Annotated in this window: 54 protein-coding genes and 1 tRNA gene (2 of these 55 cut by a window edge); 19 read left to right on the top strand and 36 right to left on the bottom strand. The window is 68.7% G+C overall.

The features are described 5' to 3' along the window. The 11 genes from LHU95_RS00560 to LHU95_RS00510 form a co-directional block, all read right to left on the bottom strand. Positions 1-483, bottom strand: partial view of a hypothetical protein gene (locus tag LHU95_RS00560; RefSeq protein WP_248709443.1) — the 5' portion only. The gene continues 45 nt to the left of window position 1, outside the view; the window shows 483 of its 528 coding nt (coding positions 1-483); its start codon is at positions 481-483; its stop codon lies beyond the left edge, outside the window. A gap of 10 nt (positions 484-493) precedes the next feature. Further along, positions 494-1456 (bottom strand): phage tail tube protein, encoded by a 963-nt coding sequence (locus tag LHU95_RS00555; protein WP_248709442.1) that lies wholly within the window; start codon positions 1454-1456, stop codon positions 494-496. Between the two features lie 45 nt (positions 1457-1501). Next, a complete protein-coding gene (locus tag LHU95_RS00550; RefSeq protein ID WP_248709441.1) occupies positions 1502-1936 on the bottom strand; it encodes a hypothetical protein in 435 nt (144 codons plus the stop codon). Further along, entirely contained in the window at positions 1933-2238 is a 306-nt protein-coding gene (locus LHU95_RS00545) for a hypothetical protein (RefSeq protein ID WP_248709440.1), read from the bottom strand. The genes LHU95_RS00550 and LHU95_RS00545 overlap by 4 nt, the downstream gene beginning before the upstream one ends. After that, positions 2235-2888 (bottom strand): structural protein, encoded by a 654-nt coding sequence (locus LHU95_RS00540; RefSeq protein WP_248709439.1) that lies wholly within the window; start codon positions 2886-2888, stop codon positions 2235-2237. Before LHU95_RS00540 ends, LHU95_RS00545 begins: the two co-directional genes overlap by 4 nt. 158 nt (positions 2889-3046) lie before the next feature. Continuing rightward, positions 3047-4846, bottom strand: coding sequence for a DUF927 domain-containing protein (locus LHU95_RS00535; RefSeq protein ID WP_248709438.1), 1800 nt, complete (start codon positions 4844-4846; stop codon positions 3047-3049). Further along, entirely contained in the window at positions 4836-5174 is a 339-nt protein-coding gene (locus LHU95_RS00530; protein ID WP_248709437.1) for a hypothetical protein, read from the bottom strand. The genes LHU95_RS00535 and LHU95_RS00530 overlap by 11 nt, the downstream gene beginning before the upstream one ends. Beyond that, the gene (locus tag LHU95_RS00525) at positions 5171-5314 is read right to left on the bottom strand and encodes a hypothetical protein (RefSeq protein ID WP_248709436.1); all 144 of its coding nucleotides are present in this window, start codon (positions 5312-5314) and stop codon (positions 5171-5173) included. The genes LHU95_RS00530 and LHU95_RS00525 overlap by 4 nt, the downstream gene beginning before the upstream one ends. A 131-nt stretch (positions 5315-5445) precedes the next feature. Further along, a complete protein-coding gene (locus LHU95_RS00520; RefSeq protein ID WP_248709435.1) occupies positions 5446-5673 on the bottom strand; it encodes a hypothetical protein in 228 nt (75 codons plus the stop codon). Between the two features lie 107 nt (positions 5674-5780). Then, the gene (locus LHU95_RS00515; protein ID WP_248709434.1) at positions 5781-6899 is read right to left on the bottom strand and encodes a hypothetical protein; all 1119 of its coding nucleotides are present in this window, start codon (positions 6897-6899) and stop codon (positions 5781-5783) included. Between the two features lie 299 nt (positions 6900-7198). Next, the gene (locus LHU95_RS00510) at positions 7199-8545 is read right to left on the bottom strand and encodes an integrase arm-type DNA-binding domain-containing protein (protein WP_248709433.1); all 1347 of its coding nucleotides are present in this window, start codon (positions 8543-8545) and stop codon (positions 7199-7201) included. 531 nt (positions 8546-9076) lie between these two features. Between LHU95_RS00510 and LHU95_RS00505 the strand changes: the two genes are divergently transcribed. Both LHU95_RS00505 and LHU95_RS00500 read left to right on the top strand, forming a co-directional pair. Then, positions 9077-9475, top strand: a complete 399-nt coding sequence (locus tag LHU95_RS00505) for a DUF3106 domain-containing protein (RefSeq protein ID WP_248709432.1) — start codon at positions 9077-9079, stop codon at positions 9473-9475. 20 nt (positions 9476-9495) lie between these two features. After that, positions 9496-9780: a hypothetical protein gene (locus tag LHU95_RS00500; protein ID WP_248709431.1), complete on the top strand. Its 285-nt coding sequence runs from the start codon at positions 9496-9498 to the stop codon at positions 9778-9780. 386 nt (positions 9781-10166) lie between these two features. On the opposite strand, the gene LHU95_RS00495 is transcribed toward LHU95_RS00500, so the two are convergent. Continuing rightward, positions 10167-10242: transfer RNA gene (locus tag LHU95_RS00495), tRNA-Glu, on the bottom strand. A gap of 87 nt (positions 10243-10329) precedes the next feature. Between LHU95_RS00495 and LHU95_RS00490 the strand changes: the two genes are divergently transcribed. After that, positions 10330-11187 carry an alpha/beta hydrolase gene (locus LHU95_RS00490; RefSeq protein ID WP_248709430.1) on the top strand — a complete coding sequence of 286 codons (858 nt, stop codon included), beginning with the start codon at positions 10330-10332 and terminating at the stop codon, positions 11185-11187. Here the strand turns inward: LHU95_RS00490 and LHU95_RS00485 are convergent. From LHU95_RS00485 to LHU95_RS00465, 5 genes are all read right to left on the bottom strand, one after another. Then, on the bottom strand, positions 11153-12145 hold the full coding sequence (locus LHU95_RS00485; protein WP_248709429.1) for a hypothetical protein: 993 nt from the start codon (positions 12143-12145) through the stop codon (positions 11153-11155). The two genes, LHU95_RS00490 and LHU95_RS00485, sit on opposite strands and share 35 nt — an antisense overlap. Next, positions 12129-12467, bottom strand: a complete 339-nt coding sequence (locus tag LHU95_RS00480) for a carboxymuconolactone decarboxylase family protein (RefSeq protein ID WP_248711619.1) — start codon at positions 12465-12467, stop codon at positions 12129-12131. The genes LHU95_RS00485 and LHU95_RS00480 overlap by 17 nt, the downstream gene beginning before the upstream one ends. Positions 12468-12559: 92 nt before the next feature. Then, positions 12560-14914 carry an ATP-dependent Clp protease ATP-binding subunit ClpA gene (gene clpA / locus LHU95_RS00475; protein WP_248709428.1) on the bottom strand — a complete coding sequence of 785 codons (2355 nt, stop codon included), beginning with the start codon at positions 14912-14914 and terminating at the stop codon, positions 12560-12562. Positions 14915-15056: 142 nt separating this feature from the next. Next, on the bottom strand, positions 15057-15386 hold the full coding sequence (gene clpS / locus LHU95_RS00470; RefSeq protein WP_213617118.1) for an ATP-dependent Clp protease adapter ClpS: 330 nt from the start codon (positions 15384-15386) through the stop codon (positions 15057-15059). Positions 15387-15608: 222 nt separating this feature from the next. Then, positions 15609-16097, bottom strand: a complete 489-nt coding sequence (locus tag LHU95_RS00465; protein ID WP_248709427.1) for a phasin family protein — start codon at positions 16095-16097, stop codon at positions 15609-15611. A gap of 298 nt (positions 16098-16395) precedes the next feature. Between LHU95_RS00465 and LHU95_RS00460 the strand changes: the two genes are divergently transcribed. The 7 genes from LHU95_RS00460 (at position 16396) to LHU95_RS00430 (ending at position 23669) form a co-directional block, all read left to right on the top strand. Beyond that, positions 16396-17565, top strand: coding sequence for a D-alanyl-D-alanine carboxypeptidase family protein (locus LHU95_RS00460; RefSeq protein WP_248709426.1), 1170 nt, complete (start codon positions 16396-16398; stop codon positions 17563-17565). 99 nt (positions 17566-17664) lie between these two features. After that, on the top strand, positions 17665-18534 hold the full coding sequence (galU, locus tag LHU95_RS00455; protein WP_248709425.1) for a UTP--glucose-1-phosphate uridylyltransferase GalU: 870 nt from the start codon (positions 17665-17667) through the stop codon (positions 18532-18534). 120 nt (positions 18535-18654) lie between these two features. After that, positions 18655-19974, top strand: coding sequence for a UDP-glucose/GDP-mannose dehydrogenase family protein (locus LHU95_RS00450; RefSeq protein WP_248709424.1), 1320 nt, complete (start codon positions 18655-18657; stop codon positions 19972-19974). Beyond that, complete coding sequence (locus tag LHU95_RS00445; RefSeq protein ID WP_248709423.1) at positions 19974-21386, top strand: phosphoglucomutase/phosphomannomutase PgmG; 1413 nt, start codon at positions 19974-19976, stop codon at positions 21384-21386. Before LHU95_RS00450 ends, LHU95_RS00445 begins: the two co-directional genes overlap by 1 nt. Positions 21387-21485: 99 nt before the next feature. Continuing rightward, a complete protein-coding gene (locus tag LHU95_RS00440) occupies positions 21486-21626 on the top strand; it encodes a hypothetical protein (protein ID WP_248709422.1) in 141 nt (46 codons plus the stop codon). Positions 21627-21708: 82 nt separating this feature from the next. Then, entirely contained in the window at positions 21709-22701 is a 993-nt protein-coding gene (locus tag LHU95_RS00435) for a tripartite tricarboxylate transporter substrate binding protein (RefSeq protein ID WP_248709421.1), read from the top strand. Beyond that, positions 22701-23669, top strand: coding sequence for a tripartite tricarboxylate transporter substrate-binding protein (locus tag LHU95_RS00430; protein ID WP_248709420.1), 969 nt, complete (start codon positions 22701-22703; stop codon positions 23667-23669). The genes LHU95_RS00435 and LHU95_RS00430 overlap by 1 nt, the downstream gene beginning before the upstream one ends. A gap of 127 nt (positions 23670-23796) precedes the next feature. On the opposite strand, the gene LHU95_RS00425 is transcribed toward LHU95_RS00430, so the two are convergent. Both LHU95_RS00425 and LHU95_RS00420 read right to left on the bottom strand, forming a co-directional pair. After that, positions 23797-25374, bottom strand: coding sequence for an ABC transporter substrate-binding protein (locus tag LHU95_RS00425; RefSeq protein ID WP_248709419.1), 1578 nt, complete (start codon positions 25372-25374; stop codon positions 23797-23799). A 72-nt stretch (positions 25375-25446) separates the two neighbouring features. Next, on the bottom strand, positions 25447-26679 hold the full coding sequence (locus LHU95_RS00420; protein WP_248709418.1) for an NAD(P)/FAD-dependent oxidoreductase: 1233 nt from the start codon (positions 26677-26679) through the stop codon (positions 25447-25449). Positions 26680-26737: 58 nt separating this feature from the next. Here LHU95_RS00420 and LHU95_RS00415 point away from each other — a divergent pair, with 58 nt between their 5' ends. The 3 genes from LHU95_RS00415 to LHU95_RS00405 are packed head-to-tail and all read left to right on the top strand — an operon-like array spanning position 26738 to position 29288. Further along, positions 26738-27847: a DSD1 family PLP-dependent enzyme gene (locus LHU95_RS00415; protein ID WP_248709417.1), complete on the top strand. Its 1110-nt coding sequence runs from the start codon at positions 26738-26740 to the stop codon at positions 27845-27847. A 50-nt stretch (positions 27848-27897) separates the two neighbouring features. Continuing rightward, positions 27898-28596: a hypothetical protein gene (locus LHU95_RS00410; RefSeq protein WP_248709416.1), complete on the top strand. Its 699-nt coding sequence runs from the start codon at positions 27898-27900 to the stop codon at positions 28594-28596. Positions 28597-28646: 50 nt separating this feature from the next. Further along, a complete protein-coding gene (locus LHU95_RS00405; protein WP_248709415.1) occupies positions 28647-29288 on the top strand; it encodes a hypothetical protein in 642 nt (213 codons plus the stop codon). A 140-nt stretch (positions 29289-29428) separates the two neighbouring features. On the opposite strand, the gene LHU95_RS00400 is transcribed toward LHU95_RS00405, so the two are convergent. Both LHU95_RS00400 and LHU95_RS00395 read right to left on the bottom strand, forming a co-directional pair. Then, entirely contained in the window at positions 29429-30118 is a 690-nt protein-coding gene (locus tag LHU95_RS00400) for a hypothetical protein (RefSeq protein WP_248709414.1), read from the bottom strand. Between the two features lie 20 nt (positions 30119-30138). Then, positions 30139-30840 carry a VWA domain-containing protein gene (locus LHU95_RS00395; protein ID WP_248709413.1) on the bottom strand — a complete coding sequence of 234 codons (702 nt, stop codon included), beginning with the start codon at positions 30838-30840 and terminating at the stop codon, positions 30139-30141. 95 nt (positions 30841-30935) lie between these two features. Between LHU95_RS00395 and LHU95_RS00390 the strand changes: the two genes are divergently transcribed. After that, positions 30936-32228, top strand: coding sequence for a hypothetical protein (locus tag LHU95_RS00390; protein ID WP_248709412.1), 1293 nt, complete (start codon positions 30936-30938; stop codon positions 32226-32228). Between the two features lie 3 nt (positions 32229-32231). Here LHU95_RS00390 and LHU95_RS00385 read toward each other — a convergent pair whose 3' ends face one another. Continuing rightward, complete coding sequence (locus tag LHU95_RS00385) at positions 32232-34616, bottom strand: DUF2309 domain-containing protein (RefSeq protein WP_248709411.1); 2385 nt, start codon at positions 34614-34616, stop codon at positions 32232-32234. Continuing rightward, a complete protein-coding gene (locus tag LHU95_RS00380) occupies positions 34616-36130 on the bottom strand; it encodes an NADH-quinone oxidoreductase subunit L (RefSeq protein ID WP_248709410.1) in 1515 nt (504 codons plus the stop codon). The genes LHU95_RS00385 and LHU95_RS00380 overlap by 1 nt, the downstream gene beginning before the upstream one ends. Positions 36131-36231: 101 nt before the next feature. Between LHU95_RS00380 and LHU95_RS00375 the strand changes: the two genes are divergently transcribed. Then, positions 36232-37101 (top strand): LysR family transcriptional regulator, encoded by an 870-nt coding sequence (locus tag LHU95_RS00375; protein WP_248709409.1) that lies wholly within the window; start codon positions 36232-36234, stop codon positions 37099-37101. Positions 37102-37118: 17 nt separating this feature from the next. Here LHU95_RS00375 and LHU95_RS00370 read toward each other — a convergent pair whose 3' ends face one another. Genes LHU95_RS00370 through LHU95_RS00355 form a run of 4 tightly spaced genes read right to left on the bottom strand, consistent with a single transcriptional unit; the run spans position 37119 to position 40966 of the window. Next, on the bottom strand, positions 37119-38429 hold the full coding sequence (locus LHU95_RS00370) for an aminotransferase class III-fold pyridoxal phosphate-dependent enzyme (RefSeq protein ID WP_248709408.1): 1311 nt from the start codon (positions 38427-38429) through the stop codon (positions 37119-37121). Continuing rightward, on the bottom strand, positions 38426-39004 hold the full coding sequence (locus tag LHU95_RS00365) for a peroxidase-related enzyme (RefSeq protein WP_248709407.1): 579 nt from the start codon (positions 39002-39004) through the stop codon (positions 38426-38428). The genes LHU95_RS00370 and LHU95_RS00365 overlap by 4 nt, the downstream gene beginning before the upstream one ends. Before the next feature lie 55 nt (positions 39005-39059). Next, entirely contained in the window at positions 39060-39488 is a 429-nt protein-coding gene (locus LHU95_RS00360; RefSeq protein WP_248709406.1) for a hypothetical protein, read from the bottom strand. 44 nt (positions 39489-39532) lie between these two features. Then, positions 39533-40966, bottom strand: a complete 1434-nt coding sequence (locus tag LHU95_RS00355) for an NAD(P)/FAD-dependent oxidoreductase (RefSeq protein ID WP_248709405.1) — start codon at positions 40964-40966, stop codon at positions 39533-39535. A gap of 152 nt (positions 40967-41118) precedes the next feature. On the opposite strand from LHU95_RS00355, the gene LHU95_RS00350 reads away from it, so the two are divergent. Then, a complete protein-coding gene (locus tag LHU95_RS00350) occupies positions 41119-42105 on the top strand; it encodes a tripartite tricarboxylate transporter substrate binding protein (protein WP_248709404.1) in 987 nt (328 codons plus the stop codon). 175 nt (positions 42106-42280) lie between these two features. On the opposite strand, the gene LHU95_RS00345 is transcribed toward LHU95_RS00350, so the two are convergent. The 3 genes from LHU95_RS00345 to LHU95_RS00335 form a co-directional block, all read right to left on the bottom strand. After that, positions 42281-42679 (bottom strand): hypothetical protein, encoded by a 399-nt coding sequence (locus LHU95_RS00345; protein WP_248709403.1) that lies wholly within the window; start codon positions 42677-42679, stop codon positions 42281-42283. Positions 42680-42748: 69 nt separating this feature from the next. Further along, positions 42749-43987, bottom strand: a complete 1239-nt coding sequence (locus LHU95_RS00340) for an FAD-binding protein (RefSeq protein WP_248709402.1) — start codon at positions 43985-43987, stop codon at positions 42749-42751. Continuing rightward, positions 43984-45423 carry an FAD-linked oxidase C-terminal domain-containing protein gene (locus tag LHU95_RS00335; protein WP_248709401.1) on the bottom strand — a complete coding sequence of 480 codons (1440 nt, stop codon included), beginning with the start codon at positions 45421-45423 and terminating at the stop codon, positions 43984-43986. Before LHU95_RS00335 ends, LHU95_RS00340 begins: the two co-directional genes overlap by 4 nt. A gap of 170 nt (positions 45424-45593) precedes the next feature. On the opposite strand from LHU95_RS00335, the gene bcsD reads away from it, so the two are divergent. Next, the gene (bcsD, locus tag LHU95_RS00330) at positions 45594-46076 is read left to right on the top strand and encodes a cellulose biosynthesis protein BcsD (RefSeq protein ID WP_248709400.1); all 483 of its coding nucleotides are present in this window, start codon (positions 45594-45596) and stop codon (positions 46074-46076) included. A gap of 170 nt (positions 46077-46246) precedes the next feature. Here the strand turns inward: bcsD and LHU95_RS00325 are convergent, their stop codons facing one another. Genes LHU95_RS00325 through LHU95_RS00310 form a run of 4 tightly spaced genes read right to left on the bottom strand, consistent with a single transcriptional unit; the run spans position 46247 to position 49810 of the window. Beyond that, on the bottom strand, positions 46247-46936 hold the full coding sequence (locus LHU95_RS00325; protein ID WP_248709399.1) for an ATP-binding cassette domain-containing protein: 690 nt from the start codon (positions 46934-46936) through the stop codon (positions 46247-46249). Next, complete coding sequence (devC, locus tag LHU95_RS00320) at positions 46936-48198, bottom strand: ABC transporter permease DevC (protein WP_248709398.1); 1263 nt, start codon at positions 48196-48198, stop codon at positions 46936-46938. Before devC ends, LHU95_RS00325 begins: the two co-directional genes overlap by 1 nt. Beyond that, positions 48195-49247, bottom strand: a complete 1053-nt coding sequence (locus tag LHU95_RS00315) for an efflux RND transporter periplasmic adaptor subunit (protein WP_248709397.1) — start codon at positions 49245-49247, stop codon at positions 48195-48197. The genes devC and LHU95_RS00315 overlap by 4 nt, the downstream gene beginning before the upstream one ends. Continuing rightward, entirely contained in the window at positions 49244-49810 is a 567-nt protein-coding gene (locus tag LHU95_RS00310) for a TetR/AcrR family transcriptional regulator (protein WP_248709396.1), read from the bottom strand. Before LHU95_RS00310 ends, LHU95_RS00315 begins: the two co-directional genes overlap by 4 nt. 295 nt (positions 49811-50105) lie before the next feature. Here LHU95_RS00310 and LHU95_RS00305 point away from each other — a divergent pair, with 295 nt between their 5' ends. After that, complete coding sequence (locus tag LHU95_RS00305) at positions 50106-51347, top strand: FAD-dependent oxidoreductase (protein WP_248709395.1); 1242 nt, start codon at positions 50106-50108, stop codon at positions 51345-51347. 130 nt (positions 51348-51477) lie between these two features. Further along, positions 51478-51837, top strand: coding sequence for a hypothetical protein (locus tag LHU95_RS00300; protein ID WP_248709394.1), 360 nt, complete (start codon positions 51478-51480; stop codon positions 51835-51837). Between the two features lie 13 nt (positions 51838-51850). Here the strand turns inward: LHU95_RS00300 and LHU95_RS00295 are convergent, their stop codons facing one another. Both LHU95_RS00295 and LHU95_RS00290 read right to left on the bottom strand, forming a co-directional pair. Next, positions 51851-53923, bottom strand: coding sequence for a glycosyltransferase (locus LHU95_RS00295; protein WP_248709393.1), 2073 nt, complete (start codon positions 53921-53923; stop codon positions 51851-51853). Positions 53924-53926: 3 nt separating this feature from the next. Continuing rightward, positions 53927-55100, bottom strand: the 3' portion of a protein-coding gene (locus LHU95_RS00290; protein WP_248709392.1) for a hypothetical protein. Its footprint extends 2 nt past the window's final position; only the last 1174 of its 1176 coding nucleotides appear in the window; its start codon straddles the right edge of the window (only 1 of its three bases is visible, at position 55100); it ends in the stop codon at positions 53927-53929.

Here is a 55100-nt window from a genome sequence, read left to right as displayed (position 1 = left end):
CGCCGCATCGCCCGTTCCCGCCGGCGAGGCATCCGGCGCAGTAGCGGTCGCCCCCGCCCCATCGCCAGGCAAGGAATTCCCGGAGCCGTTTCCCTCCGCGAGCAGCGGCCCGACCGTCGCCTCATAGGCCCGCGCAAAGGCAGGCCCTGCCATGGGGTGTGCGGCGAAAGCGTCGAGCGCCGCACCGGCCGGCGCCAGGGCGCTGCCATCCTCGCCGCCAATGCCCTCCCAATCCATGATCTGATCAGCCAAGGCACGGGTGCGGGCCAGCGCATAGGCACCCTCCAGCCGCGCCACGGCCACGGTATCCAGGGTCACCGTGTCATCGCCGGCATTGGCCACCGACTTCATCGCGGCATAGGCCTGGAAGGCCTGATACTCGACGGCGCGGAGGATGGCGGTGTCCAGCGGCGGCACCTTCACGCGGAGCCCGCCGCCGATTTCGAGCCAAGTGGGCTCGGGCTTGAGATTGAGTTTCAGCATGGCGCGGCCCTCAGCTGTAGGTGGCGGTTTGGTTGAGCAGCGTCGCGCGCATCATGCACGCGGCGATCGTATCAAAGCTGCCGGTGCCGCGGACGGGGATATCAATCCCCATGGGTCCCTCCAGCCGTGGGCCGGTCGGCGTCAGCGTCATGCGCGGCAGGAAGACGGCCAGCGACTTGGTGCCGCTGATCGTCAGCGCGTAGGTGAAGGAGCAGGGCGTGCCGGCGATGGCATCGGTCAGGATGGGGGCATTCGCCGTGGTGAGCCGGACCGTGCCCTCGAAGGTTGCGGTGGGCTCCGCCCAGTCGATGCCCTCAATGCGGCGGTCGTTGCGGATGGCCTTTACGGGCTCCATCGAGTTCGAGAAGTTGATGGTCCCTGTCATGAAGGCCGGCAGCGCTGCACCATTGCGCTGGATGCTGCCCTGGAAGCGATTGAACCGCTCGAAGGTGGCGGTGGTGGGCGTGCCAGGGGCCGAGGTCAGGTTGGGCGTGTAGCTCAGCCCCATCAGACCAAAGGTCACGTCCGCGGCGCCGCTCGGCTGGATAGGCAGGCTCATGGTGTTCGCCCGCACGCCGAGATAGCCCTCATGGGCACCGGAGACGTCGCCATAGACCTTCTCGAAGGCGGCACTCGGCAGGGCATTGGAGCCGGACTGAAAGACATGCGTGAAGTTGGTGGTGCCCGAGCTGGTCGGCGCGCCCAGCAGCATGCGCAGCCAGTGGCCGATATTGGTCAGATCGAGTGGCACCACCGCATCGCCGGCGAGGTCGATGAAGTCCCGGTAGGGGTCCATCGGATCGCGCGTTGTGGCGGAGCTGGACAGCACGACCTCGCTCTGGATGTTCTCGGTGGGGGCGAGCGAGAAGCTTTTGACCGGCAGCCGACGATAATTGCCGGTGGGCTTTACAGCCTCTGTGGCCTCGGTCTGCTGGAACAGCGAGACGGCTTTGCCTTGTGCGCCGACGGGCATCGTGGCGGTCTCCTTGCAGGGTGGCGGTGGATGGGTGGGGGAGGCTCAGCCCGCGGGGCTGTCGGCCACGTAGTGCAGGCGGATGGGGATCGAGATGGAGAAGACGGGCGGTTGCTGGCCGTGGCCTTCGAGGGAGGGCGAGGACATGACCTCGGCCTCGGGCATGCCGATTTCGGCCCAATCAACGGCGCCGCCGAGGCCGGGATCCGCCACCAGCAGAGCGGCCAGTGCCTCGACCGTACCCTCTCGGATGGCGGCGGTCTCCGCGTCGAGGGTGATGGGCGCGTTCCAGATGATCTCGTAGCGCAGCGGCGAGAGCAGCGGTTCGGCCGCCTCGCAGCTGCCGTCATGCAGCAGGATCAGCGCCTGGCCGTTGGGAATGGGCTCTGGCGTGCCGGTCGCGCGCAGCACGCTGTGACCCGGCAGGCCTGCCTGAAGCACGGCCAGGAGTGCCGCCATGGCCGTCTCGCGCTGGGTCATCGGACCGAGACCCGGTGGCTGAGCATCGCCTCGTCCAGCTGCACGTCAAAGATCTCGCGGGCGCCGGCGGCGAGTTGGAGCTGGCCGCCCTTCTCGGGGGACGCCACCTCCGCGACCTGGATCTCGAACACCCAGCCGGCTTGCCGGACATGGTGCTGTCCCAAATCCAACACCGGATCGGGTTGCCGCCGCAGCACCCGGCAGGGCACGGGCGCGCCATTGCCGGGTGGCAGGTAGACCGCGTCCTCGCCGAGATTGGGATCGGCGTGGAGCACGGCCAGGGCTTCGGCAAAGGCGTTCATGCGGGCCGCCGCAGGCGCCAGGCCAGTACACCGACCACCGCCGCGGCGATCAGCGCGATGGCGACCGCTGGCGCCAGGCTGCCCAGGGCCTGGATGGCGGGTGTCGCCTGGACGACGGCGGTGGCGATACCCGCCGCGCCGACCAGCAGCGCGCCGCGACCGGTGTCGGTGATGGTAGCGACGTCACGCAAGGTGACCGGCGGCGCAGGTGGCGCCCCGGCGAGGGTGAGCGCGCGATCGATCACCGCGGCTGGATAGGACAGCCCCGCGCATTCGTGGTGGATGATCGCCTCCACGAGCGGGCGAAGGTGATCATGCCGATGCAGGTCGATCGCATCATCCGGTCCGACGCCGATCCGCCGCGCCACCACTGCGATATACGCTTCGGTATCGTTCTCCACCTTGGGCGCCCAGCGCGTGATGATCGCGCGCGGCGTTCGCAGCTGGTGCCGGTCCTGGTATGTGGTCAGCAGCAGTGCCAGTGCGCGAATGCCCAACTCGTGGCTGGTGAAGCGGCAGAAACGCCCATCCGAGGGCGGCTCAGCGAGGCCCTGCCATTTGTTGGTCGGGACATGCTCGATGTTCCCCGGATTGCGGTTGCGATAGCCGCGTGTGGTGTGCGGGTTCACGCCGCTCTGGGCCGCGCTCATGCGCCGGACGCCGGAACGCGCTGCAGCACGGCGCGGACGGTGGTGTCGGCAGCGAGGGCCGCCACGGTGGCGAGGCCGACTTGGTAATTGGCGGTGGCGGTACCCAGACGCACGGGCCAGAGAATGGGCTTGCCAATCGACGATTCGGCAGCAGTTCTTTACGCTGCCCATGTGCTGCAACCAACTCCGCTACATTTTCGCCGAGGAAACTCCAAGATTTCCAAGGCTTTCAGACTGGCTGGTAAATCGCCCAAGTCGCCAGCTTCGGAGAACGCCGCGCCGGAGAGAGTGATTTTCGGGCGTCGTTGCGCTTCTGCATCCGCCAGCCATCGCGCAAGAATGGCGGAAAACCTGCGCCACTCCGCCACCCGGCGCGCGCTGCCATCCCGCCCGGCGCGGCCTTTGCCGGCACCGTTCGCCAACATGTAGGCCGCACTCGCCACCGTCTCGGCCCCGGCCTCGCCCATTTCGTCGAGGCACAGCAGCAAATCGCAATGCGCCGCCGCCACCGCTTCCAGGGAATTATCCGTGGTGCGCCAGCTTCGGCACCACCCGCGCAAACCGCCGCCGCCCCACACGCTGCCAGCGACATGCAAAGCGGTGGATTTCCCCACGCTGGAAGGCCCGCGGAAATGAAAGCCGCCACCCTCCGCGCCGATCAGCGCCGCAAGCGGTGCCGCGAAACCCACCGCCAGCGCGAAGCCCAGGCGAGAGTTCCCCACCGCCAGCGCCGCCAAATCACTTTGCCACTCGGCCAGCGTGCCGGATTGATGGAGCGGCGGCAGCGCGTCGGGCCGCTCGGTTTGCAGCATCACCCGCTCGCCGGCCAGGCGGCCCATGGTGGCATCCGGCAGGACGAACACCCGCGCGCCTGCCGCACCATGCCACCCAATCCGCGAAACCACCCGCACGCGGTCGGGCGGATTGGCGCGCGTCAGATACTCGGCCAGCTTCTCCCGTGCCTTGCGGCTGGAAGCCAGGAACAAGCCGCCGTCGAGAAGATGGGAGCGCACCTCTTGCCCGTCACCGGCCAGCATGGCGCGCGGCATCGCCCATTGATGTTGCCGCCCGTCCGCATCCTCCCATTCCAGCAAAGCGCCCCAAGCCTGCCCGGTGCCGTTATTCGTCGCGGCCACCACCCGGAGCGGCCCGCACACATGCACCGGCTGCACCACATCGCGTCCGCCTTCCATCGGCTCCGCCTGCCACCACACGCCACTGGCGCGCATGAAGAAGGGGCGCGGCATCTTCGGCGCATCCTCGCCTTGCGGCGGCACCGCTTGCGCCTCCGCATCGGCCACCATCTGCCGCAACGTCTCCACCGTCACATCGGGCGGCAGCGCATCGGCCAAATCCCACTTCTCCGGCCAGTCGGCAGGGATCTCCACCACCGCCGCGCAAGCCGCTCCGGCTTCCGCCAGCGCCGTGTGGAGCTTGCCTGCCGCCTCTGCACCCGGCGCGTCATGATCGGGCCAGATGATGACGTGGCGGCCTTCCAGCGGGCTCCAATCGGCCTTGCCGGTGGCACCGCTGCCGCCCGGCCAGGACATCGCCACATGCTCCGGGAAAAGCACCGCGGCAGCATCGGCGGCCTTCTCGCCTTCGCACAATATCACGGGCGCGTCAGGCCGCGCGGCGAGGTCCGCCAGGCCATAGAGCGGGCGCGGTGCCGGCGGTGCCTTCCAGTGCCAGCGCCGTTGCTCTTTCGCGGTGCCGAATGTCAGCGGCGAAAACTCTTTGCGGCCATCGGGCAGATTGAAGCGGAACACCCGGAACAGCGGGCGTTGCTCCGCATCCCGGTAGGTCCACCCGCAAACCGGCACGCCAAGCCGGGGATGGCGCAACGCCTCCGGCGGTTCCTCCGGTGCCGGCAATTCCGCCTGCCAGGACGCAACGGCTTCGGGCATTTCCTGCACCTCAGGCACAGCGCCAAGGGGCGCGAAGGGATTAGCGGCCATGGTTCGCGCCTCCCATGCCAAGCATTTGCGCCAGCCGCTCGGCGGCCTCGGCTTGGGTCAGGCGATGCACCGCCGCGGCGAGGCTCACCACATCGCCGCCCTTCTGGCCCGCGGCGAAGTCCGCCCATCGGCCGGTGCGGAGATTCACGCGGCAGGATGCGCCCGGCTCGCCGGCCAGGCTGCCGCATGTCCATTCGGCACCGATTTGCTTTCCGCCCGGCAGCCACCGCCGGCAGAGTTCCGGCAGATGCGGGAGAGCGGCACGCGCCACCGCGGCAATATCGAGGCGCGGTGCAGCACCATGGCGCGGGAAGGGATGCGCGCTCATTGCCGCACCTCCGGCCGCGTGGTGGCGGTCAGGGTGCGGGCCACCAAAACGGCAGCGAGTTCGGCGGCCATGGCGGCAGCCAAGTCGCCGCGGCGGCGAGCCTCGGCGGCTTCGCTCAGCAGGCTAAGAATTTTTGTCATGGGTCGGTTCCTTGTCGGAACCGGGCGGTTAGTGCTGGCGTCAGGCACGCGGGCGCAGTATTTTGCGGGTGTTGAGAAGCCGCTTTTGTTCTGCACCGCCGCCGGGTCGCACACGCTGCGCCCGGCGGTTTTCATTCAGCGCCAAGCATCCGGCGCAGCGAAGCGCCATCGGCCAGCGTGCGCCCACCACAGCGGAACAGCCGGAGCGCACCATCCGCAGCACGGCGCCGCAACGTGGCAACGCTCAGGCCGCTCAGGCGCGAGGCATCGGGCAGGGTGTAGGAGATGGCGTCGCGCATCGGCGCGGGCCGCTCATCCGGGCGCCGCTTCCGGCGCGGTGTGGTGTGTTGGGAAGCCAAGGTGGCACCTCATGACGCTCAGCGGGCCGGGATGGCTCGCCATGCGGCAGAGATGGCAGGCAGAAAATCGGGCACGAAAATCAAACAGCGGGCGCCCGCTGCCCGATTTATTGAGCAGCGCGCGGGCGCCCTCGCGTGCCTTTTAAACCTTCGGGAAGCGCGTTCCATGCTGCCAGCGCCTCCCTATAAGTCGCGCCGGTCTTGTTCTGACATGCTCGGATTGCGCCATCGCGCTTCCACGCGCCCGCAGAGGTGACGTTTTCGCGCATCCAGTTTTCGGCGGCGGTCGCGGCTCCACTTACCGCGTGCGGCGGCTTCGCAAGCGGTAGCGCCTCCGGCGGCCCAAGGACGACCGGTTCAGGCTCAACCGGCTCTCGCTCCGCATCATCAAAGGGCGGCCACTCCCGCACCACATCATCCCGCGCCACCACCACACCGCGCCAGTGCAACCCGTCACCTCGCGCCGGGCCTAGATACTTCGCGCCCCGTTCCCGCTGATCCTCGGCAATCGTCACAAGCGCCCAATCGTCGGATTCCAACTCCCGACGATCATTCGATGTGTGCGGTGTGCCGCGCCCGCGTATCGCGCCCCGGCGCGCGGCCGCCGCCAGTAATTCATCGGCCGCGGCAGGGTCCGGCCCCACCTCTGCACCGTCGAGTTTCCGACATGCCCAATCCACATGCCAGCCCACAACACCGCGGGTGTCTCGCCCATGGTGCGGCGGGCCAGCGTCGCGCACCGCCGCCGTATCCCGCAGCGCAATCCACACGCTTGCTTGCGTTAGCGTCCACCATTCCGGGAGGTCACTAAGCGGCGGAACGTATGGCGGGTGCGGCACTTCGGCGCAGCTTGCGCATAGGCCCGCGGCGGCAACCGTCACCCGCACGCCATGCCAGCGTTGCCCACCCCCAATAAGTTCAGCCGGCAGATTTGGCTCACCCGGAAACCCAAGCTGAAAATGCGCCGCGCGCCAAGTTTCCGGAGAGATCGGGCTTGGCCCGGCGTCGCCTTCCGCTACTCCATCGGCGGCATACCCTCCGCCTTCCATCAAGCGGCTAAAGGCGAGGCGGAACGCATCGCGCTCTTTCTTGTGCGCCTCCGCACCGCCCGCCATCCACCAACCCTTCGGAGGCGGCTTTGCCGCCGCGGCGTAGAGTTCAGGCAGGACCGTCGCCGCCGCCTCCGCCAGCGTCCACCCGCCAGCCGGCGGCCTCAGTTCCGTCATCCATGCGCCTCCGATGCGCGTTCCGAATGAAAAGCGGCGAGGCGGCCCGTTCGGAATCCGGGCGTTCGGCGGCCAAACCTAGCCCCGCCAAGTCAGAGATTACATGAAATGCGCCGATTCCCGTGCCGTCACTTGCAGCAGTCGCGCGCATCCGCCGCCCGCACCGTTACCACCGTTGCCAGCGCCGTTTTGAAGGTGGCAACGCCAGCAAGGCCCCACAGAACAGCCATTGTTGCCACCGTTACCAGTGTTGCCAGACACAAACACACAGCCCCGCTTTTCACGTCTCGCCAGTGCCATCATGCGGCAGTTCGCGCCTTCGCCTTACGCTTCGGGCCGCTGCCGCAATGCTCCGCCCAATCCCGCATGAGCGGTTCGCGCCGGTCGAATAAATCGGAGCGCCGATAGGCCCCACTCACCTTGTTCGCCACCTCATGCGCCAGCGCCTTTTCAGCCGCCTCCCGCTCATGCGGGCGGGTGTCATCCACCCATGTCGAGAAGGTGGCGCGGAAGCCATGCGGCACCGCCACGCGCCCATCCGCATCGCGCCAGGGTGCCGGCGCATCCTCCGGCTTGTCGGCATTCATCCGGCGCATGACGGCAGAGAGCGCCATGTCGGAAAGCGGTGTGGTGCGCTTGGCGCTCGGAAAGATCAGCGCATCCCGCGCCAGCGCCGCCAGCTTCGGAAGCTCTGCCGCGGTGGCGGTGGTGCCGTTCGCCTCGGCATAAGCACGCGCCAGAGCCTCAAGCGCGGCATTGGAGAGCGGCGCGCGATGCGGCAGCACTTCGCCCGTCTTTTTGCCCTTCATCACCTCGCCTGGAACCGTCAGCGTCGGCACCCCATCGAAGGCGAGCCAGGACCACCGCGCATTCCGCACCTCGCCGGAGCGCAGCGCCGTCAGCACCACAAGGCGCAGCGCCAGCGCCCCAAGCCCCGGCATGGCGTCCAGCGCCACCATGAAGGCCGGCAACCGCCCCCAAGGTAAGGAAGGCTGCTTGCGGCCACCCGGCAGCGCCGGAAGCCCAGCATGGCGGAGCATCCGCGCATCCGCCGCATTGTCATTCGCGCGCCAGCCATGAGCGGCGGCATATCGGAGAACGGAAGCGATGCGGTGCACCACCTTGCGCCCCGTCGCCGGGCGGGTGCGCCACACCTCGCCCACCGCGCGAAGCACCGCGGCACGATCCACCTCCGCCACCGGCATATCGCCCAATTCGGGGAAGGCCCATCGCTCAAGCGAGTTCTGCCAGAGCAGCGCCGTCCGCTCATTCTTCCAGCCGGGCGCCTCCGCCTTGATGCAGGCCAGCGCCACCGTGCGGAATGTTCGGGTCTCCGCCTCGGCCGCGGCCTTACGCTGCGCCGCCTGCTCCCGCTCAAGCCGCTCACGCTCCGCCACCGGATCACCGCCATCGGCTGCAATCTTGCGGGCCGCTGCCGCCTTCTCGCGCGCTTCCTTGAGGCTCACGCCAGGATAGCCACCCAGGCCCACATCCCGCCGCTTGCCGTCCACCGTCAGCCGGACCAGCCACATGCGCGCGCCGCTCGGCCGCACTTCCAGCAGCAACCCGCCGCCATCTGACATGCGATAGGGCGCGGCCCGCTTCTTCGCCGCTTCCACCGTTTTAGCGTCGAGATTTCCCGCCATTGCCGCCGCTCCGCGTGAGTGTGTCGAGGGGAAGCCCATCCCCCACAGTCCCCACACTATCCCCCACACTCGGCGGTCGCAATGTCATTCTGCACCATGGCGTAGCATACCGGCGCAAAGGCAGCTGTGACCTTGCTTTCTTGCCGATGCTCTAGGGGTGCCTTGCGCCGCTATGGTTCAGCCTGATTTGCCCATATGGCGTCCGTACGGGACGCCAGTTCCACTTCCTCCAACCTCTCTCTCCCGTAGCGGCCGTCGCCGTGTGGCGGACGCTGTTCCTCTCGACGGGCGAGGAAGGCATTGCCGACCGGATGTCGCCGCGCTGCGCCTCTCCGGTTTGCAGCGACCGCCGGCATGGGCGGACGTGACTTCTACGCCGCCGCCTGGGGCCTGGTGCGGGTGCTGTGGCCGCTACACGCCGCAAGGTGGTGGCCGGTGGTGGCGTGAGGCGCGGGAGCCGACCGGCTGGCGCTGCTGGACTTGTCACCCGCCCGTGCATCTGGCGCCGGGCAATATTCATGAGGTGCGGACATGAGCGAGCTTTCCCGTATTGGCGGGCGCCTCGCCAAGCTGCTGCCGGTGCTGGCGAGCGACCGGCCCGGCGAGGTGGCTGCTGCCGCCGCCGCTATCACGCGGACGCTTCAAGGTGCTGGCCTGGATTGGCACACACTGGCCGCTGTGGTGGACGCGGAAGCTAAGCGGCAGGCGGCGCCGATCTTTAGCTTTGGGAGCCTGCCGCCGCGGACGGCGCGCAAGCAAATCGCGCTGCTGGCGCGGTGGCCGGAACTGACGGCAGCGCAGCGCGCACGAATGGAACAGATGCGCGATTGGCTGCACGGCAAGCCGGTGGCGGTGCGCCTCCCGGCGGAGTGCATCGCCTTCCTCGATGATCTTTGGCGCCGGGCCTTTGGTGGCGGCGCGTCACGTTGAATGGACGAAACGGGGCGGAAATGACGGAAACGCATGAAGCGATGACGGCAGCGGAGCGCGCGGAGGAACGGCGGGCGCTGAACCGGGAGCGCGCCCGCGCCTATCGGAGCCGGCGGCGGCGGGGTGTGGTGTGGGCCTGGATTGAGATTGAACCGCGCGCCCTGGCGGGGCTTGAGCGGCTGGCCTTGCTGCCGCCGGGTGAGCGGGGCCTTGAGGCTGTATCGGAGGCGGTGGCGCGTTTCGTTCAGGCGGCGGCACCGCTGGCCGCTGTGGGGGATGCCCTTTGGCCGGACGTTTCCGAATGAGCGGGCGCAATGTCCCGCCCGGGTGGGCTGCATTCCGTGCGCTACGCCAGACACTCGCCCCGCACCGGCCGAAGCGGCACGGAAATTGGAAACATGGCGGGCGGAGCCGCTTCGGGATTGATGAGGGGCGGAAGCTTCGCGTGATGTTCCGCATCCTCGACGCGCCGCGCGGCGGTGCTGTTCTGAGGGTGCCGGGCGCTATGGCGTGGCTGTTTCCGCCGCGGCCGATGGGGTGGGGTGGCTATATAGCTGGACGCTCTGCCCTGGATGGCGACTGTTAAGCCCGAAATGCCGCCAAGCCTCTGCGCATTGTGGGGGATATCGTGGGGGATGAATTAGAGCGCAAAGCGTAAAGGTAAAAAAATCAACGCTTTGGAGGAATGTAATGGCGTCCCGTACGGGATTCGAACCCGTGCTGCCAACGTGAAAGGCTGGTGTCCTAGGCCTCTAGACGAACGGGACGTGCAGTGCGCCCGGGATTAGGGGCGATGGCGGCCAAGGTCAACCCGACCCTCGCATCCGCAGCCCGGCGGCCTACGTATGATCATCATGAACCCACCCCGCATCTCACGTCGCACGCTGTTTCCAGCCGCGGCAGCCCTGTCTCTGACGGGCTGCAAGGCGACGGATCTCGCCAATGCGCTGACGCCCGCGGGCGGTGTCACGCGCGAATCGACCAGCGCATACGGCCCGCTGCCGCGCCATCGCATGGATCTGTACCGCCCCGCTGCCCTCAGTGAGACGGCACCGCTGGTGGTCTTCGTCCATGGCGGCGGTTGGCGCTCTGGCAGTCGGGCGCAATATCCCTTCATCGCCCTGCCGCTGGCCCAGCTGGGCTGCATGGTCGCCGTGCCGGATTATCGCCTCTGGCCCGAGGCACGATTCCCGGAATTCGTGGAGGATACGGCGCTGGCCGTCCGCGTTCTGGCCGCGCGCGAACCGACGCGCCGCCTGATTTTGATGGGCCACTCCGCCGGGGCCTTCAATGCCGCCTGCGTCGCACTGGATGCCAGCTGGGGCGCACAGGCTGCCGTGGGGGGCTTCATCGGCCTGGCCGGCCCCTATGATTTCGGCGCCTCCGAGGTGGATCCCCCCGCGATCTTCCCCGCACCACGGGTGCGGGCCGCCCCCTCACCCCTGCGCGCCGGCGTCACGCCGCCGCTCCTGCTGCTCCATGGCGAGGCGGATACCATCGTCGGCCCCTACCACTCGCGCATCCTGGCCGCACGGGCGATGGAGGCGGGGGTGCCGGTTCGGCACGTGACCTATCCGCGCATGGGCCATCTGGGCGTGATCGCCGCCCTGGCGAGCCCAGCGCGATGGCTGGGCCTGGCCGATGCCGGCGTGCGCGACGAGGTCGCTACCTTCCTGTTCACGCCCGCACAAAGGACAGAAGCGCGAGGCTGATCGCCTCCGCCTGCGGTCCCAGGGGTGCGAAACGGCTGGTGAGTTGGTCGAAGTCGCTCTGCGTCAGGAAGAATTGATCCTCACGCGTGGCAAGCTCCACCGTGGGCAGCAGCACGCCATGGGCCTGCGCCAGCCGCGTACGATCTTCCGCGAAAATGGGCTCCACGGCCGCCATCGACTCATGATCGAAAATCAGAGGTGCTGAGGCAAAAAGCCCCTTCATGCCGCGCAGCGCCCGCAAATGGCGCTCTATCTCCTCAGGCTCAGCCAAGACCTGCTTGACAGCGAGCATGGCGACCAGGCCCACAACCCCCAGCGAGATATTGCGCCGCTCGACCGGGAGTTGTTCGGCTTCGCCGATGCCGATGGCACGCAGGAAGCGCGGCACGAAATCCGCCGCCGGGTGATAACTGACGACGCGGACCGGAAATCCCGTGGCGCTCAGGCGCTCCAGCATCGGCATGATGCAAAACCGCCGCGCCGAAGCACGCAGATAGGCCCCTGGGCGCTGCTGTTCACGCAGCACAGGATCCTTGACCGATTGGTTATAGAGGGACGCCACCCATTCAAAATGCTCGCGACAGGCGAACAGAATTTGCGGCGCCCACCCTTGGCCGAGATGGCCCAGCAAGGCCCGGATGAAAGCGCCGACATCGAGCCCGGCCAGGCTTTCGGAGCTGATCAGCAGGTCCCTGTCATCCGCCGCCGCCAGGGCGGCGATCCGCGCGAATTGGGCGGCTGAATCCTCTGCCACCAATTCCGGCCGCGCCGCATGACCAAAGAAATTGAAGACGAGGTTGTGGTGCGAACCATCCGCCCAGAGGCCGACCTGCGGGTAAAGCACAGGCAAATCCGGCCTGGTGCGACAAAGCTGCTGCACCGCACTCGTTCCGGTCTTCGGCGGACCAACGTGAATATAGAGGTTTCGCATGCCGCTGGATTCAGCCGCCCGCACCATCCATCGCGTCAAGCACATGGAGCGAGTAGGTCAGCGCCGCCCCGGCGTTGAGCGCAATGGCCACGCCAAGCGCCTCGGCGACCTCTTCCTTGCTGGCACCGGCGGCCCGCGCCTTGCGCACATGCGCATCAATGCAGCCCTCGCATCGTGTCGTAACGGCGACGGCAAGAGCGATCAGCTCCCGCGTGCGGGCGTCCAGGTGCTTCGTGGTGGAAGCGCCGCGCGAAAGGGCGGAGAAGCCCTTCATCAGTTCCGGGTGCATCGCGGCCAATTCCTTGCCGCGTTCGCGCAATCCGGCGCTGTAGCTGTCCCAGTCCTCGATGCGGGTATCGGTGGTCATGGCACGCCCTCCCAAAAAATTCAGGCCCCGATGGTTTCCCACCGGGGCCCGTTTCGCAAGGCGGGGGCGAAGGCCTATTCGGCCGTCGCTTCCGGCTCCTTCTCCGCCTCGCCATCGCCTTCCGGCTTGGGCAGGGCAGCGACGGGTGTCTCGGCGATATCGAAGCTCAGCGCGCCATCGGTCAGGTTCACCTTGACCGCGCCGCCCTTGACCAGGCGGCCGAACAGCAGCTCCTCCGCCAGCGGCTTCTTGATGAACTCCTGGATCACACGGGCCAGCGGCCGCGCGCCATAGAGCGGATCATAACCGCGCTCGGCCAGCCATTCCTTGGCGCCGGAGGAGAGCTCGATCGTGACGTTGCGGTCGGCAAGCTGTGCCTCCAGCTGCATCACGAACTTCTCGACCACCTGCGCCACGATTTCCTGGCTGAGGCCGGCGAAGGGAATCACCGCATCCAATCGGTTGCGGAATTCGGGGGTGAACATGCGCTTCACCGCCTCCTCATCCTCGCCGGTGCGGACCGGACTGCCGAAACCGATGGCCGATTTCTGCATGTCGGACGCGCCGGCATTGGTCGTCATGATGAGGATGACGTTGCGGAAATCCACCGTCTTGCCGTTGTGGTCGGTGAGCTTCCCGTGATCCATGACCTGCAACAGGATGTTGTAGAGATCCTGGTGCGCCTTCTCGATCTCATCGAGCAGCAGGACGCAATGCGGATGCTGGTCGATGCCATCGGTCAGCAGCCCGCCCTGGTCGAAGCCGACATAGCCCGGCGGTGCGCCGATCAGCCGGCTGATGCTGTGCCGCTCCATGTATTCCGACATGTCGAAGCGGATCAGCTCGATGCCCAGCGTCTTCGACAGCTGCTTGGCGACTTCCGTCTTGCCGACGCCCGTCGGGCCGCTGAACAGGTAGTTGCCGATCGGCTTCTCGGCATCGCGCAACCCGGCGCGGCTGAGCTTGATGGCCGAGGAGAGCGCCGTGATCGCCGCATCCTGCCCGAAGACCATCGCCTTGAGGTCGCGCTCCAGCGTGCGGAGCACTTCCTTGTCATCGGCCGAGACGGATTTAGGCGGAATACGAGCGATCTTCGCGACCACCTCCTCCACATCCTTCAGCGTCACGGTCTTCTTGCGCTTGTTCTCCGGCACCAGCATGCGCGAAGCGCCGACTTCGTCGATCACGTCAATCGCCTTGTCGGGCAGCTTGCGGTCATGGATGTACTTGGCCGAAAGCTCCACCGCGGCGCGGATGGCTTCGGGCGTGTACTTCACCTTGTGGTGCTTCTCGTAATTGGTCTTGAGGCCCTGCAGGATCTTGACCGTGTCCTCGATCGAGGGCTCGTTCACGTCGATCTTCTGGAAGCGCCGGACCAGCGCGCGGTCCTTCTCGAAGTGGTTGCGATATTCCTTGTAGGTGGTGGAACCGACGCAACGCAGCGTGCCCTGGGCCAAAGCCGGCTTGAGCAGGTTGGAGGCATCCATCGCGCCGCCCGAAGTGGCGCCGGCGCCGATCACAGTGTGGATCTCGTCAATGAACAGGATGGAGCCCGGCTGGGCCTCCAGTTCATTCACCACGGCCTTCAGCCGCTCCTCGAAATCGCCGCGATAGCGGGTGCCAGCGAGCAGGCTGCCCATGTCGAGCGAATAGATCGTGGACTTGGCCAGCACTTCCGGCACATCGCCCTCGACGATGCGCTTGGCCAGGCCCTCGGCAATGGCCGTCTTGCCCACGCCTGGATCACCCACATAGAGCGGGTTGTTCTTGGTGCGGCGGCAGAGGATCTGGATGGTGCGCTCGATCTCGTGATCGCGGCCGATCAAGGGATCAATCTTGCCGGCCTGGGCGCGCTTGTTGAGGTTCACGCAATAGGTGCTGAGCGCATCCTGGTTGCGGTTGCCGCCGCGCGGCTTTTCCTCGCGCTCCTCCTTGCCGGCATTTTCCTCGGGCGTCGGCGCCTGGCCCTGGACGGGACGGGGCTGCGAGCGGCCGGGGGCCTTGGCGATGCCATGGCTGATGAAGTTGACGGCATCGAGGCGCGTCATGTCCTGCAATTGCAGGAAATAGACGGCATGGCTTTCGCGCTCGCTGAAGAGGGCGACGAGCACATTGGCCCCCGTCACCTCATCCCGGCCCGAGGACTGCACATGAATGGCGGCCCGCTGGACGACGCGCTGAAAACCAGCGGTCGGCTTCGGATCGCCCGTGCGGTCACTGACCAGCCCGGCCAGGTCCTTGTCGAGGAATTCGGTGAGTTCCCGCTTCAGCCGGTCCACATCCACGCCGCAGGCGCGCAGCACGGTGGTGGCATCGGCATCCTCGCCCAGGGCGAGCAGCAAGTGTTCGAGGGTTGCATATTCATGGCGGCGGTCATTGGCGAGGCCAAGCGCGCGATGGAGCGTCTGCTCAAGGTTGCGGGACAGCATGGATCAACGCTCCCACTGGAGATGGCCAGAACCGAGGATCGGCACGTGGCAGATGGATGATGATGTGGTGGCGCTCCCTTGCCGTCACACCCCATGCGTCATGTCAAACATGTCATTCCGCATGGCGATTTAATTCCAGGTCTCACTCTTTTTCTATCGTGCATTGCAGCGGATGCTGATTCTGGCGGGCCAGATCCATCACCTGCGTCACCTTCGTCTCGGCAACTTCGTAAGTGTAGACACCGCAGACGCCGACTCCGCGGCGGTGGACATGCATCATGATACGCGTGGCTTCGTCACGATTCTTCTGAAAAAAACGTTCCAGGACGTGAACGACGAATTCCATTGGCGTGTAGTCGTCATTCAGCATGAGGACCTTGTACATCGCCGGCTTCTTGGTCTTGGGGCGCGGCTTGACGACAACGCCGGTGGCGGGGCCGCCATCGCCGTCGCGTTTGTCCGGATCGGACATGGTGATTGGGCTCATCATACGGTTCCGGTCGTCCATCAATTGGCGTCGGGCACTGTTCGTCTCGTGGGTGCCGCGCGAGGGAGGATATCGGGTGCGGCCGCCCCACGGGAAGGGGTTCGGAGCATCACGATGCGGAATCCCCAAAAGGAAAGGGCCCGGACCGCAAGAACGGCCGGGCCCCCGAAGGCTCCAAAGGACCGGTTACCCGGCCTTATGAGTGACTTACGCCGCCAGCGGCTTGGCCATCTTCTCCATGGCGAGCGTCATGCGGGCCGAGATCGGCTCGATCGAGGTCTCGGCCAGCTTCATTGCCGCTTCGGAGATCTTGGTCGTGTCGTTCATGGCGCGCTCGAACGCGGTCTTGGTGAACGAGGCCTGGAAGTCGGTCGCGTCCTTCATGCTCTTCATGGTGGACAGCGCCTTCACGCCCTCGATCGCGTGCTCGGAGAGAGCCTGGAACATCGCCATGGTCTGGCGGGACAGGTCCTGCACGCCCGTCACATAGAGCTGCGACGCCTTGGTGAGGGCCTCCATGTTGCCACGGCTGAATTCGGCGGCCTCTTCGGCGGCCTTCATCATGTCGCCAGCGGTCTTGTTGGCGGTCTCCATCGTCTTCTCGACGGCAACGCGGGCCTGGGCCGTGCCGTCCTCAACCAGCTTCTTCGCCTGGGCGGCGCCGGTCTGCGCGGCCTGGGTCATCGCCTTCTTCATGTCTGCCTGATTTGCCATGGTCTTCATCCTTCCGAGAGCCGCTCCGGCCGCCCCGGAACTGGGGAAGGAACGAAGAGGCATGTTTTGCTGCAATGCAGCATGAAGCGTATTTAGGCTCCACCCCCGGCCGTTGCAAGCGATTTTTGTGCACTGCACAAAAATTCCCGGGGGAAGGAAAAGCGCCCCCCATGCGCGAAACGGATGGACAAACGGCGGCATGGCTGTTTCTTTGCCCCCAGCGTAAACGCCACGGCCGAACCTTGGGGGAGGCAAAACCGCGGTGTGCTGGGGAATCCGCATGATCATCTCTGCTCTTTCGCGCGCCGCCATGGCACTCATCCTGAGTCTGTGGGCCGGGGTTGCCACCGCTCAGATCACCGCGCGGGACCGCTACGCTTCCATCGTGGTGGATGCGCGCTCCGGCCAGGTGCTGAGTGCCGCCAATGCCGATGAAACCCGGCACCCGGCCTCGCTCACCAAGATGATGACCCTGTACATGCTGTTCGAGGCGATGCGCGATGGTCGCCTCTCGCTCAGCACGCCGATCCGTGTCAGCGCGGAAGCAGCCTCTCGCCCGCCGTCCAAGCTGGGCGTGCCGGCCGGCGGCAGCATCTCGGCCGAAAGCGCCATCCTGGCGCTCGTCACCCGCTCGGCCAATGACATCGCGACCGCCGTGGGCGAAGCGCTTGCGGGCGATGAGGATGCCTTTTCCCGCGCCATGACCCAGCGGGCCCGCAGCCTGGGCATGACGCGCACCACCTTCCGCAACGCCTCCGGCCTGCCCGACCCCGAGCAGGTGACCACCGCGCGGGACATGGCGTTGCTCGGGCGCCGGCTGATCGCGGATTTCCCGGATCAGTACCACTATTTCGCCACGCAGTATTTCGCCCATGGCAACCGCATGATCCGCAACCATAACGGCATGCTGCGCGATTACCCGGGCACCGATGGCATCAAGACCGGCTTCATCAATGCGTCCGGCTTCAACATCGTCACCTCGGCGCAGCGCGAAGGCGTGCGCCTGGTCGGCGCGGTGTTTGGCGGCAGCTCCTGGCCGCAGCGCAATGGCCACATGGCCGAATTGCTGGATGAGGGCTTCCAGCGAATGGGCGTGCGCGGCGTGCCGGTCATGGCCTCTGCGGCGCCCCGCATTGTCGCCGGGCGGGATGCGACGCTCGGCCCGGGCCCGCGCCGCGCGGCCCTCGCCGCACGCGCGCCCGCCCCTGCCGCGCGCAACACCGGACTGGCTGCGCGCAACACGGGCCGGCCCGCACCCGGCCGGCTCCAGGCCACGGCCGCCACGCGCCCCGCGCCAGCCCGCCCGACGGTCACGGCCGCACCGCAGGCCGCCAGCCGCGCCCGGCCAGCCACGGCGAGCTCGACGCAAAGCCGGGCCCGCCCGCCTGCCCGCGCCGCGCAAACCCCGGTCCCGCCGCGGCCACAGCAGGTTGCGCGCAGCGGGGGCTGAGCCCCGCATGGCCCTGGCGGGAATCGTCACCCGGCATGACTTGCCGCCCGACGCTTCCCCGTGGCAACACATGACATCCATACTGGAGGGAAGAGACCCATGCCAAAGCCGCTGAAAAAGGCCGTCATGCCCGTTGCCGGCATGGGCACACGCTTCCTTCCGGCGACCAAGGCGCTGGCCAAGGAAATGCTCCCGGTGGTGGATCGCCCGCTGATCCAGTACGCCGTGGATGAGGCGCGGGCCGCCGGCATCGAGCAGTTCTGCTTCGTCACCGGCCGCGGCAAGACCAGCATCGTCGAGCATTTCGACGTGGCCTATGAGCTGGAAAAGACCCTCGAAGAGCGCAACAAGATGGACATCCTGCGCGAGCTGCGCGGCCTGGCCATCGAACCGGGCAGCCTGCTCACCGTGCGCCAGCAGGTGCCGCTGGGCCTGGGCCATGCCATCTGGTGCGCGCGCGCCTTCATCGGCGATGACCCCTTCGCCATCCTGCTGCCCGATGACCTGATGCAATGCGACAAGCCCTGCATCGGCCAGCTGGCTGATGCCTATGCCGAGACGGGCGGCAATGTCGTCGCCATCGAGGAAGTGCCGATGGAGCGCGTCAACAAATACGGCGTGCTCGACATCGAGAAGGATATGGGCCGGCTGGTCTCCATCAAGGGCCTCGTGGAGAAGCCGCCGGTGGACCAGGCGCCCTCCAACCTCACCATCATCGGCCGCTACGTGCTGATGCCCGAGGTGATCGGCCATCTGGCCAAAATGGAAAAGGGCTCGGGCGGGGAAATCCAGCTCACCGACAGCATGGCCAAGCTGATCGGCCACCAGCCCTTCCATGGGTTGCGCTACGAAGGCCGACGTTTCGATTGCGGCGACAAGGTGGGCTACCTGGAGGCGCAGATCGCCTTTGCCCTGGCACGCCCCGAAATCGCGCCGGCCGTGCGTCAGTTTCTCAACACCTATCGGTGAGAGCGGACCGCTTGGCCGCCCGGCAGCGCTGCATGATCGAGCCCTGGCACAGCCCTGGCGAAGCAGCGCGGCACCGGCCGGACGGCACCGCCTTCGCCCTGCGCCCGAAGGTGCGGTGACATGAAGATCGCGATGATCGGTGCCGGCTATGTCGGCCTCGTCTCCGGCGCCTGCTTCGCCGAATTCGGGGTGGATGTGGCCGTGGTGGACACGGACCCCGCCAAGATCGAAGCCCTCAAGGCCGGGCGCATCCCGATCTATGAACCGCGGCTGGACCACCTGGTGGCCGATAACGCGCGCGAGGGCCGGCTGACCTTCACGACCGACCTCGACGAAGCCGTGACCGGAGCCGAGGCGGTGTTCCTCGCCGTCGGCACGCCCACCCGACGCGGCGATGGCCATGCCGACCTCACCTATGTTTTCGCCGCGGCCGAGCAGGTGGCGCGCGCGGCGAAGGGGCCGCTGGTGCTGGTGACGAAATCCACCGTCCCGGTCGGCACCGGGCGCGAGGTGAAACGCCGGGTGAAGGCAGCGCGGCCTGATCTCGATATCGCCGTCGCCTCCAACCCGGAATTCCTGCGCGAAGGTGCGGCCATCGGGGATTTCATGCGGCCGGACCGCATTGTTATCGGCATCGAGGAAGGCGAGGCGGGCGCGCGGGCGGAAGCCGTGCTGAAGCGCCTTTATCGCCCGCTCTATCTGATCGAGACGCCGATCGTCGCCACGGGGCTAGAGACGGCCGAGATCATCAAATACGCCGCCAACGCCTTCCTCGCGATGAAGATCAGCTTCATCAACGAGGTGGCGGATCTCTGCGAAAAGGCCGGCGCCGATGTGCAGCAGGTGGCGCGCGGCATTGGGCTGGATGGCCGGATCGGGCGCAAATTCCTGCATGCGGGGCCGGGCTATGGCGGCTCCTGCTTCCCCAAGGACACCATCGCCTTCGCCCGCACCGGGCAGGATCTCGGCGCGCCACTGCGCCTGGTGGAAGCCACCATCGCGGTGAATGACGGCCGCAAGCTCGCCATGGCGGACCGCGTGATCGCGGCCTGTGGCGGCAGCGTGGCCGGCAAGACCATCGCTGTGCTCGGGCTGACCTTCAAGCCCGAGACGGATGACATGCGCGATGCGCCCTCGCTCGATATCGTACCGAAGCTGGCCGCGGCGGGGGCGGTGATCCGCGCCTTTGATCCGCAGGGCATGGGCTTCGCGCGGCAACTCCTGCCGGCCGGCGTGCATTATGCCAACAACGCGCTCGATGCGCTGGCGGGGGCCGAGGCCGTTGTGTTGCTGACCGAGTGGAACGAGTTCCGCAACATCGCGCCCGAAAAGCTGGCTTCCGTGATGCGGGGGCGCGTCATGCTCGACCTGCGCAATGTCTATGACCCGGCCGCGATGCGCGAGGCGGGCTTCACCTATCACTCGATCGGAAGACCCTGATGGCCGCCTTCTCGCACCATTTCGACAAGACCTCGCTGCGCGAATACGACATTCGCGGCATTGTGGGGCAGACGCTCCATCCGGCGGATGCCTTCGCCATCGGCCGGGTCTTCGGCACCATCGTGGGCCGGGCGGGTGGCAGCCGCGTGGCGGTGGGCTGGGATGGGCGGCTCTCCTCGCCCGAATTGCAGCAGCACCTGGTGGCGGGGCTGGTCGCTTCGGGCATGGAGGTGGTGCGCGTGGGCTGCGGGCCGACGCCGATGCTCTATTTCGCCAGCTACGACCAGAAGGCCGATGGCGCCGTGATGCTAACCGGCAGCCACAATCCGCCAAACTACAACGGCTTCAAGATGATGATCGGCAAGAAGCCGTTCTTCGGCAAGGATATCCAGACGCTGGGCGCCATGGCTGCCGCCGGGGACGTGGTGATGACGGCGCCCGGCTCGGCGCGGGACGCGGATGTAAGCGAGGCCTATATCGCCCGCATGGTCCAGGACTACGCCGGCGGCGCCAAGACGCTGAACGTGGTCTGGGATCCGGGCAATGGCTCAGGCGGCGCCATCACGGAGCGCCTGGTCAAGCAGCTGCCGGGCAAGCACGTCGTCATCAATGGCGAGATTGACGGCAATTTCCCCAATCACCATCCCGACCCGACCGTGCTGAAGAACCTCGAGCAGATCATCGCCCGGGTGAAGGCCGAAGGGGCTGACCTCGGCATCGCCTTTGATGGCGATGCGGATCGCATCGGCGTGGTGGATGGTGACGGCCATATGCTGTTTGGCGACCAGCTTCTGGTGGTGCTGGCGCGGGATGTGCTGAAATCCCACCCGGGCGCCACCATCATCGCCGATGTGAAGGCCAGCCAGGTGCTGTTCGACGAGGTCGCCAAGGCGGGCGGCGTGCCCATGATGTGGAAGACCGGCCACAGCCTCATCAAGCAGAAGATGGCCGAAACCGGCTGCCCGCTGGCGGGTGAGATGTCGGGCCATACCTTCTTCGCGGATAAGTGGTACGGCTTTGATGACGCGCTGTATTCCGGCGTCCGCCTGCTGGATATCCTCGCCCGCAGCGACCAGACGCTGGCGCAGATGCGCGCGGCCCTCCCCCAGGTGCTGAACACGCCCGAGCTGCGCTTCAATTGCGACGAGGCCCGCAAATTCCAGGTGATCGAGGAAGTCCGCGGCCGCCTCGCGACCGAGGGCGCGCAGGTCCAGGCCGTGGATGGCGTGCGCGTGCTGAGCGAGGATGGCTGGTGGCTGCTGCGCGCCTCCAACACCCAGGCCGTCCTGGTCGCCCGCTGCGAGGCCTCGACCGAGGCCGGGCTGGAGCGGCTGAAGGCGCAGCTGGTGCGGCAATTGGAGGCCTCCGGCCTCGAAGCGCCGGACTTCTCGGGAGAGAATGCCGGCCACTGAGAGGGTCTGCCTCTTTTTTAACAGAATCGCGCCAGATTCGACTTGTTACGGACCCGATGCCTCACTTATATGCATCTTCTCCAACCGGGGTGGTCGGGCATGCAGGTCGAAGGCAATCCGAAACGCAGTCACGCCAGCCCATGGCGCGAAGCTGCTGACCTGTTGCGCTTCAGCCTGGAAGCCGGTGCGCTCTCGGGCGCGATCGTCATGGTCGCCTGGGTGTTGTCCGCAACCGGTTGACGCCAGCCAGCGCAGCCTCCCCAATAGGGGAAGGCAGCCGCATCACGAATGAGTGCGGCGCCTTTTGGAGGATGCCGGACCCATGTTCACCCGCCGCCAGCTTGCCCCGCTTGCCCTGGGCCTGTGCTTCACCCCGGCCGTCCTGCGCGCCCAGGGGGTATCTACTGGCTGGACCCCCAGCGGCCCCATTCGGATCATCGTGCCCTTCCCGGCGGGCGGCACCACCGACATCCTGGCCCGGCTCTACGCGCAACGCCTGACCGAGACGATGGGCGTTTCCGTCGTGGTCGAGAATCGCGGTGGCGCGGGTGGTTCCATCGGCTCGGATGTGGTGGCCAAGGCCGCACCGGACGGGCAGACGCTGCTGTTCCACAACCTCACCTTCAGCACCACCACGGCGGCGCTGGAATTCGCGGGCCGGGCACCGCATTCCATCGAGCGGGATTTCGCGCCCATCAGCATGGGCGCCAATGTGCCGATGATGCTGCTGGTGCACCGCGACGTGCCGGCGCGCAACATCACCGAATTCGCCGCCTGGGCGCGCAGCCAGCCCAGCGCGCCCTTCTATGGCTCAACCGGCCCCGGCAGCACCATCAACCTGATGGGGGAGGTGCTGAAGCGCGACGGGAATTTCCCCATGGAGCATGTGCCCTTCCGCGGTGCGGCACCCCTGGTGCAGGACATGCTGGCCGGGCGAATCCAGTTCGGGGGCGATCAGCTTTCCTCCTCGCTCACCCATATCCGCGGTGGCACGCTGCGCCCCATCGCCACCCTGGCCACGACGCGCGCCGGCGCGCTGCCTGATGTGCAGACCGTGCGCGAGCAAGGCTTCGCCAATGCGGAAATGCTGGGCTGGAATGGCTTCTTCGCGCCCGCCCGCACGCCGGAGGCGGTGATGATCCGCCTCCAGGCCGAGATCGCGGCCGCCGCCCGCCACCCGGCCCTGGCCGCCCGCATCCAGGAATTGGGGGCCGAGCCCGGTGGCAATTCCAGCGCGGAATTCACCCAAGCCGTGCATGGGCAGATCGCCGCCATGCGGCCGCTCGTGCAATCGCTGCAGATGCGGGTGGAATGATGCGCCGCCGTCTTCTGCTCGCCGCGCCACTGGCCGCGCCGCTCGTCGCGCGGGCCCAATCCTGGACGCCGTCTGGCCCGATCCGCGTCGTCGTGCCCTTCGCCGCCGGCGGCACCACGGATGTCCTGGCGCGCCTCTTCGGCCAGCGCCTGACCGAGACGCTGGGCGTCTCCATCCTGGTCGAGAATCGCGGCGGGGGCGGCGGCTCCATCGGCGCTGATATCGTGGCCAAGGCGCCACCCGATGGGCAGGTGCTGCTGTTCCACAACTCCACCTTCTCGGCCACATCCGCCGTGATGGAGTTCCAGAACCGCGCGCAGCACTCGCTGGAGCGCGATTTCGCGCCGATCAGCCTTGGGGCGCTGGTGCCCACCGTGGTGATGGTGCACCCCTCCGTGCCGGCCACCACCGTACCGGAATTCATCGCCTGGGCACGCCAGCAGCCCTCGCCGCCCTTCTATGGCTCCACCGGCCCGGGCAGTGCCGGGCATCTGGTGGGTGAGGTGCTGAAGCGCGACGGCAATTTCCAGATGGAGCATGTGCCCTTCCGCGGCGCCTCGCTGCTCATCCAGGATCTGATGGTGGGCCGCATCCAGTTCGGCGGGGACCAGCTCTCCACCGGCATCCCGCATATCCGCGCCGGCGCGTTGCGGCCCATCGCCATCCGCTCCACCACGCGCAACCGGCTGCTGCCGGAAATTTCGACGGTGCGGGAGCAAGGATTTCCCAATGCGGAAATCCTCGGCTGGAACGGATTTTTCGCGCCGGCCCGCACGCCGGAACCCATCCTTGCCCGGCTTCAGGCCGAGATCGCCGCGGCCTCCCGCCACCCGCCGCTGGCCGCGCGCATTGATGAGCTGGGCGCTGATCCGGGCGGGAATTCCAGCGCCGAGTTCACGGCGATGGTGCATGCGCAGGTGGCGGCGCTGCGGCCTGTGGTGGCTTCGTTGAATTTGCGGGCGGAGTAGGGCCTCCGGCGGCTGGGGCCATGGGCCCCAGACCCCATCCATTGAGAATTCCTATCCGAAGTCGTGAGCATCTCGGCCTCGTGAAGGGGTCTGGGGCCCATGGCCCCAGCCGCCGGAGGCCTGACTGTCACCCTGCCTTGCTGATATTCCAATAGACTGGGATCGCCGCCTCCAGAATCCCGTTCAGCCGCGCGCTATGCCCACGCACCAGGCTCATCATGCCGAGCGGGAGATAGGGCACGCTGTCCACCGCGCGGCGCTGCGTCTGCACGGCAATGGCGCGGCGCTCCTCTTCGGTCGCCGCAAAGGCGAAGGCATCGCGCAGGCGCTCCAGCTCAGGGTCGTCCGGCCAACCGGGCAGCGCCGTGCGCGCACCCGCCGAACGCAGCGCGATATGGCTCACCGGGTCCATCAGATCCACCGCCGCCGGCGCCGAGCAGAACAGGCTCCAGCCACCCTGGTTGACCGGGTTCTTGGAGAGGCGCCGCGTCACCAGCGTCGCCCAATCCATCGCCTGCAAATCCACATTCATGCCCACGCGCCGCATGCGGTCGGCCGAGACGCGGGCGAAGGTGCTGCTGATCGTGCTGTCCTGCGCATCCAGCACCACGACGGGCGTGCCGTCATAGCCCGATTGCTGCACGGCGGTGCGCGCCAGATCCAGATTGGGCGCCACCCAGCCCTCATTCGTATGGAAGGGCGAAGCGCAGGGGAAGAAGCTGCGGCAATCGCGCCAGCGCTCGCGATCGGTCATGTAGGCGGGCATCATCTCGGAGGGGTCCACCAGCAGGCGCATGGCCTGGCGCAGCTTCACATTGTCGAAGGGTGCCACCACCTGGTTCATGCGGAAGATGGGCTGCACGCCCGCCGCATCCTGCGCGGCCAGGCGGAGATTGCGGTTGCGGCTGACAATGGGAAACAGGTCGGGCGGGAGTTCCTCGAAGATATCGAGCTCGCCGGTTTGCAGCGCGTTCAGCGCATTGCTGGAATCGGGCAGCACCACCCATTCGATGCGCTCCATGCGGGCGATCTTCGCCCCGGCCAGCCCATCGGGGGCCTCGGCACGCGGGCGGTAATCGGGGTTGCGGCGATAGGTGGTGCGGTCGCCCAGCCGCCAATCCTCGCGCCGCAGCATATAGGGGCCGCTGCCGGTGGGGTCGGTGATGGCGGTGGTGATCGGTGTCGCGGCCACGCGCGCGGGCATGATGAAGGCCGGCAGGCCCGAGGGCTTGGCCAGCGCATCCAGCACCAGCGCCCAGGGCCGTTGCAAGGTCAGGCGAAAGCGCCGCGCATCCACCGCGACCAGCGTATTGCCCTCGGCCAGCATCTGCGCGCCATGGCCGTCCCGGATGGCCCAGCGGCGCAGGGAGGCCACGACATCATCGCTGGTGACAGGCGCGCCGTCATGGAAGCGCAGCCCCTCCCGCAGGGTGAAATCCCAAGTCAGGCGGTCGGCGCTGACGCTGTGGCTTTCCACCATCTGCGGCTGCGGGCGCAGCTTGGAGTCCAACGCGAAGAGCGTGTCATAGACCATGTAGCCATGGTTGCGGGCCATGTATTCGGGCGAGATGAAGGGATCGAGCCCGCGCAGATCACCAAACAGCTTCACCCGTAGCACGTTGGGATCGCCCCGGTTCTGCGCGAAGGCGGGCGCCGCCAGTCCGGCGAGGGGGAGGGAGAGCGTGGCGCGGCGGGAGATGCTCATGGAATGTTTCCTCGTGGCACCGCTCGGATGGGGCGCCTTGGGGCTTATCCTGGCCCTGGCATGCAGCTTCTGTCATCCACTGATTCGCGCCGCCGTCTCGCCCGAGAGCCAGGCGCCCCCGGTGGTGCCGGCGAAACGCGCATGGCACGCCTCCCCCGCGAAACACAGGCGGCCCTCGCCCAGCGGCGCGGCGAGCACCGCGCGGGAGGCATGGTGGCCCGGCCTGGCATGGGTGTAGCTGCCGCGAAACAATGGGTCCTCGCCCCAGTTGCTGACCAGCGCCTCGCCCAGCGCGGCCTCGGCGCGCGGGCCGAACAGGGCGGCGAGGTCGGCGCGCGCCGCCGCTTCTGTCGCCGCCGGCCCCTGGCGCGACAAGTCCCAGGCGCGCGCGCCACCCACAAAGCCAAAAATGTGATCCGCGCCGAAGGGCCAGAAGACCCAGCTCATCGGTTGCGGCGCCTCACGCGTCACGGCGCGGCGGGCGTTGTGGAAGGGGGCCATGCCCAGGCGATCCGCGCCGCGCGCGCGGAAGGCGATCTTCGTCAGCAGCCCCATGGGCAAGCCCTGGATGGCGGCTTGTGTCGCGGCCGGGAGTGCCGGCGTGAAGGCGATGCCACCGGCGGCCAGAACGCCGTTGGAGACGGTGACGATGGCTCGGCCCGCGCGCAGCCTGCCCCAATCCCCTTCCGCCACCACCCCGGGGCCGGACCAGTCGAGCCGCGTGACCACGTGGTGCAACCGGATGGGCAGGCCCTCCGCCAGGCGCGCGACCAGGCTGCCCACGCCTTCGCGCGGCAGGAGGTTCGGGCCTGTCAGATCGGTCTTCAGATAATCCTCCAGCGAAACGCCGCCGAGTTCCACGCCGTTGATCTGCGCGCCCAGCCAATGCGCGATCGTGGCATCCCAGGGGCCGCCCTGGGGGGCCGCTTGCATCACGCTGCGGTCGGGGGTCTGGGGGGAATTGGCCAGCGCGGCCTCGAAATCGGCATGCGCGCGCCAATAGGCGGCGAATTCGGCGGCGGTGGCGAAGCGCTCGCCCAGGTGCAGATGCCGCTCCCGCACCGTGTCATGGTCCAGATGCGGGCCGATGAACGCGCTCAGCGGATTCTCGCGCGCCCCGTGCAGCCAGGTGGCGCCCAGATCCAAAGGCGCGCCCAGGGCTTGCGTGGTGAAGGCCCGCCCGCCCACCCTGGCGCCCGCCTCCAGCACCACGCAGCTTTGCCCCTCGGCGATCAGCGCCCGCGCCGCCGCGATTCCGGCGCAGCCCGCGCCGATGATGAGGACGTCTGGATCATTGCCATGCATCGCCGCATCATAGGGCAAAGCGATGCGGCCGGCATGACGGCCGCGAGAAGGATTGCAGATGCTCCAAGCCCCTCCGGCCGAACCCGGCATGCGCGAAGATGAGGTGGACACACCCGCGCTGCTGATTGACCTCGATGCCTTCGAGCACAACCTCGACACCATGGCGGCCTTCCTAGCGCCCACCGGCGCCAGGCTGCGCGCCCATGCCAAGACCCACAAATCCCCGGTGATCGCGAAGCTGCAGATGGCCCGCGGCGCCATCGGGCAATGCGTGCAGAAGGTGGGCGAGGCGGAAGTGCTCGCCTGGGGTGGCATCCCCGACATCATGGTGACGAACCAGGTGGTGGGCGCGCGCAAGCTGGCGCGGCTGGCGGCCCTGGCGCGCATCGCGCAGGTCTCCATCTGCGTGGATGATCCGGCGCAGATCGCCGCCATCGAGGAGGCCGCCCAGGCGGCCGGCGTGCGCATTCCCGTGCTGGTGGAAATTGACGTGGGCGGGGCGCGCTGCGGCGTGCAGGCGGGCCCGCCCGTGGTGGCCCTGGCGGAGATCATTGCGGCCTCGAAGCACCTCAGCTTCGGCGGCATCCAGGCCTATCATGGCAGCGCCCAGCACATCCGCGAGCCGGAGCGCCGCGCCGCCGCCATTGCCGGCGCGGTCGAAGCCTCGCGCCGCACGGTCGAGCAATTGCGCCAGCGTGGCCTCGATTGCCCCGTGGTGGGGGGGGCCGGCAGCGGCAGCTTCCAGCATGAGGTGGCGAGCGGCGTCTATACGGAAATCCAGGCCGGTTCCTACGCCTTCATGGACGCCGATTACGCCCGCAACACCGAGGCACCGCCCTTTCGCCACGCGCTCTTCGTGCTCGCCACGGTGATGAGTGCGGCGACTCCCCACATCTCGGTGGTGGATGCGGGCCACAAGGCGGTGCCGACGGATAGCGGCTACCCCATCGTGTCCGGCCGGTCGGGCGTTTCCTATGTCGGCGCCTCGGATGAGCACGGGAAGCTGACGGTGGAGGACCCCGCCCTGCGCCCGCGCCTCGGCGAAAAGCTGCGCCTCATTCCCGGCCATTGCGACCCGACGGTGGATCGCTACGACTGGTACGTGGGTGTCCGGAAGGGCAGGGTCGAATGCCTGTGGCCGGTGGCCGCCCGCGGTGCCATGGCCTGATGGAAGCGGCGCCAAGCTTCGGGGTGGGCCGTTTGGCGCCACAGGACCGCATGGATCACTGGATCGCGGCCGTGGCCCCTGGCCGGAGCTTCGTGGATATCGGCGGCATCCGCGAACGCAGCGGCAATGAGCGCGCCAGCTGGGCGCAGCGCTGCGGGGCCGTGGATGTCGCCATGGCCGATATCCTGCCGCTGGAGCATGAGCTCTGGGCCTATTTTCGCGATTCGACCCGCGCCCATCAGATCCACGATATTGATTTCCGGCCAGAGACGGATGTGGATCACCCGGGCTTCGCCCAGAAGCTGGGCCGCTTCGACATCGTGAACGCGGCCTCGCTGCTCTACCATGCGCCCAACCCGATCCACACCTTGCTGAATCTGCGCCGCGTGGTGGGGGAATATCTCATCGCCAGCACCGTTGTCGTGCCCGATGCGGTGGAGAATGCCGAGGGCCGCGTCAGCTTCGCGGCCGCCTCGGCGCTGTTCCTGCCAGCGCTGCGCGGGCGGGAACGCGCGGTGCTGCGCCGGTATTACCTGGACCGCTTCCAGGTGGATCTGGACATCCACGCACCGGCCAGCGACGGCGCGAAAATGCCCTATGTCACCCAGGGCGCACCGAGCACCTGGCCCTATTGGTGGTTCTTCACGAAATCCGCCTTCGAGCGCGCGCTGGAACTGCTCGAAATGCGCATCCTGGATCGCCACACCTGGCAGGACCACGCGCATTTCGTCTTCCTGCGGCGGCGGTAGGGCGCGGCCTGATTTGCCGTCCGGCGGAAGGGCGCGCAACCTCCCTCGTCATGCCCTCCGCACGCCGCAACCTGACGCGCCGCCTGGTGGCGCCCTTCGCCATCGCCCTGGCCATGCTCGTGGTGCTGCTGGAGGTGACGCTCTGGGCCTGGCTCACCGCGCTGGGGCGCCAATTGGCGCGGCTACCCCTCTTCACGGCGCTGGAGCATCTGGTGGAGCGGCTGAGCCCCGGCGCCGTCATCGCGGTCTTCGTGCTGCCCTTCGTGCCCATCATCCCCCTGCTTAAGCTGGGTGAATTATGGCTGCTGCGGGAGGGGCATTTCATCTGGGCGGCCATCGTGATCCTGGGCACCAAGATCATCGGCGCGGCCTTCTCCACCCGCGTCTTCGCCATCGCCAAGCCAAAGATGATGCAGGTGCCCTGGTTCGCCTGGCTGCATGACGGCGTGATGCGGATGCTGGATTTCGCGCATCGCACGCTGGAGGGCATTCCGGCCTGGGTCCTGGCCCGGCAGGCGGCCCGGCGGGCGGCCGAGGCTGTGCGCCAGGCCTTGCGGCAGGCACGCGGCCCGCTGGGGCGGGGCTTCGCGGCCGCGAGACGGTGGGTGCGGCGGCGGCTTTCGGGCGGGAAGATGCCTCGTGAGGACAAGATCGAGGGGCCAGCCCCTCGAGCACCCGGGCAGGAACCTTAGGTTCCTGCACCTCCATCGCTTGCATGGTTCATGCGTGACTTCCCAGGTTCAGGACACGCCAATTCCAAGCCGATGAGCGGGACGGGGCGAGGCATTTCGCGTTCCCTCCCCTCCGACCCTCAGTCACCGGGCGCCAAGGCTCAGCCGAGCAGCAAATCCCGCGCTTCGTTCACGCGGCTGGCCAGCCAGTCGCTGCCGCCACGATCGGGGTGGGCGGATTGCATCAGCCGCCGATGCGCGGCACGGATCGCTTCCTCATTGGCGCCTTCGCTGAGGCCCAGCACCGCCAGCGCCTCGGCCCGCGTCATGCGGCCGCCAGAAGCGGCCTGGGGCGGCGGCGCAGCATCGCGCCATTCGGGATCGGTGCGGTCCAGCCAGGCCTCGATGAGGGGCACGCTCTCCGCATCCAGCGCCTGGCAGTCGCTGAGCAGGGCCATGAGTTCGGCGCGATCCATGGAGGCAAGGTCCCGCCCCTGGAAATCCCCGCGCCGCACCCGCCCCGACATGGCGCCGCTGCCGAGATCCAGGCGCATGTCCAGCGTCGTGGTCTCCACGCCGCTCGCCTCGGCGCCTTCCGCCGGGCGGCCGAAGCTGCGGCGCGCGCGCCAGCCGCGGAAGGCCTGGAGCAAGGCAGGGCCGAACATGATCAGCGCCCAGAGCGCATTGGCGCCGCGCCCAGTCAGCAGCATCGCCGTGATGCCGACAGCACCCAGCGTGCCAACCCCCCAGATGAGCGAGGTCTTGATGGCGGCCGGGCGCGCATTCGCGAAGGCGTAAAGCAGCACCAGCCCGCCCAGCAGCAGCGCCGCGCCGATTGCCACCGCGTACATGGCGCTCAGCCCCCCATACTTCAGCGCTGGGGCGCGGGAAGCTGGCCCGCGATGCGCTGCGCTTCACGCCCCGGCAGGCGCGTCAGCGCAGCCCGCCCACCGGCCGCGAAGACCGCGACCGCGCGCAGCAAGGCGCGCAAGGCCTCGGCGCTGCTGGCGTCAAACGGCGCCCAGGCGCCGCCGGAGAGCTTGGCCACCTGGCGGAAACCCTGTTCGGCGACGCGGTCCGCACCCTCCTGGAAGCAGAAGACGGGCGTGCCATGCAGGCCCAGTTGCCCCGCCAGATGGCAGATCGGGTCCACGGCTTCCTCCAGCGCGTCACCCACCAGGACCAGGGCGTTCACGCGTTCGGATTTCGTCTCGCGCAAGGCGTGTTCCAGCACGCGCAGCACCTGGGTCTGGCCGCCCATCACCGTGACGCCGGACATGCGGCGCGCCAGCTCGGCCGTATCGGTCAGGAAGGGTGTCGCCGCGAATTCCATGTAGCCGCGCCAATAGGCCAGCTGGACGGCCAGGCCCCCCAGATCCCGCGTCGCGGAGAACATCTCGGACTGCAAATGGCAGGCGGTGTCCCAGGCATGCTGGCGGGAGGCTGTGGCATCCACGGCGAAAATCAGCCGGCCACGCCGGGCGGAGACCGGGCGCACGGCCGGCATCGCCTCCACCTTCGCGAGGAAGGCGGCCACCGCCGCGTTGCTGGGTTTGGCCGGGACTTGGCTCATGCCTGTGACAGATGGGGCATGCCGCCCGGTTCCGCCAGGGTGTGGGGCGCAAAGGAAACTGGCGCGCCGCGCCGATGCGGGTCTAGCCTTGGTGGATGCGCCAGATCCTCCTTGCCGCCCTGCTCCTCCTGCCCATGCTCGCGCACGCCCAGGAGCCCGCCGCCGTCACCCAGCTTCGTCGCCTGCTGGGCGCCGACGTCACGCTCAGCTTCGACCGCGCGACAGCGACCGATGTCGCGGGCAGCGCGGTGCTGAGCGGCGCCGTGCTGCGCCGGCAGAATGAGAGCATTCGCATCACCGAGGCCCGGCTGGAGGGCCTGCGCGACGATGGCATCGCCCGGCTTTCGCTGCGCGGCATCGCCATTTCGGGCGGGGATCTGCCGGTGACGCTGGAGCGGCTGGACCTCGAAGGCCTGGCCATCCGCCGCCCGGCCGCCGGCAAGACGGTCCAGCCCGGCGATGTCACGGCGGATCTGCTGCGGCTGGAGGGCTGGCGCAGCACGGGGCCGGCACCGGTGAATATCGGCGGCCTCTCCATCGAGGGATTCGGCGCGGGGCGGACCGGGCAGGCCAGCCTGACCGCCCTCGAAATCCTCGCACCGCAGATGGGCGTGGCGGACCGTCTGACCATCGCGCGCATCGCCTATGCCGGGCTGGATGCGGCCGATCTGCTCGGCGCCGTCATCGCGCAGCGCGCGCCGCGCCGGGCGCCAGGGCGGCAAAGCCTGGAAATCGAAGGCGTCGCGCTGAGCCAGGGCGCCGCCCCCATCGCCCGGCTCTCCGCCCTCACCTTGCGGGGTGAGATCACGGCCGGCCGGCCGCAGACCGGCGCTTTCGCGCTGCGCGGGCTGGAGGTGATGCCGACACCGCCCATCGCCGATTGGATGCAACGCCTGGGCTATGCCACGCTGGGCGCCGAGGCCCGGCTGGAAGCCACGCATGACGTCACGGCGCAGCTCCTGGAGCTCAGCGAATTCGGAATCGAGCTGCGTGACGTGGGTGAGCTCAATCTCGCCTTCCGTGCCGATCGCGTGCCGGAGGACATGGACGCCAGCGGCGCGCAATCCGCGCGGCTGCTCTCCGCGCGCCTGCGCTATGCCGACCGCTCGGTCTTCCAGCGCTGGGTGCGGACCCAGGCAGCGCAGGAGCGCATTGCCGAAGCGGCATTCCGCCAGCGCCTCATCGGGCAATCGGCCGCCATGCTGGCGGGGCCCCGCCTCGCGGATGCGCGCAACGCCGTGGCGCGCTTCCTGCGCGGCGAGGCGACGGTGCTGGAGCTCGTGGCCCAGCCGCGCGCGCCACTGCCCATCTCGCAGATCAGCGGCAAGCCGCAGAGCAGCCTGGATGGCTGGCGGGACATGTTCGGGCTGACGCTGACGGCGCGCTGAGGCTCAGCCCGCCTCCCAGATTCCTGGCCCGCGATAGCGCCGCATCCCCAGGCCTTCGGCATCCAGCGAAAAGAGATGCAGCCAGCCATTCTCGACCAGCTGGCGCACACCCGCATGCTTGCGCAGGATGGCCTCGATGGCGGCCTCCGGTGCCGCGATCACGACATGCAGGCGCAGCGGTTCGTGCCGCCATTGCGTGCCATCATGCAGGGATTGGATCGGCAGGCCGGTGCGCAGGTCACCGCCCTGGCCTTCCAGCACGCCCAGCCTTCCGGTGATGTTGTGCAGCACCTTGTTGCCGCTGCCCCACCCCGCCTGATCCACGGTGGAACCGTAGTATTGGAGGTTGATCCAGTTCGCGACGACCATCGGCGCGGTCATGATCAGTTCCAGCACAGCGAAGCCCGCATCTTCCTGCCAGAGATAGGAATGCAGGAAGACGCGGCCATCCAGATCCAGGCCCTGGGTGCGGGCACGGGGTGCCACGATGAAGGCGGCGTTGTTCGCCAGCCCCCATTCCGGCCGCACCTCGGACCAATCCCGGCTGCGGCGGGCGATCGCCGCATGCGGATCACCCGTGACGCCCAGTGCCGCGGCGCGCAGCAGGCGTGCGCGGCGTGAAGCCGCATCCAGCCAGCCGCGCAGCTGCGCGATGGCGGGATCGGAAGGATCGGCATCGTAGAGCGTCACCTCATCCGTCGTCGTGTCGTGCAGCGCGGCCAGGAAGCGCGTGGCCGGGGGGATGACGATGCCGCGCGCGGCCAATCCCTCCCGCACCGTCGGGTCATTCAGGACGGCGGCCGCGACGCGCGCATTGCTCTCGCCGGTATGGCCGCCACAGGCCCCGCAATCGAGGCCGGCCGCATGCGGGTTGTTCACCGTGCTGCTGCCATGCCCCGCCAGCAACACCAGCGGCGCGAAATCATGCGTGAGGGAGAGGGCGCGCAGCACCGCCTCCGCCGCATCGAGCCGTGCCGCGCTGGCGAAGCCATGCGCGCGTGCCTGCCAGGGCCGCGTCTCCAGGCTGGGCGCCAGCCGCGCCCGCAGCGCCGGATCCAGCCCATCGGCGGCCGCATCCGTGATGCCCAGCGTGCCACGCACCAGTGCCGGCGCCGCGAGGAAGCCCGCCGTCTCGACATAGGCGAAGGAGGAGACGGCGGAGCTGCGGAAGCTGGCCCAGAGATCGGCCGCACGCCGGCGCAGGCCCCGCCCTTCGGCCAGGCGCGCTTCCTCCTGGGCGGAGGCGCCCTGCACCGCCTCGCAGATGATCAGGCCCGGCTTGAGCAGGACAGGGCATTGGCCGGCACCTTTGGCATCGCCCAGCCGCACATATTCCAGCGCGAAGCCGAAGAAGCCGGCGAAGCCGATGGTGGCCACTTGCGGGGTCACGTCCTCCAGCGCGCGGCGAAACACCTCCGAACGCACATCGATGCAGAAGGCGGCCTGGACCAGCGGCGGCAGTGCCGCGGGCACGCCCGGCCGCATCAACTGGGCGCCGAGTTCCCGCTGATAGCCACGCTCATAGGCATCCAGCAGCAGCAGATCAGCCGTGAGATCGGGTGAGGCATCGGCGGGCGCGGCAAGGCGCGCCCGCCAGGCCGCGCGGAATTCCGGCGCCGCGTGATGCGCGTAGAGCGCCTGTTCCCAGGCGAGGCGGATCGCCAGCAATTCAATCACCGCGTCATTCGGCGCGCCATCCAGCTCCCGCAGCCAGCCGCGCTGCCGCAACAGCGCGGCCCAGCCGGCAAGCCCCAGCAGGGCGCGGTGCAGGTAAGCCTCGGGCTCAGGAATGCCGAGCACCTTCAGGCTGGCGGCCACGCTCTCGGCCGGGTCAGCGGGCAGGGCCGCGACATGCGCGCGAAACCCCGCAAGCCCCGCCAGTTCCGGCGAGAGATCTTGCCGCGCGGCCTGTCGCCAGGCGGCATAGAGCGCCTCACCCCGCCAGGGCATGGCCCAGCTGGCCTGGCCCTCGTCGCTCCAGGCCGCGATCCATTTGGCGATCTCCTCCCGCGTGATGCGCGTCCAATCCGTGCCCAGCGTGGCGTCGAGCACATCGGCCACGGTCCTGGCCTGTGGCGCGACAGGGGATTCCGGGCGCGGCTGCAGCGCTGCCGCCCGCAAGGCCGCCGGCGTGGTGGCCGCGCCCGCGGCAGCGATGGCAGCCACCAGATCAGCCTCGGTGATGCGCCCGCTTTCCAGTGCCGCGGCAAGGCGCGAGCGCTCCGGCAAGGCCGGCCTGCCGCTGACCTGGCCGAGCAGCGCCTGGGCCGCGCCGAAGGGTTGGTCCACCAGGCCCAGAAACGGATTCACCGCCACGAAGTCAGCGAGCGGCCAGACCGGCGCGATGCGCGCGGCCACCTGGCGCAGCTGGGGCAAGATCACGTTCATCACACGCCTCCCTTCACGGGCCAGTGCTTCGCCACCAGCCGGTTGCACCAGGCATTCACATAGAAGCCGTTGAACAGATGCACGTAGAAAGCCTGCAGCGCGGGGCCCGGGCGGCCCGACCGGCGCAGCACGTTCAGCACCAGCAAGGCGCCAAAGGCGAGGATGGTCAGCGCCGCCAGCACCAGGGCGAAGGCGCCACGTTCGGCCGTGCTGGGGGGCAGGGCCGCCGCCAGCAGCCATTCGGCCGCCATCTGCAGCGCGAAATAGGCGAGGCAAACGCCCAGCGCGAAGCCCGCCACCCTGAGCGCCACGAAGCGCGCCGCATCACGCGCCATCAAGGCGGCGGCCAGCATCGGCGTCAGCCCCATCATCAGCGTGGCACCGAGCACCGCGACACCGGGCTTGGCCGCGAAGGGCATGCCGAACAGCGTGCCCACCACCAGCACGAGCGCCACCGAGGCGCCAAGGGCGGGGACCAGCATCGCCACCGGCAAGGGCTGCTCAAGCCCTGGCCCGCGCTGCGCCACCACGCCGCCGGCCGAGAGGAAGGCATGCGCCTTGTAGAGGGCATGGGCCACGATGTGCAGCATGGCGGCGGCAAAGGCGCCCAGGCCGCATTGCAGGATCATGAATCCCATCTGCGCCACGGTGGACCAGGCCAGGGCCACCTTCACGCTGGTCTGCGTCAGCATGGCCGCCGCGCCAAAGATCGCCGTAATGGCGCCGATCACCAGCAGCACATCCAGCGCCGCGGCGGAAAGCGCCATGAGATCGGCCATGCGCACCACCAGGAAGCCGCCCGCATTGATGATCCCCGCATGCAGCAGCGCCGAGACTGGGGTGGGCGTTTCCATCACCTCCGGCAGCCAGCCATGCACCGGGAATTGCGCGGATTTCAGGATGGCCGCGATGGCGATGAAGATGGCCGCGAGATGGACCGCGATGCCGGCCTCACCCTCCGCTCGCAGCGCATCGGTGGCCGCGAAGATCACGCCGAATTCCAGCGTGCCGAAGCGGCCCAGGATCAGCAGCAGGGCGGCCAGCAGCGCCGCATCCCCCAACCGGCTGGTGATGAATTTCTTCCGCGCCGCAAGCTGCGCGCCGTGCCGCTCCGGATAGAAGACCAGCAGCCGATGCAGGCAGAGGCTGGTGGCGATCCAGGCGGCAGCGAAGAACAGCAGGTTACCCGAAATCGTCAGCGCCAGCACCGCCGCCAGCGTGAAGCCGAGCCCCCGGAAAAACCGCGCCTGGCCTGGATCACCATCCAGGTAGCGGCGGCTGTAGAGCGTCACGATCAGCCCGATGAAGGCCACCAGCAGCAGCATCACGCCGGAGACGGCATCGAGATGCACCAGAAAGCCGCTGGTGCCCCCCCAGAGCATCAGCCCAAAGGCCACAGCCAGCGCCGCCGCGAAAGCGCCCAGTGATGCGGCTGTGACAAGACGCCGCGCATCGCCGGGCAGCAACGCGGCAAGCAGCGGCAGAAGCGGCGCCAGGGCGGCGATCCAGGACATGCGGGCAAACCTCCAAAGGGGATGGAGGTTGGTTAACGTGCTGCAATGCATCTGGAAAATTCAAAGAATGGAAGATATGGTTCTGTTCTGGAGAATGATTCATGGCCAGCCTGAACTACCACCATCTGCGCTATTTCTGGGCCATCGCGCGGGAGGGCAGCCTGACGCGCGCGGCGGCGCGGCTGCATGTCGCGCCATCGGCCCTTTCCACCCAGCTTGCCGCGCTGGAGGCGCAGCTAGGCCAGAAGCTGTTCACCCGCATCGGCAAGCGCCTCGAACTCACCGAGGCGGGTCGCATCGCGCTTGATCACGCCGAGACGATCTTCCGCACCGGCGATGAATTGCTCGATACGCTGAAGGGCCGCGGGCCCGCCGCGCGGCGCGTGCTGCGCATCGGTGCCATCACCACGCTGTCGCGCAATTTCCAGCTGGAACTTCTGCGCCCGCTGATCGGCCGGGGGGATGTGGAGCTGGTGGTGCATTCCGGGCATCTGCGGGATCTGCTGGCGCAGCTCGATGCGCTGACGCTCGATGCCGTGCTGTCCAACGCGCCCGTCGCGCGCGATGCGGAAAAGGATTGGAACAGCCGGCTGCTGGACGAGCAGCCGGTCAGCCTGGTTGGCCGCAAGCCCAAGCGTGCCCGGCCCTTCCGCTTCCCGGATGACCTGCGCGAAACGCCGATCCTGCTTCCGGCCCTGGGCAGCTCCATCCGCGCGGGCTTCGATCTGATCATGGACCAGGCCGGCATCCGCCCCATCATCCTGGCCGAGGTGGATGACATGGCGATGCTGCGGCTGCTGGCGCGGGAAAGCCCCGGGGTCGCCCTGGTGCCGCCCATCGTCGTGCGCGATGAATTGCGGACGGGGCAGCTGGTGGAACGCTGCCAGGTGCCGGGATTGGTGGAAGGCTTCTACGCGATCACGCGCAGCCGAAGGTTTCCCAACCCCTTGCTGGCGGAACTGTTGAAGTAAGGGGTGCCGGCACGCGGCTACAGGGCGCGAATCGCCCCGGAAAACGCGTCCAGCGTGAACGCGACATCATCGGGCGTATGCGCGAGCGAGATGTAGTATTTGCTGTCGCCCTTCAGGATGCCGGCCTGCCGCAAATGGCGGTTGAAATGGCCCGCCAGCCTGGCATCGGCGCGCTGCATGTCGCGGTAGTTGCGGATGTCGCCCTCCGCGAAAACCACATCGAACAGCACCGGCTCACCCACCACCTGGCCGGGCAGGCCGGCATCGCGCAGCAGCCGCGTCAGCCCATCCATCAGCGCCTGGCCCGTCGCGAAGGCGCCCTCATAGGCGCCGGGACGCGTCAGGATATCCAGCGTCGCCAACCCCGCGACAGAGGCCACAGGATTGCCCGACAGCGTGCCCACCTGCATCAGGAAGCCGCCATCCCCCACCAGCGCCCGGTCGAAATGCGCCATGATGTCGGCACGGCCGGCAATGGCCGCCAACGGGAAACCACCGCCGATGATCTTGCCCAGCGTGCAGAGATCGGGTGTCACGCCGTAATAGGCCTGCGCGCCGCCATAAGCGAAGCGGAAGCCGGTCACGACCTCATCGAAGATCAGCGGAATGCCGTAGCGCGCCGTCACCTCGCGCAGGGCTTCCAGGAAGCCTGGTGCTGGCGGCAGCAGGCGCTGGAAAGGCTCGACGATCACGCCGCCCAGCTCATCGTGATGCGCTTCGATAAGTGCCACCGCATGTGCCGCGTCATTATAGGGCGCCACCAGAACCTCATCGCGCACGCGCGCCGAGATGCCGGCGCTGTCCGGAATGGCCTGCGGGAAATTGGCGGCGCGCTTGGGCGAGAGGCTCATCAGCCCGTGATCGCTCATGCCGTGATAGCCGCCCTCGAATTTCAGGATCTTCTCCCGGCCGCGAAAGGCGCGGGCCACGCGCATCGCATACATGTTGGCTTCGGAACCGGAGCTGACGAAGCGGATCTGATCGGCGCAGGCCATGGCCTCGACGATGCGCTCGGCCAGATGAATGCCGGCCGGGTTGTTGGCGAAGAAGGTGGTGCCCAGCGGCACCTGCGCCAGCACCGCCGCCGTCACTTCCGGATGCGCATGGCCCACGAACATCGGCCCGGAGCCCAGCAGATAATCCACATATTCGCGGCCCTCGCTGTCCCAGACATGGGCCGCCGCGCCGCGCACCAAAGCGAGGTCACTCGCCAGATTGCCGAAATGCCCGGCCGGCAGGACGCGATGGGCCAGCGCGGTCAGCGCCGCGCCATCCGCATGTCGTGGCGCGGCGCCGGCAGGGTTGGGCTCCGCCAGATGCGCGCTCATGGCCGGACGGCTTCCCCCAGCGTCTGCATCAGGCGATTGGCATTGGCGAACATCGCCACCGAGAGCGTGATGTCGAGGATTTCCGCATCATTCATCCCCTCGTCACGCAGGCGCTGCACATCGGCGGCCGTGGCGGCGGAGGGCGTGGCCGCCAGCCGCACGGCGTAATCCACGATGGCGCGCGCGCGCGGCGGCATGGGAACATCCACGCCATCGGCCATCATGCGCTGCATCAGGTCGGCATCGCCCTTCATCTGCACATAGCGCAGCGCATGCACGCTGGCGCAGTAGGGGCAGCCATTCAGGCGCGATTCGGCCGTGGCGGCCAATTCGCGCTCGGCGCGCGAGGCGCCGCGCGGGCCATACATGATGGTGTTGAACAGCTTGGAGCGCTGGCGCAGCACCTCGGCCTCCTGCACCAGCAGCAGGTAATACGGGTTCTCCTTGGCCTTGGCGTGGCTTTCTTCCAGCACCTTGATCTCATCCGGCGTGGCATCGGCCAGGTCGAGGACGGGGGCCCAGGCCTTCCAGTTCAGGCTTTCCATGGGGAAGCCGAAATCATGGGTCGAGGTCATGTCGCCTCCGATGGCACGAGCGCGCCTGTGGCGCGGAGGGCGGAATGGGCGGCGATCATGGTGCATCCTCCAGCAAACGCAGCCCGGCCAGCAGCCGCGCCTGGAAATTCAGATGGGCGATGAGCTGCCCGAGCATGACGACATCCCGCGACGCAAGGCCCGCGGCCATCAGCACCTGAATGGCGCCGGGCGACGCTTGGTCGGGCTGGCGGGTGATCAGCGTGGCGTAGGAGAGCAGCGCCGGCAGCCGTGGTGAATCGCCCGCCCGGGCACGATGATGCGCGGCCAGCGCCGCCTCGGCGTTCAGCGTCGCCACATGCTCCGCCACGGCATGGCGTTCGGCCGTGGTCAGGCCGCTCTCGCCCTCGAAGATCGCGGCTTCATAGGCGTTCAGGCTGCTGCGCACATCGGGCCGCTGGGCGCGGAGCGTGTCCAGCTTGCTGCCGGGTGCGATGCCCGCCAATTCGTCAATCACATCGCGCATGCGCGTTTCCTTCCCATCATGTTGGCACCGACGTCGCGGCCCCTTCAGCGCGGCACGAAAAAAGGCGTGCCTTCCAGTTCCGGTTCGTCAAAGGCACTGAGTTCATCGCGCAGCGCACCGATCTCCGCCTGGAAAAGATGCCGCAGGATCGCGAGTGACACCCGCTCCCCCGCGACGGCCACACCCGGGATATCGCTGGCGATGCCGCCATGGCTGGCATGGGCGCCGTAATTCATCATGTGGATCAGGCCGAGTTCCGCCGGCGCCGAAGCATCGCGCGGCTGCAATTCGAAACCGCCGCCCAGGAAGGGGAAAGCCGCCATCTCCGGCCGGCGCAGCGCCTCCGGCGGCGTGTAGCAATCCTCCCATCGGGCGATATGCGGCGCGAAATCGGCGAGTTCGGGCACGCGGTCCATATCCACGACGAAGCCCGTGCCGACGATCAGGAAATCATGGCGAACCTCACGCCCGCCAAGGTCGAGCACCACGCCCGCATCACCGCGCCGTGCCGCGCGCACCGGGGTGGCCAGGTGGATCTGAAAGCCCGGCAGCCGGAGCGCGCGCTTCACCGTCTCATGCGGCGGCGGCGCCTGCGCGTCATGCATGTAGACGATCAGGTCCCACCGCTCCTGCAGGCTGAGCGAATCCCAGCCCTGGTGAAAGCCCGGCCCGGCGCTGCCACGCCCCTTGTTGATCTGCGGCAGCGTGGCGCGCCGCACATAGAGATGCGCCTCCGCGGCACCTTGTTCCAACGCCGTGGCCGCATTGTCCCAGGCCGAGGCGCCGCCGCCAATGAGGCCGAGCGACTTGCCGCGCAAGGCGGTGAAATCAATCGGCGTCGGGGCCAGGGCCGCGAGGTCGGGAAAAAGATCGGGCGCCACGAAATCGGGCATGTGCAGCCCGCCCGCGCCGGCGCGGCCCGTCGCCATCACCACGCGGCGGGCCAGAAGGGTGCGGCCATCACTGAGCGTCAGCCGCAGCACCCCCTCATACGGGCTGATGCGCGCCACGCGCACCCCATGCTCCACCGGCAGGCGCAGCACGCGTTGCAGCCAGCCCAGGTAATCCTGCCAGGTGGCGTTGTGGATCTTGTACAGCGCCTCCCAGGCCTCGGCGCCGAAGCTGGCCACATACCAGGCGCGAAAGGTGAGGGAGGGGATGCCGAAGCAGGGGCCCGGCAAGGTCTTGGGCGAGCGCAGCGTGTCCATCCGCGCCGTCGTCACCCAGGGGCCTTCCTGCCCGGGGGCACTCGCCTCTAGCACGGCGATGTTGCGGATGCCCTTGAAGATCAGCGCCCCGGCCGCGGCGATGCCGTTCATGCCCGCGCCGATCACCACCACATCCCGCACCGCCACGCCATCGCGGCTGATGGCCGGCACCCAGTTGCGCGGGGGCAGGTTCAGCGCCTCAAGGTCTTGCGCCACCTGAGCCTCATGTTGGGCGAGGCCCTGGGGAATGATCCGCGTCGTCTGGTTCATGCGGCCCCTCTTTCGCGCATTGCGCTTTGCTGCATTGCGTCATTGATCGTGTCACCCGGGCCCTTCGCTGTCCATGGAGCCAAACAAACCTGTTGATCACGCATGTGGTTGCGGCGCACAAAATCGCCATCTTCCGGATGGATATCGCAGCCATGCCCTTCCCGTCGCGCCGCCTCATGCTCACCAGCCTCGCTGCCATCCCTGGCGCAAGCCAGGCCGCCGTAACCCTGCCCGCCGGCTGGCCGGAGCGGCCGCTGCGCATCATCCTGCCGGCGGCCGGCGGGGCCGGGACGGCCGATACCCTGGCGCGCATCCTGGCGCAGGAGATGGACAAGCGCCTGCCCCAGCGCACCCTGGTGGACAACCGGCCGGGCGCCAATGGCAATGTGGGTGCGACAGCGGCGGCCCGCGCGGCCCCCGATGGCCACACCATCCTCTTCACCTGGGCCGGCACCATGGCGACCAGCCCGGCGCTGTACCGGGACCTCGCCTTCAACCCGCAGCGTGATTTCGAGCCCGTCATCCTGCTGGGCAATGTGCCCAATATCCTGGTGGTGAATAACGGGCTGAACATCCGGGACCTGGCGGCCTTCACCGCCTATGCGCGGGCCAATCCGGGGCGGCTTTCCTTCGGCTCCTCCGGCAATGGCAGCTCGATGCATCTCGCGGGGGAATTGTATCGCCAGGCGACCGGGACGGAGATGGTGCATATCCCCTATGCCGGCATCCAGCAGGGCTTCACTGACCTGTTCACCGGGCGCATCCAGGTGATGTTCAACCTGGTCACCGGGGCCGCCCCGCAGGTGCGCGGCGGGCAGGTCACGCCGATCGCCGTGCTGAGTGACCGCCGCTCCGCCGTGCTGCCGGATGTGCCGACCATGGCGGAGCTGGGCATGCCTGGCCTCGAATTCGGCAGCTGGTTCTGCCTGATGCTGCCGCGTGGCACGCCGGCGCCCATCGTGCAGGCGCTCAACGCCGTGGTGAACGAAATCCTGGAGGAGCCGGAGAGCCGTGCGCGCTTCGTGGCGCAGGGGCTGGATATCATCGGCGGTCCGGCGACGCGGCTGACCACGCTGCTCGACAGCGAAATCCGCCGGCATGCGGAACTGGTACGGGTATCCGGCACAAGGCTGGAGTGAGGCCTCCGCGCCACCAGCCGCTCACCCCACGCCAGACATCGTCACCTGAAGGTCCAGGAAACCCTGTTTCCTGGCGGGTGAGCGCGAGAGGGCAGCGCCCTCTCGCATTCCCCCCTCAACGGCACATTCCCCAACAACCCGCGAGACACCGCCAGGGCCTGCGCCAGCCGGCGCCCTACAGGCGCGAGAAGGCGACCAGGACCAGCACCCCGCCCAGGACCGCCGTCAGCACCGGCAGGAACAGGCTGGGCGCCGGCTCGTCCGGATCGGCCAGTGCCACCAGGCCGGCGCTGCGGGCCGCCCCGCTGAAGCCCAGCCCCAGGCCCAGCAGAGCGAGGATGGCGGTGTTCAGCCGGTAATGCATGGCATCGAAGGCCAACAGGGCCGCCTTGCTGTCCTTGGCCAGGGCCAGCATGTCCACCGAGACAAAGAGCCAGCCGAGCAGCCACAGCGCCGCGGCGGAAAACACCAGGGGCAGGGCCAGGCCCATCCAGCCGCCCTGCGCGCCGGTCAGCCTGCGCGTTTCGGCCAGGGTCAGGGTGGCGGCCATGAGGCCAAGCGGAAGCCAGATCATCAAGCGTCTCTCCAGGGATTTCGCGGCGGCGTTCAGCAGCACGCCGGGCAGGATTTGGCAAGCCGCGGCTCAGCCCCGCATGCGCCCCGGGTTGAGCAGACCCAGCGGGTCCAGCGCTGCCCGCACGCGCCGCGCGATGGCCGCCAGCGGTGCCGCTTCCTCGGGCAGGACCGGCACATGGGCGGAGAGGGATGCGGGCCCGCGGAACAGGGTGAAGCTGCCCCCCGCCGCCGCGGCCGCCTGCATCACCGCGCCATGGGCCTGTTCCCGCGCGGGGCCGGCCACCCAGATCAAGCCGCCCCCCCAATCCAGCATGAGCTTCGCCGCGAAGGCCCGGCCCAATGCCGCCACCACGCCCGGCGCCGCCGAGGGTGCGACGGAAATCCGCCAGATCGCCTCCTCCGGGGTGGCGCCCAGCGGCTCGGCATCACGCACCGAGCGCCAGACGGCATGGGACGCTGCCGTGTCCAGCAGCGTGGCCTCGCCATGCGCGGCCAGTTCGGTGCGCAGGCGTCCCAGGCGATACCGCACGCTCTCGGTGAAATCCTCGATCCGGGCGAGGGCGATGATGCCCTCCAGCCCGAGCAGGCCGTGGCCCTCGATCAGCAGGGCCGCGCCGCTCACCCCATAGGGCGAGCCGAGTGCGGCACTCAGCGCCGCCACGCCGCCCGCCGCATCGGGCACGCGGATGGCCAGGGTTCCGGTGGCCTCGGCGCGGGGCAGGACCTTCAGCGTCACCTCGGTCAGGACGCCCAGGGTGCCATGCGCACCGGTCAGCAGCTTGCAGAGATCCAGCCCCGTGACGTTCTTCAACACCCGCCCGCCGGAGCGGAACACCTCGCCCTCGCCGGTCACGGCGCGGATGCCCAGCACATGGTCCCGCATGGCGCCCCACATGATGCGGCGGGGGCCCGAGAGATTGGCGGAGACGGCACCGCCCAGCGTGCCGGCCTCGCTGGCGCCGAACATGGCGGTGAGATCGGGCGGTTCGGCGATGATCTGCTGGTTGTTCTCGGCCAGGGCGGCCTCGATCTCGGGCAGGGGCGTGCCGGCGCGGGCGCGGATCATGAGCTCCGTGGGCCGATACAGCGTGATGCCGGTGAGGTTGCGCGTGGAGAGCGTGCGCGCCGCCTGGACCGGCCGCAGCATGGCGCGCTTGGTGCCGCGCCCTTCGATGCAGAGCGGCTCCCGCGCCGCATGGGCGCGGGTGATTTCGGCGGCGAGCGATTCCTCCGTGGCAGGCGCGATACTGCCCGCCCCCATCAACTCCCCGAGCCCTTCGGCGCCCTGGCCTTCGGGCCGGGTCACGCCGCGATCTTCGGGTTATCGGCCAGGGGAAACACCTTGGCCGTGTTCAGCAGCCAATCTGCGTCGAAGGCGGATTTGATGGCGCGCTGGAGATCGAGTTCGCGCAGGGTGAATTGCGTGGTCATCAGGTCCCGCTTCTCGACACCCACGCCATGCTCGCCGGTCAGGCAGCCGCCCACCTCGACGCAGAGCTTCAGGATATCACCGCCGAATTCCTCCGCCTTGCGGAAGCTCTCCGGGTCATTCGCGTCGAACATGATGAGCGGGTGGAGGTTGCCGTCGCCGGCGTGGAACACATTCGCCACGCCCAGCCCGTATTGCACGCTCATCTCCCCGATGCGCTTGAGGACATGGGGCAATTCGCCGGTCGGGATGGTGCCGTCCATGCACAGGTAGTCGGGGCTGATGCGGCCCACCGCGCCGAAGGCGCCCTTGCGGCCCTTCCAGATGGCGAGCGACTGCTCGGCGCTTTCCGCCAGCTTCATGCTCGTCGGGTTGAAGCGGGCGCAGATGTCGCGAATCTTGCCCAGCAGCATGTCCTGCTCGGCCACACTGCCCTCGACCTCGATGATGAGCATGGCCTCGGCATCCAGCGGGTAGCCGGCATGGGCGAAGGCCTCGCAGGCATGGATGCAGGGCTTGTCCATGAATTCCAGTGCCACGGGGATGATGCCCGAGCCGATGATGGCATCCACCGCCGCCCCCGCGACCTCCACGGCGTCAAAGGCGGCGAGCATGGCGCGCGCCCCTTCCGGCCCGCGCAGGATTCGCACGGTCACGTCGGTGACCATCCCCAGCTGCCCCTCGCTGCCGGTGATCAGGCCGAGCCAGTCATAGCCCGCCGCATCCAGGTAATTGCCGCCGATCTCGATCACTTCGCCCTCGATGGTCACGAAGGTGAGGCCCAGCAGGTTATTCGCGGTCACGCCGTATTTCAGGCAGTGCGCACCGCCGGAATTCATCATCACATTGCCGCCGATCATGCAGGCGAGCTGGCTGGACGGATCGGGCGCGTAGAAGAAGCCATCCCCCTCGACGGCCTTGGTGATGCCGATATTGGTCACACCCGCCTCGACCACGGCGTAGCGGTCCTCCAGGTTGATTTCCTTGATGCGGTTCATGCGCATCAGCCCGATCACCACCGCATCGGCCAGCGGCAGGGCGCCGCCCGAGAGCGAGGTGCCGGCGCCGCGCGGCACCACGCGGATGCCATTGGCGTGGCAATAGCGCAGCACCTGCGCCACTTCCTGGGTGGTGCGGGGCAGCACCACCGCCAGCGGCATCTGCCGGTAGGCGGCCAGGCCGTCCGTCTCATAGGGCTTCATGCGGATCGTCTCGCCGATCACCGCATCGGCCGGCAGCAGCCGCCCGAGATCCGCCAGGATCGCGTCACGCCGGGCGAGGATGTCGGGCTTCGGGGCAGGGAGGCTGATCATGGGGCGGTGTCCGCGGCTGTCTCTGACCGGCAACATGTTGCCGCGGGGCGCAGCCTGCAAGCGGGGCGGCCGCGCATCATGCCCTGGCCCGGGCCCGGCATGGCCGATTTTCCGTCTGCCGGCTTCTCCGCTATAGGGAATGGGTCAACCTATCTCCCCTGTGTTAAGGCGTGCTCGTGCAGGATCAGATCACCGACCAGAATGCCCTGACCTATTTCGCCCGGCGCGGCGTGGCGCCGCAATGGCGCGTCTTTCTGCGCGCCATGATGGAGACCCTGGAAAGCCACCTGGACCACGGCGCGCGCGAGGGGCTGCTGCGCATGGTGGGGGCCCGCATGGCCTCCCTGATGCCCTTGCCGGCCTGCGGCACGCTGGACGAGCTCGAATCCCGGATGAATGACACGCTGGCCATCGCCGACTGGGGCTATGTGCAGATCAGCCTGGATGTGAACAACCGCACCGTGATGCTGCGCCACGTGGCGGCACCCATGGTCGGCACGCATGCGGACCTGACCGGGAGCTGGGTCGGTTCGGTGCTGGAAGGACTCTACGGGAGCTGGCTTGGCAATCAGCCCGGGGCGGAACCGGGCATCCATGTCCGGCGGGTCGGGCCGGATGGCGGGGCCATGCTGCTGCGCTACGCCCGCGGCTGAACCCAGCCGCGCGGCGAGGGGCCAGCCCCTCGAACTCCCCGGCGGGAAACTGGTTTCCTGCAGCTTCATTCGGGGATTTGAATGATCGAAGATTCAAGAAACTGAGTTTCCTGGCGGCAGAGTGCGAGAGGGCAAAGCCGCCTCGCTGCCTGGCCTGATCAAGCCGCCCGCTAAGCCGCCCGGGCCGGCTGCACGATGCGCCCATCCTCCATCGCGACGATACGATCCGCGATATCAAGGATGCGTGGGTCATGCGTCACCAGCAGGATCGGCACGCCGCGCGTCTTCGCCAGGTCCCGCAGCAGATGCACCACCTCCTGCCCGCTCACCTTGTCCAGGGCGGCGGTGGGTTCATCGGCCAGGATCAACCCAGGCTCGCCCGCCAGGGCGCGCGCGACGGCGACACGCTGCCGCTGCCCGCCGGACAGCTGGGAGGGGGGCTTTTCCGCGTGATCGGCGAGGCCCACAGCCGTCAGCATGTCCCCGGCGCGGGCCAGCCTTTCGGCCTCGCTCATGCCGCCATGCAGTTCGAGGGACATCGCCACATTCTGCCGGGCCGTGAGAAAGCCGAGCAGATTGTGGTTCTGGAAGATGAAGCCGATGCGCCCGCGCAGCCGCACACGGTCCTGCTCGCTGGCGCCGGCCAGTTCCTGCCCGAGCACGCGCGCATGGCCCTGCTGCATGGCGCGCAGCGCGCCGATCAGCGTCAGCAGCGTGGTCTTGCCCGAGCCGGAGGGGCCGGTCAGCAGCACGATCTCCCCAGGCGCGATGCTCAGATCCACCTCGCGCAGGACGGCGCGGCGCAGCTCGCCCTCCCCATAGGCGAAGGTGATGTCCCGCAGCTCGACCGGCGCTTCCATCAGAACATGTCCGCCGGATTGGCGTCCCGCAGCTTGCGCATCGCCAGCAGGCCGGCCAGGGCACACATGGTGAAGATCATCAGGAACACCGTCACCCCACGCTCGGGATACATGGCCAGCGGCAGGAAGGTCGCCGCACCCACCCAGTTGTAAAGCCAGGTGGAGAGCAGCAGGCCGGGAATGAAGCCGATGATGGCCAGGATGAAGGCCTCGCTCATCACCACGCGGGAGAGATAGCCATTAGAATAGCCCATGGCCTTCAGCGTCGCGTATTCCGAGATGTGGCTGGCAATGTCGGAAAACAAAATCTGGTAGACGATGACCATGCCCACCACGAGGCCCATCAGGCTGCCAAAGACGAAGATGAAGCCGATGGGCGTGCCGTTCTCCCAATAGCTGCGCTCATGGGCCACCAGCTCCGCATGGGTCAGCACCACCACATCCCCGGGCAGCATGCCGCGCAGCCGTGCCTGCACCTGGCGCACATCGGCGCCGTCGCGCAGCTTCAGCGCCACGAGATCCGTGTTCGAGACGCGGCGCTCGAAGACGCGGCGGAAATTCGTCTCGCTCAGCACCACATTTCCATCGGCGCCGAAGCTGGGGCCGATTTCGACCAACCCGACCAGCTCCATCTCACGATTGCCCAGCTGCACCTGGAAGGGCCCGCGCTCGGCGAAAAGCGGCCCGATCGGGCCGAATTCCGGACGGGAGCGAACATCGAAGGCGATGGTATCCGGGCGCTTCAAGGCATCCACCAGCGGTGCGAGCCCGGTGAAGGCGACGGCGCCGATCTCGGCATCCAGGCCGATCAGCTGGACGGCGCGCTTGCGGCCGGTTTCGGGATTCCGGAAGGCCGTCTGCGCCAGGTAGATCGGCACGGCCACGGCCACATCGGGGTCGGCCAGGGTCTGGAAGGCGCGGGCGCGGGGCAGCGGCTCGGGCCGGAAGCTCGCATCCGTCATCGGGTGCATGAGGAACAGATCGGCCCGCATGGCGCCCAGCATGTTGGTGGCGCTGTCGAACAGCGCGCCGCGAAAGCCCAGCTGCATGAAGACGAGCACGCAGGCGAACATGACACCAGCCATGGCCGCGGCCAGGCGCGATTTCTCCGCGCGCAATTGCCGCCAGGCGAGGCGCAGCGGCAGCAGGAAGAACCCCGTGAGGCCCGGGCGCGGCTTCGGCGGGCTGGGCGGCGGGGGCGCCTCGCCCGTCAGTTCCGGTGCCCAGGGGAGGAATTTTTCGGCAGCGCTGATCTGGTTCATCGGGCGGCCACCGGCGTGCTGAAGGGCCTGATCGCCACCTGCACCTGCATATTGGTGCGCCGGCGGAGCAGTGCGGCACCCTCCTCGGAGAGGGTCAGGCGAACCTCCACCGTGCGGCTATCCACCGCGGCCACCGGGTCCGTCCCGGCCTGGGTGGTACGGCGCACCTGCCAGCCGATTTCGCGCAGCGTGGCGGTCACGCGGCTGCGTTCGCCAGGGATGGTGATATCGGCGATGGCGCCGGGTTGCAGCCGGCCCAGATCGGTCTCGAAGACATCGGCCACCACATCCATGCGGCTGAGATCGGCCATTTCCAGCAGCCCGTCATTGCCCACCTGATCCCCCGGCCGGGCGAAGATGCGGATGATGGTGCCCGCGATCGGCGCCCGCACCCGCGCCAGCTCCGCATCGGCGCGCGCCTTCTCCAGCGCGGCCTGGGCGGCGGCCACACGTGCCTCGGCCAGGCGCAGATCCTCCTCGCGCGGGGTGGAGAGGGTTTGCAGATCGGCCTCGGCCAAAGCACGCTCGGCCGAGAGGCGGAACAGCACGAAGCGGTTGCGCTCCGCCGCCGCCTCCGAGCCGGCGCCGGAGGGCACCAGGCGGTCCGTGCGGGTCGCCTCGCGCCGGGCGATTTCCTCCTGCGCGGCGATCGCGGCGATGCGGGCGCGCTGGGCGGCGATCTCGCTCGGCCGGCCGGCTTCCCGCACGCGGGCGAGGGCGGCGCGCAGCTCGTCCAGATTGGCCTCGGCCTGCTGGGCGGCGGCGTCCTTCAGATGGGCATCGGCGAATTCCGCGAGGAGCTGCCCCTCACGCACCTCATCGCCCTCGGCCACCAGCAGGCGTTCCAGGCGGGTGACGGCCATGCCGCCCGGCTGGTTCAGCTTGCGGATGCGCGAGGCGGGCTCGATCCGGCCCAGCGCACCCACGCCGAGCGGCACGGCGGGGGCCGCCGCCACAGGCGCGGGCGGCGGGGTCTGCCCGGCGTAGAGGTACCAGCCGCCGGCGCCCGCCGCGATCAGCGCGACACCCAGCAGGAGCTTGCGGTTCATGCGCCGGCCTCCCCGAGCAAACCCTCCAGCGCGGTGCGGATGGCCAGGCGCTCCGCCTCGGACTGCTCGTACATGCCGAACAGCGCGCCGAAGAAAAGCCCGTCGCTGGCGGCCATGATGGCCAGGGCATGGCCGGGCGGCAGGGCATCGGCGCGCAGCCGGTCGCGGATATGGGCGAAGACGGCGCGGATGGGCCCCAGCATGGCCGGGTCATGATGGAACACGGCAAGGAAGACGGCGCCGGCGCGGTGCTGCTCCTCGCAGACCTGCTCGGGATGGTCGAAGGCCCAGGCGAGCACCGCGCGGCTGGCCGGGCAAGGCCCCGATTGCGCGGCGAGGACCGCGTCGAAATCCATCTGCACATATTCGGCGAGGCGCGCGACCAGCCCGCTCAACATCGCTTCCTTGGAGGCGAAATGATAGAGCAGGCCGCCCTTGGAAATGCCCGCCTCCCGCGCGGCGGCCTCCAGCGTCAGGGCGGGCACGCCCTTGGCCTGAACAATGCGCTCGGCGGCATCGAGGATACGGGTCCGCGCATCGGGGATCGGAGGGGCTTCTGGCATGCCGGGAAACTATACCGGCCGGACGGTATGTCAAGAGAAACTATACCGGCCGGACGGTTTATCGCATGTTGGGTAAATGCTTCCGCACGGAAATGCGCATCCAAGGGCGCTGACCGCCGCGCATCGCGGCAGGAACCCCGGATGGGCGCCGCTGCGCCAAGCTCCTGTTCCTGCGCAGCCATCGGAGTTCCGTGGAGCGAGGCCTCCAGGTCATCCGCGAAGGGCCCCGGCGCGGGCCATGGACGGGTCACGCGGGCGTCGTTCAAGCTGCCGGCTTTGGCAGGGGCAGGATGGCATGGCGGCTTCGGTGATCGTACTCGGCGCGGGGATGGTGGGGGTTTCCGTCGCCCTGCATTTGCGCCGCCGCGGCCGTGACGTGACGCTGGTCGATCGCCAGGGGCCAGGCGAGGGCGCCTCCTTCGGCAATGGCGGGCTGATCCAGCGCGAGGCCGTCTATCCGCACCCCTTCCCCCGGGCCCTGGCCGAACTGCGCCGCATCGCCGGCAACCGGGCGACGGATGTGCATTACCACCCGCTGGCCCTGCCCGGCTTCGCCTCGCCGCTGCTGCAATACTGGTGGCATTCGGAACCCACACGCTACCTGCATGCGGTGCGCGCCTTCTCAGCGCTGATCGCCACCTGCCTCGACGAGCACCGGGCCCTGGCCGACGGCACCGAGGCGATGGCCCTGCTGCGCCCCATCGGCTGGATGAAGCTCTATGCCACGGAGGAGGCTTTCGCCACGGCCCTCACCCAGGTGCAGCAGGCCCAGCGTGATTTCGGCGTGAACTTCACCGCGCTGGATGGCGCGGAACTCGCCGCGGCCGAGCCGCATCTGCAGGTCCGGCGGGCGGGCGCGATCCACTACCCGGATCCCTGTTCGGTCAGTGACCCGCATGCGCTCACCCTCAGCTATGCGCGGCAATTCCTGGCAGCGGGCGGCAAGCTGGCGCTGGGCGATGCCATGACGCTGACCCGCGCCGGCGCTGGGTGGCGGGTGCAGGGCCAGGACGGCCCGATCGAGGCGGCGCAGGTCGTGGTGGCGCTGGGCGCCGCCGCCGTCGAATTGACGCGGGGCCTGGGCTACGCGCCGCCCTATTTCGGCAAGCGCGGCTACCACATGCATTACCGGATGCGCGGCAACGCGACCCTGAACCGCCCCATCCTCGACATGCAGAGCGGCTTCCTGCTGGCGCCCATGCGGGCCGGCATCCGCCTCACCACCGGCGCCGAATTCGCGCGGCCCGATGCGCCGCCCACGCCCGTGCAGCTGGAGCGCGCCGAACCCGTGGCGCGGACGCTTCTCCCCCTGGCGGATCGGGTGGATGCCAGCCCCTGGATGGGCGTGCGGCCCTGCACGCCGGACATGCTGCCCATCATCGGCCCGCTGCCCGGCCAGGCCGGGGCCTGGTGCGCCTTCGGCCATGCCCATCAGGGCCTGACGCTCGGCCCCACCACCGGCCGCCTGCTGGCCGAGATGATGTGCGGCGAGGCGCCCTTCCTGGACCCTGCCCCCTACCGCGCCGAGCGTTTCTGATCGGGCGGCCTGCGGCTGCCGGAGGGTATCGCGGCCAGGCGCAGCAGCTCATTCTTGTGTTGCGCGGCCATAGCCCGGTAGCCTTTGCCCCAAAGGGCGGGAGACAGGCCATGGCTCGGATCGCGGTGATGTGTTTCGGTGTGATGATGGGGCTGTCCGGCATGGCCCTGGCGCAGTCCAAGCCCGCACCCCCCGGCCCTGCCGTCCCGGGGGAACGCCCGCGCTGAGCCTGCGCAACGGCACCCCCAACATCATCAACAACGTCTATATCTCGCCCAGCTCCCAGCAGAATTGGGGCGAGGACCGGCTGGGTGCGACGGAAACCCTGCGCGCTGGCGCCACCCGCGCCTTCAGCCTGCCGGTTGGCGAATGCCTCTATGACGTGCGGATCGTCTATCAGGGCAATGTGGCGGAGGAGCGCCGGCGGATTGATGCCTGCGCCGAGCAAAGCCTGGCCCTGCCCCTCGCCGCGCAGCGCGTGGGTCGCTGAGCGGCACGCCGTATCAGGCAGGTTTCCAGTGGCGGTTATAGGTCCAGGCATTGAGCAAGGTGAGGTTCCAGCGCCCCGCTTCCGCATCCGCGCGGCCCTGGGACTGGCGCTCCAGATGGACCAGCGTGGCGCGGTCCTCCATCACGCAGCGCAGCCCGGCCTGCAGCAGCCGCGCGCAGAGATCGGCATCCTCGAAATCACCGATCACATAGGCCGGGTCGAAGCCGCCGAACTGTTCCGCCACCTCGCGCCGTAGCGCCAGGCAGGCGCCGGTCAGCGCCTCGACGTCGCGCGGCTCGGCGGCGGCGGGCAGGGGGCGCAGGCCCTTGCCGGGATGGGCCGGGAAAAGCCAGCCGGCCGGCCCGGGCTCCAGCCGCATGCCGCCATGCTGCAGGCTACCATCGGGATAGAGCAGCCGCGCGCCCGCCGCCCCGACCGAGGGTTCGGCCAGGGCAGCGACCAGCAGATCCAGCCAATCCGTGGCTTGCGGGAAGGCATCGGCATTGAGGAACACCACCACCCCGCCGCACGCATGGCGCAGGCCCAGATTGCTGGCCGGGCCGAAGCCGCGGGATTCGGCGGGCAGGATCAACCGCAACGGCAGGCCGAAACGCTCCCAGGCGGATTGCGCCTGCGCCAGGGCCGCCTCGCGCCGGGGCGGATCATCCAGGACGAAGATGATCTCATCGCCCGCCATCCGGCAGGCGCTGAATAGCGCCATCTGGACCGGCAGCATGTCCAGCCGGCCATGCAGCGGGATGATGATGCTGGCGCGCGGCGCCTCGGGCGGCGCGCCAAAGACGCGCTCCTCCACCGCCATCGGGCGTGCCAGGCGCTGCTGCTGCCAGGCGGCCAGGGCAGGGCCGAGCACCGCGCCGAAGGCATGATCCAGCAGGGCTTCCGGCAGGGCACCCAGCTCGGCCAGGGTGGCGCGCAGGGGGGCGATCCCCAGCGGCTCGGGCAGTGGCAGGGGCAGGGTGCCGGTCTCGCCCGTCGCCAGCGTCACATCGAGCCATGCCTCGCCCAGCCGGGTCGTGCCCTGCTGCGTGGTAAACGGCGCATGGGCCAGGAAGCCGCGCCCGCCATCCCCGTCCCAGGCCTCGGTATCGAGCCAGGCGCCCGGGCGCAGGGGCCAGGTCTTCTCGCCCGCGCGGAGGCGAATGGCGGCGATCGCATTACCCGGATCGCTCAGCCAGCCTTGCAGCAACAGGCCTTCGGGCGTGGGCAGCAGCCGCGCCACGCTCATTCCCACCGGCGCCGAGAGCCAGGAGAGCGTATTGCGGCCGGTGAAGCCGCGCGCCAGCAGGCGCCCCAATTCGGCTTTCGCCGGGCCGCGCGCCTGGGCCAGCCGGGCCAGGAATTCGCTGGCCGGTGGGCGCATGGCCTGGGCCTGGCCATGGGCGGGCACCAGCAGCACCGGAGCACGGCCCGGCGGCAGCAATTCGGCGCCGCTCACCGGCGCATCGCCGGCACTCTCGACGGCGGCGAGCAAGCCCTGGCCCTCGGGCAGGGCGCAGATCCAGGCGGGGGCGGCGGGGGCGAGCCCGGTGGCATCCCGCAGCCGCAGCGGCACCGGGGCGAGGATCAGCGATTCTTCCAGGGCCGGATCGGCCAGCCGAAGCAGGAGCAGGCGATAACCCGTGCCCGGCAGGCTGGCCGCGGCCTCGATCACGCCTTCCCCCGCCATCGGCGATGCCGCCAGCGCCCGCGCGGCCGGTACCGCGCCGATCTGCGCTTCGATATCCGGCCCGTGCCGGGTCACGAGGGATTGCGGCACCGGCAGGCCCGGCCGGAACGCCACGGGCGCGGCACCGGCCAGCGCCAGTTCGATGCCCATGGCGGTGAAGGCGACCTGGACGGCGGGCGAGAGCGCTTCCTCCGGCGAGAGCGGCAGGCGCAGCTCCTCGCCCCAGCGGCCTTCGAGGCAGTCATTGGCGATCAGGCAGGGGTGGCCCTGGTGCCCGCGCACCACCAGATGCAGACGGATATCCTCGCCCTGGTGGTAATTGGCGCTTTCCGAGCGGGCCACGGCGCGCGGGCTGAAACGAAGCGATTGCGCGGCGGGGGGATGGAGCGTGTCCGGCATGGCTCAGATCCTGGCCGGATGGGCGATGCGTGACGGGTCGGACAGCACCTCCCGGTACAGGCCGAACAGCGCGGCCGCCCCCTCGGCGGGGCTGGGCGGGGGCAGCAGGGAATCGGCCATCGCCGCCACGCGCCCGGGCGTTTCGTGCAACGCCAGCAGGAGATCCGCGAGGCTGACGGGGTTCATGGCGCAATGCCAGGCATCCCGCCCCGCCTGGAGCTGCGTGGCGAGCGGCCCCTGCCCGGCGCAAATCACAGGGCGGCGCAGCGCGAGTGCGAGGCGCGCGAGCCCCTCGGGATCGGCGCCTTCGGCATCGGGCATCAGGACCAGATGCGCGCGGGCCAGCAAGGCGCCGCGCGGTGCATCCCCGGGCACCAGCGCCAGCGGGCTGCCGGGCACCGCCGCCGCATCCCGCAGCGGCGGCTGGTCCTGGCCGTCGCCATGCAGCTCGATCCGCAGCCGGGGGCCGGTACCGGCCAGCAATTCGGCGGCCGTCGCCAGCAGCCTCGCTTCGGCCGGGCCTTTCGGGAAGGCGGCAACCACGAGGAACCGACCGAGCGGCGGCAATTCCGTGGGCATCAAATCCGGCGGCAGCGAGGCCTGGACCAGCAGGCGGGCGGGGTCGAGGCCAAAGGCCAGGCAGGCGGGCAGCAGCGTCTCGCAAGGGAGCAACAGCGTGCATTCCGCCAGGAAGCGGCGCAGCGGCGCGGTGCGCAGAAAGCCCTGCGGCGGGCCGGTGATGCCGATCCGCCGCGCGAGATCGGGCGAGAGCGACACCAGGATGCGGGCCGATGGCAGCCGCCGCCGCAGCAGGCCGATCAGCTCCATCCCGAAGGGCGCCAGATCATGCAGATGCACCACCTCGGGCGCCCAGTCGGTGAGCCAGGCGCCGAGCTTGCGCAGCAGATCGGCGTCGAGCTGGCTGAGCGCCGCGGCATCGTAACCAGGCTCGGCCTCGGCGAGGAAGCTGTGGTCGTCATGCGGCTGGAAAATCCGGACTCCAGGCGGCGGCTCGATCCCGGCGGCACCGCAGAGCAGCCGGGCTTCGAGTGTCGCGTCCTCGGCGGCGGCGGCGAGGATGCGGCCGGCCGAGGCCTCCGGGTCACGTCGGGCCGCCACCACCAGGAGGCGGAGCGGCGGAGCGGCATGGCCGGGGGAGAGCGCGTCCTGATCCAGC

Origin of the sequence: Sediminicoccus sp. KRV36 (genome assembly GCF_023243115.1) — a bacterium.
Classification (GTDB): domain Bacteria; phylum Pseudomonadota; class Alphaproteobacteria; order Acetobacterales; family Acetobacteraceae; genus Roseococcus.
Note: the sequence above shows the minus strand (reverse complement) of the source record. Positions and strands in the feature narration are given on the sequence as shown.

Excerpts from the sequence above, each read along its gene's own strand:
- LHU95_RS00555 (WP_248709442.1), bottom strand. The coding sequence starts at position 1,456 with ATGCCCGTCGGCGCACAAGGCAAAGCCGTCTCGCTGTTCCAGCAGACC.
- LHU95_RS00550 (WP_248709441.1), bottom strand. The coding sequence starts at position 1,936 with ATGACCCAGCGCGAGACGGCCATGGCGGCACTCCTGGCCGTGCTTCAG.
- LHU95_RS00545 (WP_248709440.1), bottom strand. The coding sequence starts at position 2,238 with ATGAACGCCTTTGCCGAAGCCCTGGCCGTGCTCCACGCCGATCCCAAT.
- LHU95_RS00540 (WP_248709439.1), bottom strand. The coding sequence starts at position 2,888 with ATGAGCGCGGCCCAGAGCGGCGTGAACCCGCACACCACACGCGGCTAT.
- LHU95_RS00535 (WP_248709438.1), bottom strand. The coding sequence starts at position 4,846 with ATGGCCGCTAATCCCTTCGCGCCCCTTGGCGCTGTGCCTGAGGTGCAG.
- LHU95_RS00530 (WP_248709437.1), bottom strand. The coding sequence starts at position 5,174 with ATGAGCGCGCATCCCTTCCCGCGCCATGGTGCTGCACCGCGCCTCGAT.
- LHU95_RS00525 (WP_248709436.1), bottom strand. The coding sequence starts at position 5,314 with ATGACAAAAATTCTTAGCCTGCTGAGCGAAGCCGCCGAGGCTCGCCGC.
- LHU95_RS00515 (WP_248709434.1), bottom strand. The coding sequence starts at position 6,899 with ATGACGGAACTGAGGCCGCCGGCTGGCGGGTGGACGCTGGCGGAGGCG.
- LHU95_RS00510 (WP_248709433.1), bottom strand. The coding sequence starts at position 8,545 with ATGGCGGGAAATCTCGACGCTAAAACGGTGGAAGCGGCGAAGAAGCGG.
- LHU95_RS00505 (WP_248709432.1), top strand. The coding sequence starts at position 9,077 with ATGAGCGAGCTTTCCCGTATTGGCGGGCGCCTCGCCAAGCTGCTGCCG.
- LHU95_RS00500 (WP_248709431.1), top strand. The coding sequence starts at position 9,496 with ATGACGGAAACGCATGAAGCGATGACGGCAGCGGAGCGCGCGGAGGAA.
- LHU95_RS00490 (WP_248709430.1), top strand. The coding sequence starts at position 10,330 with ATGAACCCACCCCGCATCTCACGTCGCACGCTGTTTCCAGCCGCGGCA.
- LHU95_RS00485 (WP_248709429.1), bottom strand. The coding sequence starts at position 12,145 with ATGGTGCGGGCGGCTGAATCCAGCGGCATGCGAAACCTCTATATTCAC.
- clpA (WP_248709428.1), bottom strand. The coding sequence starts at position 14,914 with ATGCTGTCCCGCAACCTTGAGCAGACGCTCCATCGCGCGCTTGGCCTC.
- clpS (WP_213617118.1), bottom strand. The coding sequence starts at position 15,386 with ATGTCCGATCCGGACAAACGCGACGGCGATGGCGGCCCCGCCACCGGC.
- LHU95_RS00465 (WP_248709427.1), bottom strand. The coding sequence starts at position 16,097 with ATGAAGAAGGCGATGACCCAGGCCGCGCAGACCGGCGCCGCCCAGGCG.
- LHU95_RS00460 (WP_248709426.1), top strand. The coding sequence starts at position 16,396 with ATGATCATCTCTGCTCTTTCGCGCGCCGCCATGGCACTCATCCTGAGT.
- galU (WP_248709425.1), top strand. The coding sequence starts at position 17,665 with ATGCCAAAGCCGCTGAAAAAGGCCGTCATGCCCGTTGCCGGCATGGGC.
- LHU95_RS00450 (WP_248709424.1), top strand. The coding sequence starts at position 18,655 with ATGAAGATCGCGATGATCGGTGCCGGCTATGTCGGCCTCGTCTCCGGC.
- LHU95_RS00445 (WP_248709423.1), top strand. The coding sequence starts at position 19,974 with ATGGCCGCCTTCTCGCACCATTTCGACAAGACCTCGCTGCGCGAATAC.
- LHU95_RS00440 (WP_248709422.1), top strand. The coding sequence starts at position 21,486 with ATGCAGGTCGAAGGCAATCCGAAACGCAGTCACGCCAGCCCATGGCGC.
- LHU95_RS00435 (WP_248709421.1), top strand. The coding sequence starts at position 21,709 with ATGTTCACCCGCCGCCAGCTTGCCCCGCTTGCCCTGGGCCTGTGCTTC.
- LHU95_RS00430 (WP_248709420.1), top strand. The coding sequence starts at position 22,701 with ATGCGCCGCCGTCTTCTGCTCGCCGCGCCACTGGCCGCGCCGCTCGTC.
- LHU95_RS00425 (WP_248709419.1), bottom strand. The coding sequence starts at position 25,374 with ATGAGCATCTCCCGCCGCGCCACGCTCTCCCTCCCCCTCGCCGGACTG.
- LHU95_RS00420 (WP_248709418.1), bottom strand. The coding sequence starts at position 26,679 with ATGCATGGCAATGATCCAGACGTCCTCATCATCGGCGCGGGCTGCGCC.
- LHU95_RS00415 (WP_248709417.1), top strand. The coding sequence starts at position 26,738 with ATGCTCCAAGCCCCTCCGGCCGAACCCGGCATGCGCGAAGATGAGGTG.
- LHU95_RS00410 (WP_248709416.1), top strand. The coding sequence starts at position 27,898 with ATGGATCACTGGATCGCGGCCGTGGCCCCTGGCCGGAGCTTCGTGGAT.
- LHU95_RS00405 (WP_248709415.1), top strand. The coding sequence starts at position 28,647 with ATGCCCTCCGCACGCCGCAACCTGACGCGCCGCCTGGTGGCGCCCTTC.
- LHU95_RS00400 (WP_248709414.1), bottom strand. The coding sequence starts at position 30,118 with ATGTACGCGGTGGCAATCGGCGCGGCGCTGCTGCTGGGCGGGCTGGTG.
- LHU95_RS00395 (WP_248709413.1), bottom strand. The coding sequence starts at position 30,840 with ATGAGCCAAGTCCCGGCCAAACCCAGCAACGCGGCGGTGGCCGCCTTC.
- LHU95_RS00390 (WP_248709412.1), top strand. The coding sequence starts at position 30,936 with ATGCGCCAGATCCTCCTTGCCGCCCTGCTCCTCCTGCCCATGCTCGCG.
- LHU95_RS00385 (WP_248709411.1), bottom strand. The coding sequence starts at position 34,616 with ATGAACGTGATCTTGCCCCAGCTGCGCCAGGTGGCCGCGCGCATCGCG.
- LHU95_RS00380 (WP_248709410.1), bottom strand. The coding sequence starts at position 36,130 with ATGTCCTGGATCGCCGCCCTGGCGCCGCTTCTGCCGCTGCTTGCCGCG.
- LHU95_RS00375 (WP_248709409.1), top strand. The coding sequence starts at position 36,232 with ATGGCCAGCCTGAACTACCACCATCTGCGCTATTTCTGGGCCATCGCG.
- LHU95_RS00370 (WP_248709408.1), bottom strand. The coding sequence starts at position 38,429 with ATGAGCGCGCATCTGGCGGAGCCCAACCCTGCCGGCGCCGCGCCACGA.
- LHU95_RS00365 (WP_248709407.1), bottom strand. The coding sequence starts at position 39,004 with ATGACCTCGACCCATGATTTCGGCTTCCCCATGGAAAGCCTGAACTGG.
- LHU95_RS00360 (WP_248709406.1), bottom strand. The coding sequence starts at position 39,488 with ATGCGCGATGTGATTGACGAATTGGCGGGCATCGCACCCGGCAGCAAG.
- LHU95_RS00355 (WP_248709405.1), bottom strand. The coding sequence starts at position 40,966 with ATGAACCAGACGACGCGGATCATTCCCCAGGGCCTCGCCCAACATGAG.
- LHU95_RS00350 (WP_248709404.1), top strand. The coding sequence starts at position 41,119 with ATGCCCTTCCCGTCGCGCCGCCTCATGCTCACCAGCCTCGCTGCCATC.
- LHU95_RS00345 (WP_248709403.1), bottom strand. The coding sequence starts at position 42,679 with ATGATCTGGCTTCCGCTTGGCCTCATGGCCGCCACCCTGACCCTGGCC.
- LHU95_RS00335 (WP_248709401.1), bottom strand. The coding sequence starts at position 45,423 with ATGATCAGCCTCCCTGCCCCGAAGCCCGACATCCTCGCCCGGCGTGAC.
- LHU95_RS00325 (WP_248709399.1), bottom strand. The coding sequence starts at position 46,936 with ATGGAAGCGCCGGTCGAGCTGCGGGACATCACCTTCGCCTATGGGGAG.
- devC (WP_248709398.1), bottom strand. The coding sequence starts at position 48,198 with ATGAACCAGATCAGCGCTGCCGAAAAATTCCTCCCCTGGGCACCGGAA.
- LHU95_RS00315 (WP_248709397.1), bottom strand. The coding sequence starts at position 49,247 with ATGAACCGCAAGCTCCTGCTGGGTGTCGCGCTGATCGCGGCGGGCGCC.
- LHU95_RS00310 (WP_248709396.1), bottom strand. The coding sequence starts at position 49,810 with ATGCCAGAAGCCCCTCCGATCCCCGATGCGCGGACCCGTATCCTCGAT.
- LHU95_RS00305 (WP_248709395.1), top strand. The coding sequence starts at position 50,106 with ATGGCGGCTTCGGTGATCGTACTCGGCGCGGGGATGGTGGGGGTTTCC.
- LHU95_RS00295 (WP_248709393.1), bottom strand. The coding sequence starts at position 53,923 with ATGCCGGACACGCTCCATCCCCCCGCCGCGCAATCGCTTCGTTTCAGC.